Annotated in this window: 45 protein-coding genes and 2 tRNA genes (1 of these 47 running past the window's edge); 41 read left to right on the top strand and 6 right to left on the bottom strand. The window is 35.8% G+C overall.

Annotation, left to right across the window (positions count from 1 at the left end; genetic code table 11):
* On the top strand, positions 1-2,663 hold the final stretch of the coding sequence (locus EPJ89_RS01875; protein WP_244660785.1) for a DUF1542 domain-containing protein. 2,722 nt of this gene lie to the left of the window's left edge; only the last 2,663 of its 5,385 coding nucleotides appear in the window; the start codon falls outside the window, past its left edge; the stop codon is at positions 2,661-2,663.
* 246 nt (positions 2,664-2,909) lie between these two features.
* Here the strand turns inward: EPJ89_RS01875 and EPJ89_RS01870 are convergent, their stop codons facing one another.
* A complete protein-coding gene (locus EPJ89_RS01870; protein ID WP_200548868.1) occupies positions 2,910-3,731 on the bottom strand; it encodes a helix-turn-helix transcriptional regulator in 822 nt (273 codons plus the stop codon).
* Positions 3,732-3,861: 130 nt separating this feature from the next.
* Between EPJ89_RS01870 and EPJ89_RS01865 the strand changes: the two genes are divergently transcribed.
* The 11 genes from EPJ89_RS01865 to EPJ89_RS01815 all read left to right on the top strand — a co-directional run bounded on the left by EPJ89_RS01865 (position 3,862) and on the right by EPJ89_RS01815 (position 21,247).
* Complete coding sequence (locus EPJ89_RS01865; RefSeq protein WP_200548867.1) at positions 3,862-4,935, top strand: phosphotransferase enzyme family protein; 1,074 nt, start codon at positions 3,862-3,864, stop codon at positions 4,933-4,935.
* A gap of 127 nt (positions 4,936-5,062) precedes the next feature.
* The gene (locus EPJ89_RS01860) at positions 5,063-6,379 is read left to right on the top strand and encodes a carbohydrate ABC transporter substrate-binding protein (RefSeq protein ID WP_200548866.1); all 1,317 of its coding nucleotides are present in this window, start codon (positions 5,063-5,065) and stop codon (positions 6,377-6,379) included.
* Between the two features lie 86 nt (positions 6,380-6,465).
* Positions 6,466-7,362, top strand: coding sequence for a carbohydrate ABC transporter permease (locus EPJ89_RS01855; RefSeq protein ID WP_200548865.1), 897 nt, complete (start codon positions 6,466-6,468; stop codon positions 7,360-7,362).
* A gap of 8 nt (positions 7,363-7,370) precedes the next feature.
* Positions 7,371-8,252, top strand: a complete 882-nt coding sequence (locus EPJ89_RS01850; protein WP_003774757.1) for a carbohydrate ABC transporter permease — start codon at positions 7,371-7,373, stop codon at positions 8,250-8,252.
* A 9-nt stretch (positions 8,253-8,261) separates the two neighbouring features.
* A complete protein-coding gene (gene gnpA, locus EPJ89_RS01845) occupies positions 8,262-10,448 on the top strand; it encodes a 1,3-beta-galactosyl-N-acetylhexosamine phosphorylase (RefSeq protein ID WP_123171095.1) in 2,187 nt (728 codons plus the stop codon).
* Positions 10,420-10,587: a DUF6903 family protein gene (locus EPJ89_RS01840; RefSeq protein WP_164762396.1), complete on the top strand. Its 168-nt coding sequence runs from the start codon at positions 10,420-10,422 to the stop codon at positions 10,585-10,587. Before gnpA ends, EPJ89_RS01840 begins: the two co-directional genes overlap by 29 nt.
* A gap of 69 nt (positions 10,588-10,656) precedes the next feature.
* The gene (locus tag EPJ89_RS01835; RefSeq protein ID WP_123171096.1) at positions 10,657-11,745 is read left to right on the top strand and encodes a phosphotransferase enzyme family protein; all 1,089 of its coding nucleotides are present in this window, start codon (positions 10,657-10,659) and stop codon (positions 11,743-11,745) included.
* An 80-nt stretch (positions 11,746-11,825) separates the two neighbouring features.
* The gene (locus EPJ89_RS01830) at positions 11,826-12,305 is read left to right on the top strand and encodes a GNAT family N-acetyltransferase (RefSeq protein WP_123171097.1); all 480 of its coding nucleotides are present in this window, start codon (positions 11,826-11,828) and stop codon (positions 12,303-12,305) included.
* A 423-nt stretch (positions 12,306-12,728) separates the two neighbouring features.
* Positions 12,729-17,357, top strand: a complete 4,629-nt coding sequence (locus tag EPJ89_RS01825; protein ID WP_244660784.1) for a DUF1542 domain-containing protein — start codon at positions 12,729-12,731, stop codon at positions 17,355-17,357.
* 334 nt (positions 17,358-17,691) lie between these two features.
* Entirely contained in the window at positions 17,692-20,274 is a 2,583-nt protein-coding gene (locus EPJ89_RS01820) for a calcium-translocating P-type ATPase, PMCA-type (protein WP_200548864.1), read from the top strand.
* A 124-nt stretch (positions 20,275-20,398) separates the two neighbouring features.
* Positions 20,399-21,247 (top strand): PRD domain-containing protein, encoded by an 849-nt coding sequence (locus EPJ89_RS01815; protein WP_123171099.1) that lies wholly within the window; start codon positions 20,399-20,401, stop codon positions 21,245-21,247.
* A 41-nt stretch (positions 21,248-21,288) separates the two neighbouring features.
* Here the strand turns inward: EPJ89_RS01815 and nagE are convergent, their stop codons facing one another.
* Entirely contained in the window at positions 21,289-22,725 is a 1,437-nt protein-coding gene (gene nagE / locus EPJ89_RS01810) for an N-acetylglucosamine-specific PTS transporter subunit IIBC (protein ID WP_200548863.1), read from the bottom strand.
* A gap of 462 nt (positions 22,726-23,187) precedes the next feature.
* Here nagE and EPJ89_RS01805 point away from each other — a divergent pair, with 462 nt between their 5' ends.
* The 27 genes from EPJ89_RS01805 to EPJ89_RS01675 all read left to right on the top strand — a co-directional run bounded on the left by EPJ89_RS01805 (position 23,188) and on the right by EPJ89_RS01675 (position 50,640).
* Positions 23,188-25,890, top strand: coding sequence for a sigma 54-interacting transcriptional regulator (locus tag EPJ89_RS01805; RefSeq protein ID WP_200548862.1), 2,703 nt, complete (start codon positions 23,188-23,190; stop codon positions 25,888-25,890).
* The gene (locus EPJ89_RS01800) at positions 25,887-26,699 is read left to right on the top strand and encodes a sugar phosphate isomerase/epimerase family protein (RefSeq protein ID WP_200548861.1); all 813 of its coding nucleotides are present in this window, start codon (positions 25,887-25,889) and stop codon (positions 26,697-26,699) included. Before EPJ89_RS01805 ends, EPJ89_RS01800 begins: the two co-directional genes overlap by 4 nt.
* Positions 26,700-27,113 carry a PTS sugar transporter subunit IIA gene (locus EPJ89_RS01795; protein ID WP_161637443.1) on the top strand — a complete coding sequence of 138 codons (414 nt, stop codon included), beginning with the start codon at positions 26,700-26,702 and terminating at the stop codon, positions 27,111-27,113.
* Between the two features lie 9 nt (positions 27,114-27,122).
* A complete protein-coding gene (locus EPJ89_RS01790) occupies positions 27,123-27,587 on the top strand; it encodes a PTS sugar transporter subunit IIB (protein WP_003774783.1) in 465 nt (154 codons plus the stop codon).
* A gap of 15 nt (positions 27,588-27,602) precedes the next feature.
* Positions 27,603-28,373, top strand: coding sequence for a PTS mannose/fructose/sorbose/N-acetylgalactosamine transporter subunit IIC (locus EPJ89_RS01785; protein ID WP_123171105.1), 771 nt, complete (start codon positions 27,603-27,605; stop codon positions 28,371-28,373).
* A complete protein-coding gene (locus EPJ89_RS01780) occupies positions 28,360-29,184 on the top strand; it encodes a PTS system mannose/fructose/sorbose family transporter subunit IID (RefSeq protein WP_422653441.1) in 825 nt (274 codons plus the stop codon). Before EPJ89_RS01785 ends, EPJ89_RS01780 begins: the two co-directional genes overlap by 14 nt.
* A gap of 9 nt (positions 29,185-29,193) precedes the next feature.
* Positions 29,194-30,189, top strand: a complete 996-nt coding sequence (locus tag EPJ89_RS01775; protein WP_123171107.1) for an SIS domain-containing protein — start codon at positions 29,194-29,196, stop codon at positions 30,187-30,189.
* 96 nt (positions 30,190-30,285) lie between these two features.
* Positions 30,286-30,361: transfer RNA gene (locus EPJ89_RS01770), tRNA-Val, on the top strand.
* Between the two features lie 303 nt (positions 30,362-30,664).
* Entirely contained in the window at positions 30,665-31,573 is a 909-nt protein-coding gene (locus tag EPJ89_RS01765; RefSeq protein ID WP_244660783.1) for a hypothetical protein, read from the top strand.
* Entirely contained in the window at positions 31,560-32,162 is a 603-nt protein-coding gene (locus tag EPJ89_RS01760; protein ID WP_200548859.1) for a hypothetical protein, read from the top strand. Before EPJ89_RS01765 ends, EPJ89_RS01760 begins: the two co-directional genes overlap by 14 nt.
* A 98-nt stretch (positions 32,163-32,260) precedes the next feature.
* Positions 32,261-32,848, top strand: a complete 588-nt coding sequence (locus tag EPJ89_RS01755; protein WP_244660782.1) for a hypothetical protein — start codon at positions 32,261-32,263, stop codon at positions 32,846-32,848.
* The gene (locus tag EPJ89_RS01750; protein WP_200548857.1) at positions 32,835-33,482 is read left to right on the top strand and encodes an ATP-binding cassette domain-containing protein; all 648 of its coding nucleotides are present in this window, start codon (positions 32,835-32,837) and stop codon (positions 33,480-33,482) included. The genes EPJ89_RS01755 and EPJ89_RS01750 overlap by 14 nt, the downstream gene beginning before the upstream one ends.
* Positions 33,482-33,985 (top strand): hypothetical protein, encoded by a 504-nt coding sequence (locus EPJ89_RS01745; protein WP_244660781.1) that lies wholly within the window; start codon positions 33,482-33,484, stop codon positions 33,983-33,985. The genes EPJ89_RS01750 and EPJ89_RS01745 overlap by 1 nt, the downstream gene beginning before the upstream one ends.
* Before the next feature lie 137 nt (positions 33,986-34,122).
* Positions 34,123-35,055, top strand: coding sequence for an alpha/beta hydrolase (locus EPJ89_RS01740; RefSeq protein ID WP_200548856.1), 933 nt, complete (start codon positions 34,123-34,125; stop codon positions 35,053-35,055).
* Between the two features lie 67 nt (positions 35,056-35,122).
* Positions 35,123-35,198, top strand: a tRNA-Arg gene (locus EPJ89_RS01735).
* A gap of 1,310 nt (positions 35,199-36,508) precedes the next feature.
* The gene (locus tag EPJ89_RS08745; protein WP_244660780.1) at positions 36,509-37,513 is read left to right on the top strand and encodes a hypothetical protein; all 1,005 of its coding nucleotides are present in this window, start codon (positions 36,509-36,511) and stop codon (positions 37,511-37,513) included.
* Positions 37,514-38,206 (top strand): ATP-binding cassette domain-containing protein, encoded by a 693-nt coding sequence (locus tag EPJ89_RS01725; RefSeq protein WP_125164087.1) that lies wholly within the window; start codon positions 37,514-37,516, stop codon positions 38,204-38,206. It abuts the gene before it with no gap.
* Between the two features lie 229 nt (positions 38,207-38,435).
* Positions 38,436-39,473: a hypothetical protein gene (locus EPJ89_RS01720; RefSeq protein WP_200548855.1), complete on the top strand. Its 1,038-nt coding sequence runs from the start codon at positions 38,436-38,438 to the stop codon at positions 39,471-39,473.
* The gene (locus EPJ89_RS01715) at positions 39,454-40,308 is read left to right on the top strand and encodes an ATP-binding cassette domain-containing protein (protein WP_200542842.1); all 855 of its coding nucleotides are present in this window, start codon (positions 39,454-39,456) and stop codon (positions 40,306-40,308) included. The genes EPJ89_RS01720 and EPJ89_RS01715 overlap by 20 nt, the downstream gene beginning before the upstream one ends.
* Positions 40,305-42,053 carry a lantibiotic ABC transporter permease gene (locus EPJ89_RS01710; RefSeq protein ID WP_244660779.1) on the top strand — a complete coding sequence of 583 codons (1,749 nt, stop codon included), beginning with the start codon at positions 40,305-40,307 and terminating at the stop codon, positions 42,051-42,053. The genes EPJ89_RS01715 and EPJ89_RS01710 overlap by 4 nt, the downstream gene beginning before the upstream one ends.
* A gap of 193 nt (positions 42,054-42,246) precedes the next feature.
* Positions 42,247-42,936, top strand: coding sequence for a pseudouridine synthase (locus EPJ89_RS01705; RefSeq protein WP_200542839.1), 690 nt, complete (start codon positions 42,247-42,249; stop codon positions 42,934-42,936).
* Between the two features lie 101 nt (positions 42,937-43,037).
* Positions 43,038-43,841, top strand: coding sequence for a hypothetical protein (locus EPJ89_RS01700; RefSeq protein WP_200548854.1), 804 nt, complete (start codon positions 43,038-43,040; stop codon positions 43,839-43,841).
* 132 nt (positions 43,842-43,973) lie between these two features.
* Entirely contained in the window at positions 43,974-45,695 is a 1,722-nt protein-coding gene (locus EPJ89_RS01695) for an ABC transporter ATP-binding protein (protein WP_200548853.1), read from the top strand.
* Complete coding sequence (locus EPJ89_RS01690; protein WP_200548852.1) at positions 45,679-47,412, top strand: ABC transporter ATP-binding protein; 1,734 nt, start codon at positions 45,679-45,681, stop codon at positions 47,410-47,412. The genes EPJ89_RS01695 and EPJ89_RS01690 overlap by 17 nt, the downstream gene beginning before the upstream one ends.
* 11 nt (positions 47,413-47,423) lie before the next feature.
* Complete coding sequence (locus EPJ89_RS01685) at positions 47,424-48,404, top strand: ArsR/SmtB family transcription factor (RefSeq protein ID WP_200548851.1); 981 nt, start codon at positions 47,424-47,426, stop codon at positions 48,402-48,404.
* Between the two features lie 334 nt (positions 48,405-48,738).
* The gene (locus EPJ89_RS01680; RefSeq protein ID WP_200548850.1) at positions 48,739-49,524 is read left to right on the top strand and encodes a hypothetical protein; all 786 of its coding nucleotides are present in this window, start codon (positions 48,739-48,741) and stop codon (positions 49,522-49,524) included.
* 525 nt (positions 49,525-50,049) lie between these two features.
* A complete protein-coding gene (locus EPJ89_RS01675; RefSeq protein WP_200548849.1) occupies positions 50,050-50,640 on the top strand; it encodes an ATP-binding cassette domain-containing protein in 591 nt (196 codons plus the stop codon).
* Positions 50,641-51,213: 573 nt separating this feature from the next.
* Here the strand turns inward: EPJ89_RS01675 and EPJ89_RS01670 are convergent.
* The 4 genes from EPJ89_RS01670 to EPJ89_RS01655 are packed head-to-tail and all read right to left on the bottom strand — an operon-like array spanning position 51,214 to position 54,750.
* Positions 51,214-52,128 carry a siderophore ABC transporter substrate-binding protein gene (locus tag EPJ89_RS01670; protein ID WP_200548848.1) on the bottom strand — a complete coding sequence of 305 codons (915 nt, stop codon included), beginning with the start codon at positions 52,126-52,128 and terminating at the stop codon, positions 51,214-51,216.
* On the bottom strand, positions 52,118-52,891 hold the full coding sequence (locus tag EPJ89_RS01665) for an ATP-binding cassette domain-containing protein (RefSeq protein WP_200548847.1): 774 nt from the start codon (positions 52,889-52,891) through the stop codon (positions 52,118-52,120). Before EPJ89_RS01665 ends, EPJ89_RS01670 begins: the two co-directional genes overlap by 11 nt.
* Positions 52,884-53,798, bottom strand: a complete 915-nt coding sequence (locus tag EPJ89_RS01660; RefSeq protein ID WP_200548846.1) for an iron chelate uptake ABC transporter family permease subunit — start codon at positions 53,796-53,798, stop codon at positions 52,884-52,886. Before EPJ89_RS01660 ends, EPJ89_RS01665 begins: the two co-directional genes overlap by 8 nt.
* Entirely contained in the window at positions 53,788-54,750 is a 963-nt protein-coding gene (locus tag EPJ89_RS01655; protein ID WP_200548845.1) for an ABC transporter permease, read from the bottom strand. Before EPJ89_RS01655 ends, EPJ89_RS01660 begins: the two co-directional genes overlap by 11 nt.
* Positions 54,751-55,632: 882 nt before the next feature.
* Between EPJ89_RS01655 and EPJ89_RS01650 the strand changes: the two genes are divergently transcribed.
* Together EPJ89_RS01650 and galE are read left to right on the top strand one after the other, a co-directional pair.
* Positions 55,633-56,379 carry a hypothetical protein gene (locus EPJ89_RS01650; protein WP_200548844.1) on the top strand — a complete coding sequence of 249 codons (747 nt, stop codon included), beginning with the start codon at positions 55,633-55,635 and terminating at the stop codon, positions 56,377-56,379.
* Between the two features lie 130 nt (positions 56,380-56,509).
* Positions 56,510-57,523 (top strand): UDP-glucose 4-epimerase GalE, encoded by a 1,014-nt coding sequence (gene galE, locus EPJ89_RS01645; protein ID WP_003774843.1) that lies wholly within the window; start codon positions 56,510-56,512, stop codon positions 57,521-57,523.
* The last annotated feature ends 148 nt before the right edge of the window (positions 57,524-57,671 follow it).

Genomic DNA, 57,671 nt, shown 5'->3' with positions numbered 1-57,671 from the left:
ATGTTAATAATGCTGTTTCCGAAACAAAAACGGAGATGGATGCAATAAAAGATGCGATTACTAAGGAAAATAATGATAGTATCGATGCATCAATTAACGATAAAAAATCACATCTTGATGCTGAAGCGAAAAAAGCCAAAGAGGTAATCGATAAACTCGAAAACTTATCACAGACCGAAAAAGATGATGCCAAAAAATTGATTGATGAAACGGTCAGTGACACATCAAAAGAACTTGATAAAGCAACAACACCTTCAGATATCAATACAATTTACAATCAAGGTAAAACTGATATTGGAAATGTTGTTATAAAAGCAGAACTTGATGATGCGAAAACAAAAGCAATTAAAGATTTAAATGATAAAGCTGAAGAAGTTTGTAAACTCATTGCTGATAAACCGGCATTATCAGATCAACAACGTAGCGATGCAAATGATGAAATTAATAAGACACTTGCAGAAGCAATTAAACGTATTGAAGATACAACGGTTATTAACGAAGTTCCTGACAACTTAAAAACAGGAATTGATGAATTAGATGCAATTGAACAAAAATATGAAGCAAAAAATAATGAAAATTTAGATAAGAAAAAAGAAGATTCTAAATCTGATTTAGACAAGAAAGCTGAAGATGCTAAGAAAGAAATTGATAAGTTACCTAACTTAACAGATGATGAAAAGCAAAAAGCCAAAGATGATATTGATCAAAAAAATCAAGATGGAAAAGATGCGATTGATCAGTCAAACGATCCAAAAGAAATTGACAAAGTGATTGATACGACGGATAAAGGAATCAACGATATTGTTGAGGACAACAAACTTCTTGATACAAAAAACAAAGCAAAAAATGACCTCGATAAAAAAGATGAAGATGCTAAGAAAGAAATTGATAAGTTGCCAAACTTAACAGAAGATGAAAAGCAAAAAGCTAAAGATGATGTTGATCAAAAAACAAAAGAAGGTAAAGATGCAATTGATCAAGGTACAACACCAAAAGATGTTGAAGATGCAAAAAACACAACAGATACTGCGGTGAAAGACATTGTAGATCAAAGCACATTACAAGATGCAAAAAATAAAGCGAAAAAAGATTTAGAAGCGAAAGCTGATGAAACGAAAAACGCGATTGATGCACTTCCTGGTCTTTCTCAAGAAATTAAAGATAAAGCCAAAGGTGAGATCGATAACGCTCTAAATAATGGACTTGAAAATATTGAAACAGGTAAGTCTATCGAAGATGTTAATAAAGTTGTTTCCGAAACAAAAACAGAGATGGACGCAATTAAAGATGCACTCATTAAAGAAAATTTCGAGTCACTTGAAAAACTTAAAGATGATAAAAAAGCAAATTTAAATGCTGAAGCTGAGAAAGCTAAAGAAACAATCGATAAACTTGAAAACTTATCACAAGCTGACAAAGACAAAGCGAAGAAAGTTATTGACCAAACGGTCAATGATGCTTCAAAAGAACTTGATAAAGCAACAACACCTTCAGATATCAACACAATTTACAATCAAGGTAAAACAGATATAGGAAATGTTGTGGTAAAAGCAGAACTTGATGATGCCAAAATTAAAGCCGTTGCCGATTTAAAAGCTAAAGCGGATGAAGTTCGAAAACAAATTGCAGATAAACCGTCACTTTCAAATCAACAACGCAAAGAAGCAAATGATGAAATTAATAAAACACTTACGGATGCAATTAAGCGTATTGAAGACACAACTGTGATTACTGATGTTCCTGAAAATTTAAAAACAGGAATTGATGAATTAGATGCAATTGAACAAAAATATGAAGCAAAAAATAATGAAAATTTAGATAAGAAAAAAGAAGATTCTAAATCTGATTTAGACAAAAAAGCTGAAGATGCTAAGAAAGAAATTGATAAGTTACCTAACTTAACAGATGATGAAAAGCAAAAAGCCAAAGATGATATTGATCAAAAAAATCAAGATGGAAAAGATGCGATTGATCAGTCAAACGATCCAAAAGAAATTGACAAAGTGATTGATACGACGGATAAAGGAATCAACGACATTGTTGACGACAACAAACTTCTTGATACAAAAAATAAAGCGAAAGATGATCTCGATAAAAAAGCTGAGGATGCTAAAAAAGAAATCGATAAGTTACCAAACTTAACGGATGATGAAAAGCAAAAAGCTAAAGATGAGATTGATCAAAAAACAAAAGATGGTAAAGATGCAATTGATCAGGGTTCGACACCAAAAGATGTTGAAAATGCAAAAAATACAACGGATACTGCGGTGAAAGATATTGTAGATCAAAGCACATTACAAGATGCAAAGAATAAAGCGAAAAAAGATTTAGAAACAAAAGCTGATGAAACGAAAAAAGCGATTGATGCACTTCCGGGACTTTCCCAAGAAGCAAAAGATAAAGCTAAGGCAATGATTGACTCAATTCTCAAAAAAGGCTACCAAAGTATAGATTCCAGTGATTATCTTTATGAAATCGAACGATATGTTCAAAATTCAATAAAAGATATGCATAAAGTGCTTGAATCACTAAATAAAAAAGAGAGTGATCTCGGACCTTTAGGTGTAAATGATTCCCATACACCTGCTATAGGAGCTCTAATAGCTATATTTGGTTTGGCTTTCACTTTATTTGATCGAAAAAAGTATTTTTTTAAAAAATAACTATGTAAAAACTTATTACGTTTATTAATAATTATAGTTTTTCATTGAACATAAAAAAGAACCTCATAAACCCAAAGAACTAGGTTAGCGCGCCAGTTCCAGAATTTGGATTGAGGTTCTTTTTTATACATATTAATTTTAAGGAAGGTAGGCTAATATATATTTAACGATATATTAAATCCTTTATTAATTTGGTTGAGATGACATTCCTATTATTAGAAAACCACGAATTAGTATTGGTAAAAGTTATTTGTGTTTGTTACGGAATGAACTTGGAGACATACATTCCACATTTTTAAAAAATTGCGAGAAATAGGACGGAGATCGAAAACCAACAATATCTGATATTTGTGTAATGGATAAGTCGGTATTTACAAGCAGCTTTTTAGCCTCAATCATACGTTTTCGTAAGAGATAATCAATTGGAGAGAGTCCGGTTTGTTCTTTGAAGATATGTGATAGATAAAATTTGTTCAGAAACGTCAGTGATGCAAGATGATCAAGCGTAATGTTTTCACGATAATGAAGATTGAGGTAATGTTCTAAAAAGATACAATCTTTGTTTTCGCCTCCAGTTGATGTTTCAACATCCAAAAGTGATGTAGTTCGACGCATTGTATTTAAAACTAATACACGAAGAAGGTTTTCCACAATAAGTTCAGACATTTCATCGTGTGTTTTGCCAGCCTCCAAAATAGCCTTAATATAAAAAAGAATTTCGTGTTTGTAATCTTCGTAATTATGGATTGAAACGCCAGGGTGTGCATTTTGTTCAGTGTAGAATTCGACACCATCAATCCCTAAAACGATATATTCTAATCCACCTTCAGCGTCACTGCATTCCGTGTGCAAAACATTTGGATTAATGATGATTAGGTCATCAGCTTGTATGGGGAGTTTAAGGTTGTCTGCAAAGCGAAAGTATCCGCTTCCCCGTACAACATACATCAACTCTGCAAACGGATGAGAGTGAAGCGTTGAATGCCAATCTGAATCAAAGCGCGAACTATCGATATAGAGTAATTTTAGTCGGTTAAGACGTTTTGTGAGATCATGTTTCGTTTCCATAAGAACCCCCTACAGTAATTAAAGTATATTATTTATTTAGAAATTAAACAAGATATTATAAGATAGTAACAATATCACGATTGCTTTAATTCCTTATGTATTGTCATAATAATGACATAGGAGGTATGTTATGAAAATACTGAATCAATTTCAACTGGATGGGGACATTGTAAGTTGTGAGCTCTATGGAAATGGGCATATAAATGACACTTATCGGGTTGAGATACTAAACGATGTGTATATTTTGCAAAGAATTAATACACATGTATTCAAGAAACCAGAGTTGTTGATGGAGAATATAGGTCGGGTGACACGATTTATTCAAGATAAAATAAATAAACAAGGAGGGGATTCCTCAAGAGAATCGCTTACGTTAATACCTACATTAGACCAAAGTGATTATGCAGTGGATGAAGGTGGTAACTACTGGCGTGTGTATCGTTTTATACAAAATACTATTTCGTATGATCTTGTTTTAGAAGTGAAAGATTTTTATGAAAGTGGTCGTGCATTTGGAAATTTTCAATATATGTTATCAGACTTTCCTGTGTCATCATTGCACAGTACAATCGAAAATTTTCATCATACACCTAGACGATTCGAGCAGTTTAAAAAAGCAGTAAGTAACGATGTGATGAATCGTAGCCGTACGTGTGAAGCCGAGATTCAGTTTATCTTAGAACGAGAATCGTTTATGAATACACTATGGGATTTATATGATAAGGGTTCATTGAAACTAAAAGTTACCCATAATGACACAAAGCTGAATAATGTTTTATTAGATGCGGATAGTGGTGAGGGAGTTTGTGTCATTGATTTGGATACCGTTATGCCAGGATTTGCCTTAGATGACTTTGGGGATTCGATTCGATTTGGGGCCTCCACAGCACTTGAAGATGAACGTGATTTAAGCAAGGTTCACTTTGATCTCGATCTATACCGTGCTTATGTAGAGGGTTTTGTTGAAGGAGCTAACGGAAGTCTAACGAATTTAGAAATAGAACTGTTTCCGGTAGGAGCGAAAATGATGACCTTAGAATGTGGTATGCGTTTTTTAACAGATTATCTTGAAGGGGACGTTTACTTCAAAACGACGGATTCAATGCATAACTTAGCTCGAACACGAACACAGCTTAAATTGGTAAGTGATATGGAAGATTCATGGACGGATATGCAAGCCATCGCGAGTGCATATTGCTTATAATATAAATCAAACTATGAAAAATCATAAAAAATTTATAAACAGCAAGATATCATAAGTTAAGAACAATATCATGAAAGATTAAACGCTTACATTAATCTATAATAAGAGTATCAGGGAGGAACTTTAAATGAAAAAAATGTTAGTAATTTGCCTTACTGCATTGCTTATCCTAACCGGATGTGGAGAAAAAAAAGATGCTACATCCAATGAGGATAAAGTTTTAAAAGTAGCGGGATTAAACAGCGGATACGGTACTGAAGGCTTTAAGAAAGTTGTGGAAGCTTTTGAAGAAGCAAAAGGTGACGGTACTAAAGTAGAATTAGTACTTGAAAAAAACATCGCAGAAGTACTACGTCCACAAATTCAATCAGGGGATGTTCCCGATGTGATTTACCTTGCGATTGGTTCAGAAGGTAAACTTACAGATACAATGATTTCGGAAAAGAAAATTATGGATATTTCCGATATTATGGATATGAATGTGTTTGGAGAATCCGTAAAACTAAAGGACAAAATTAATGTCGGTGTTCAAAACACGATGCGTACAAGTCCATATGGAGATGGAAAGACCTATCTAGCACCTGTATTTTATGCTCCAACAGGACTCTTCTATAACCAAACGTTATTTACAGAAAAAGGATGGACCGTTCCAGAAACATGGGAAGAAATGTTTGCTTTAGGGGATCTTGCGAAAGCGGAAGACATCGCATTATTTACCTATCCAACAACAGGATATTTTGATGCATTTTTCTCATCAGTCTTAAATAATATGGTAGGTCCTGAAAAATTTGAAAAACTTATGAATTATGATCTTGAAACATGGAAAGATCCACAAGTTAAAGAGACCTTTGATTTAGTTGGAAAACTTCTAACATATACACATCCGGATACTGTTGCTCAAGCGAACGGCGAAGGATTTACGAAGAACCAACAACTAATCTTAGATAGTAAAGCACTCTTTATTCCAAACGGTACCTGGTTAGCAGGAGAAATGGAAAAAGCACCTCGTGCTGAAGGATTTAAGTGGGGCTTAACAACAGCGCCCGTTCGTACAAAGGGTGATGCTACTTATGCAACCACCTTTGCGGAAGAAATGTATATTCCAGAAGGTGCGAAGAATGTGGACTTAGCAAAAGAATTCTTAACCTTTGTTTATTCTGATAAAGCCGTTGAACTCTTTGCGAATAATGGAAATGCAATTCAACCGGTTAAAGGTTCATCGGACTTGATTACTGATCAACAAACAAAAGATTTCTATGCCATTTATGGTCGTGGTGTTATTGCTTCATCCGTTGGATTTGCAGCGAAAGATCCAGTAGAAGGTGTTGATTTAACATCTGGTGATGGAATCTTATACGGAACCGTTAATGACATTGTATCGGGCCAAAAAACAGCAGATCAATGGTATCAAGAAGTTCTTGATGCAGTTTCAAAATATCAATAATTAACAATAAAGTATTTGATGTTTAAGGAGCGATGACATACGTGTTATCGCTCTTCTATTAAGAAGCCTTGAAATGGAGTGGGAATATGAATAAGAAAAAGGCAAAAAGACGGTTTGTAATTGGATGCTTAACCCCAGCACTCGTACTAATTGGAATCTTTATGGTTTATCCGACGATAAATATCTTTATGATGTCGCTTTTTAAATGGGGTGGATTATCCAGTACTAAAACCTTTGTAGGATTAAATAACTTTAAGATATTATTCCAAGATCTAAAATTTATTCAAGCAGTTCAAAATTCCATCTTACTCATTGTCATTGTGACAATTGTGACGTTTGGATTTGCAGTTGTGTTTGCGAACATTCTTGTGCGTGAAAATGTAAAAGGAAAAGGATTCTTTAGAGTTATCTTCTATATTCCTAACATTCTATCCGTAGCAATTATTTCCGCAATCTTCGCACAAATCTATGCTGTCGATCAAGGTGGTTTGTTGAATAGTGTTATTCGAATATTTAAACCGGAAACATGGAAAAACATTCAATTTCTAGGTGATCCAAATATTGTCTTGTATGCGGTAGCAGGGGCAATGATATGGCAAGCGATTGGTTATTACATGGTAATGTATATGGCAAGTATTAGCAGTATTCCAGAGCATTTGTATGAGTCTACGAAAATTGAAGGGGCATCCCGAACCCGTCAATTCTTCCAAATCACACTACCATTAATATGGTCGAATCTACGGACTACACTAACGTTCTTTATTATTAGTACTATTAACATGAGTTTCTTATTTGTAAAGGTACTTACAAGTGGTGGACCTGGTGGATCCAGTGAAGTATTCTTGAGTTATTTATACAAACAAGCATACGATAATGCTTCGTATGGATATGGAATGGCGATTGGGGTCATGATTTTCTTATTTTCCTTTGCACTATCTGCAATTGTAAATAAGATTACAGAGCGTGATCCAATCCAAATGTAGGAGGATCTATGAAAAAACATAAGAGCATGAGTGCTGAAAAAGCATATAAGTTATTTATTTATGTTGTCCTAATCGCATTAACCATTTCCATAATCGTACCAATCGGTTGGGTATTTCTGGCATCACTTAAAGAACCATCAGAGTTTTTTATGAATCCATGGAAATTCCCGCAGAATCCGAACTTCAATAACTTTGTGGTTGCATTTAAAGAAGCTAAGATGGGTGACTACTTCCTTAATTCTGTTTATGTAACGGTTTTAGGAATCGTTCTTCTTTTGATTACGGCACTACCAGCGGCCTATGTCTTAGCGCGATTTGATTTTAAATTTAAGAAACAAATTAATGGTTTGTTTATGGCCGGCCTATTTATTAACGTAAACTATATTGTGATACCCATATTCTTAATGCTTTTAAAGTGGAATGAAAGCAGTAAATCACTTTTAAATATGAGTTTATTTATAAACAATCGATTCATGTTAGCAGTAGTTTATGCAGCCACTGCACTTCCATTTACGGTTTATCTGTTATCCGGATATTTTAAAACACTACCGAAGGCATTTGAAGAAGCAGCATCAATTGATGGATGTACGTACTTTCAAACGATGACAAAAATTATGATTCCAATGGCAAAACCAAGTATTGTAACGGTGATTCTCTTTAATTTTTTATCATTTTGGAATGAGTATATTATTGCATTAACCTTAATGCCAGGTGCTCAAAAAACATTACCTGTTGGATTAATAAACTTACAACAGGCAGCAAGAGGGGCTGCAAACCCTGGACCGCTTTATGCGGGGTTGGTAATTGTAATGTTACCAACACTTATCTTATATATATTTGTACAAAGCAAGCTCACTCAAGGGATGACCTTGGGTGGTGTTAAAGACTAGGAGATTAATATGAAAAAGAATAAAGGCCGTGTAACACTCCCAAGTGAAAACAACTTCCTTGAAGAAACCAAGGATTTAATGGAGCGTTGGGGTGCAGATGCCTTGCGTGATAGTGATGGAACCAAATTGGATAAAGATTTAAAAAATCTTGATGCGAAAATCTATACAACGTATTTTGTAGCCCGAGGTCAAAATGAATTTGCGCTACAACATATAACGGAGGCGCAACAGATTTTCTTGATGAGTGATTACCATCTTGCTATCAAAACAGAACTTGAAATTCCATTTATGACAGGATATCTGCGTGAACAACTTACTCCAGACTATGATCATGATCCTAAAGTTTGGTGGCAAGTTATTGATCGAACACGTAATGAAGTGGTTGATGTTTCGAAATGGGAGGTTGATTCAAAACGTGATGTTGTCGTGATAAAGGATACTGAGCCGTTCCATGAGTATACCGTTAATTTTCTTTCTTATATGATTTGGGATCCAACTCAAATGTACAACTACATCACAAACGACTGGAAAGATCGTGAGAAAGAGATTCCTTTCGATGTTCGACAACCACACTCTCAAAAATTTATGTTGGACACACTGAAAGACTTTCTAGAAACCAATCCCAAAACCGATGTGATTCGTTTTACGACGTTTTACTATCACTTTACTTTGTGCTTTAATGATCAACGAAAAGAAAAATTCGTGGACTGGTTTGGATATGGATCGAGTGTTTCTCCCCGTGCTTTAGAGGCGTTTGAAAAAGCGAAAGGCTATCGTCTCACCGCTGAAGACTTTATCCAAAATGGATATTATAATTCGACATTCTGCATGCCAACTCAAACATATAAAGATTATATTGATTTCCAACAACAATTTGTCGCTCAGCAAGCTAAAGCAATGGTTGATTTGGTGCATTCATACGGTAAAGAAGCCATGATGTTTTTAGGTGATAACTGGATTGGGGTTGAACCGTATGGAGCGTATTTCCATACAATAGGACTGGATGCAGTAGTGGGGAGTGTTGGCGGTGGGATGACGCTTCGACTTATTTCCGATATTCCTCATGTAAAATATACGGAAGGACGTTTTTTACCGTATTTCTTCCCTGATACATTCTTTGAGGGCAATGATGATGCAATTTTAAAAGAAGCAAATGACAATTGGATATCTGCACGTCGGGCATTAATGAGAAGTCCGCTTAATCGTATTGGTTACGGAGGATATCCAAGCCTTGCTTATAAATTTCCTAAGTTTGTCGATTATATTGCTAAAACTGCTGATGAATTTAGAGGAATCATTGATAAAATAGAAGATGTAAAACCGATGACTAAAGCAACAATTGGAATTATGAGTGCTTGGGGATCTCTTCGTAGTTGGCAAAACTTTATGGTTGCGCATGCATTACACTATAAACAAATTTACTCTTATATTGGAATTTTAGAGTCGCTCAGTGGTATGGATGTGGATGTTCGTTTTTTAAGTTTTGATGAGATTAAATCGGGTATACCAAGTGAAATTGATGTACTCATTAATGCAGGGGATGCGAAAACATCATTTTCAGGCGATGTTGTCTGGAGTAATCCAGCATTTGTAGCGATGATTCGAAAGTGGGTTTACGAAGGACATGGTTTTATCGGTGTTGGGGAACCGAGTGCTTTTGAAAAAGGAGGACATTTCTTCCAACTTCATGACGTTCTAGGTGTAGACAAGGAACTCGGGTTTACCTTGTCCACCGATAAGTATTTTAAAGAGGTGCTTTCAGATCATTTTATTACTCATGATCTTGAGAATGACTTTAATTATGGGGAAGCTATAAATAATGTGTATGCTCGAACTGCGGATACTGAAATAATTAAGATGGATAATGAGAATGTAACCATCGCAGCTAAATCATTTGGCAGAGGTCGTGGTGTGTATCTTTCAGGACTTCCATACAGTTTTGAAAACACACGTATTCTATATCGATCAATTTTTTATGCGATGAATAAAGAAAATCAAATGAAACGTTACTTCGCTTCCAATATACACTGTGAAGTGAATGTTTATCCACGATCAGTAGCATTATTGAATAATACGCATGAAACGCAAAAAACGATATTCTATGATGGTTTAGGTAAAGGGCAAGAGATAACCCTTGAGCCATCGGAAATTAAGTGGGGTGAACGCAATGAAGAAACTGTTGAATGGTCTTATTAATGTAGGTGTGTTTATCTTGGGGATTTGGATGGTAATTCATTTCCAAAAAACCATTTCAATGCAATCATTATTCATGATGATTATTGGTTTGGGAATGTTACTGTATTTGCTCTATCGATATAATAAACGTTTTCTTTAGAGTATTAAAATAACACCTGATGAGACAGGTGTTATTTTGGTCTAGAATAGGACTTTAGAAGGATAAAATATGGAATCTATAAATGAAATAGTTAAAGCATTTTGTTTGAGTGGACATGTAAAAGAAATTGTTCCATTTGGAAATGGACATATTAATGATACTTATCGCGTAGTTTGCACCCAGGGAAGCTATGTTTTACAGAGAATTAATCATGAAATATTTTTAGACCCGAATGGACTTATCGACAATATTGAAAAAGTAACAAAACACATTCGTCAAAAAGTAATAAAACGTGGTGGTGATCCAAGTCGTGAGGTTTTAAATCTCATACCAACAATTCATGATAATTATGTTTTTAAGAGTGAAATGGGTGATTTTTGGCGTGCTTATAATTTGATAGAAAATTCGAAATCATTAGAACGTGTTGAAAATAGTGAGGATTTTTATCGAAGTGGTGTTGCCTTTGGATCGTTCCAGAAAGATTTAGAAGATTTTCCGGTTGAATCGTTAAATCTGACGATTCAAGATTTCCACAATACACCCAAACGATACGAGGATTTCATTAAATCGATTGAAATAAACAAATCAGGTCGAAAACATTTAGTATCTGAAGAAATTAAATTCGTGCTTAAATATCGAGACTTTGCAGAAACTTTATGGAATTACTATAATCAAGGACTTTTACCACTGAAGGTAACACATAATGATACGAAACTTAATAATGTTCTTCTGGATAGAGATTCAAATGAGGTGTTGTGTGTTGTGGACTTAGATACGGTTATGCCAGGGTTTTCTTTGGATGATTTTGGGGATTCGATTCGATTTGGTGCAAGCACTGCATTGGAGGATGAGAAAGACCTGTCGAAAGTGCACTTAAGCATCCCTTATTATGAGGCATATGTGGACGGTTTCATTACTGGTGCTGATGGAAGTTTGTCTGATTTAGAAATACAACTCTTTCCAGAAGGTGCCAAAATGATGACACTTGAATGTGGCTTGCGTTTTCTTAAAGATTATATTGATGGAGATACTTACTTCAAAACAAATTATCCAGATCACAATCTAGTAAGGGCACGTACACAGTTTAAATTAGTGCGAGAGATGGAAAATTCATGGGACACGCTCAAAAAAATTAGTGAGGACCGTCTAAAAGTGTAATTATGAAACTTCTAACTGAAAACTATGAATTTTAGGTGATATCGGTTACAATGTTTACTATATAAAAAGAAGGTGACATAATGATACGATTGGCTACGCCCGATGATTTAGAGGCAATTCGTTTGATTGCTTCGATTACATGGAAAGAAGCGTATAAGGATTTAATCCCACTGGATATTATTAATCGTTTTATTGAAGATGCTTATTCGCCCACAGTCCTTGAGCGCCGAATTGAAACGACAAAGCTTGTGGTAGCAGTTCAAGATGATTATATTGTTGGATTTGGAAACTATGAGATTCGTGACAATGATTTATATATTGTTGCATTGTACGTACTCCCCACACATCAACGTGCAGGTGTAGGATCGGAATTACTTTCATATATTGAGAAGAATGTTCCAGATTCTATTAATCAAGCATATGTTGATGTAGAAAATGGTAATGTTAGCGCAGAGTCATTTTATAAGAAATATGGATTTGTCCAAAAAATATGTATTCCAGATACACTGTACGGTTACCCACTCAAAACTTTACGTATGGTTTATGAAGTAAAACGTTGATGATTCAACGTTTTTTTTATGAACTTTTGAATACAACCATGCTATGCCAATAACCAATGAAATAATCATCTTTGAAGCAAGGTGGTAGAAAAGGATATTTGTGTGTATCTTGATTAATGGCAAAAAAATGAATTGTGAAAAAAGTGAGGATGTTAATGACAAATACTGTAATTATAGAGTGAAAACACCACGAACAAATAAAACACCTTGTTATGACAAAGAAAGCGAAGTTTGAGCAAAAGGGTCTAATAACACGATAAAAACTAAGATTTTATCGATATAAAATAAACATATTATGAAAATCAAAGCAAATACTTAGAATTGATTCTACTTCTATGTTATCTTGTTAGAGCGTGCTTACGGAATGGGGAGGGGAGTTAAATAAACGCAACACTTTAGTATGGATAAGAAAAGGAGTATTTTATGATGAAAAAAAATAAACTATTAAACAAGATCATGACAGTTGCATTAACATTTGTCTTGCTCGTTACAAGTATTTCAATGAATCCAAATTATACAATATCTGCACAAGAGACAGAGGAATTGTTTCCATTCCGAGGCAATAAATTACAAAACCCCTATCTACGATACGGTATTACTGATAAGACTATACCCAATTGGAAAATTACGTCCACAAATAATGTATATGGTGGAGAACAACAAGGTGTAATAAACACGAAAGTGGTTGATGGTTTCAGAGATGTCGGGAAACCTAATTATTTAATCGGTGAAAAAAACAATACTGACCAAACTGTATTTAAATCAAAATCAACAAAAGAAGCAAGTGCAACAACTGCGGAAAATGTTGCATTTATGTTGTTTGGACAAACCGTCCAACTTCAAGCCGGATATGAGTATTACTTCCGAGCAGAACTTAAAAGTTCAAAAAGTACTAATAAAGGGGTATTAAACATTTATCCAAATTCTGCTACTTCAGGAGGGAATGTACTACGTTCTCAAGCTTTTGAAGTTTCAAATAAAATGCAGATTGTAAGTGTACCATTTACGGCTGAAGGTAATGGGGAAGTAACGGTCTCTTTACGTCATTTTGCGAATAAAGACAAAAATACAAACCTAGAAATTCATCGTATGGGATTCTTTTTGAAAGATGACTATTTAATTCAAGAAGATACACATGCATTGTTTAATGATAGTGAGTTTACTGAGTTGGTTGGGAAAGATACCAAAGAAATTCAAAAAAATATTGATGCAATCCGAGCTAAAATTACTGCATCAGGAAACCCTTATGCAAGTGATGTTAAAGCATATGTAAACGACTTACTTGATAAGGCTCAAGCATTATTAGATCATGCAAAAGGAATTGAAAAAGCGATTAAGGATACTTTTGAAAACTTTGATGAAAAAGTATTAAAAGGCGATGTAACTCAAAACACAATCGATGAACTGAAAAACAACATTGGTGAAGTATCAAGTCCTGGACTTAAAGAAAAACTAACTAATGATTTAAAAGAAGTTGAACGTGTTTATGAATTGCAAGAGTTAAAACCAGTTCTAAAAGAAGAACTTGAAAAGAAAGCAAATGACGCAATCAAAAAAATTGAAGACTTAAAAAATGTACCAGAGTCTGAAAAGAAAGAAAAAATTGAAGCTATTCAAAAAGAATTAGAAACTGGGAAGAAGGCTATCGATGACGCGAAGACGCGTGAAGATGCTACGGATGCAAAGGATACATCTGTTGGAAACATTGATAAAATTGTAAGCGATGTAACTCTTGTCGATCGTAAAAACGACTCAAAATCTGATCTTGATAAAAAAGCTAAAGATGCTAAGAATGAAATCGATAAGTTACCAAATTTAACGGATGATGAAAAGCAAAAAGCTAAAGATGACATTGATCAAAAAACTCAAGATGGAAAAGACGCAATTGATCAAGGAACGACACCAAAAGATGTTGAAGATGCAAAAAACACAACGGATACAGCGGTGAAAGAAATTGTTGATCAAAGTAAATTACAGGATGCAAAAAATAAAGCGAAAAAAGATTTAGAAGCAAAAGCCGATGAAACGAAAAAAGCGATTGATGCGCTTCCTGGAATTTCCCAAGAGTCGAAAGATAAAGCTAAAAACGAGATCGATAATGCACTAAATAAAGGTCTTGAAAATATTGAAAAAGGTAAATCTATTGAAGATGTTACTAAAGTAGTAACAGAAACTTCAAAAGAAATGGATGCTATTAAAGATGCACTCATTAAAGAAAACAATGATACAATCGATGCTTTAATTAATGATAAAAAGTCAAGTCTTGATGCAGAAGCAAAAAAAGCAAAAGAAACAATCGATAAACTCGAAAACTTATCGCAAGACGAAAAAGATGAAGCAAAGAAAGTAATTGATAAAACTGTTAATGATGCTTCAAAAGAACTTGATAAAGCAACAACACCATCAGATATCGACTCAATTTATAATCAAGGTAAAGATGATATTAGTAATGTTGTTGTAAAAGCAGAGCTTGATGATGCAAAGACGAAAGCTATAGCTGATTTAAATGGTAAAGCTGAAGAAGTCCGAAAACAAATTGCTGATAAACCGTCACTTTCAAATCAACAACGTAAAGAAGCAAATGACGAGATTAACAAAACTCTCGCAGATGCAATTAAGCGTATTGAAGATACTGCGGTTATAACGGAGATTCCTGAGAACTTAAAAACAGGTATCGATGAATTAGATGCAATTGAAAAAAAATACGAAACGAAAAGCACAGGCAATTTAGACAAGAAAAAAGAAGATTCTAAATCAGAGCTTGATAAAAAGGCTGAAGATGCTAAAAAAGAAATCGATAAGTTACCAAACTTAACAGATGATGAAAAGCAAAAAGCCAAAGATGATATCGATCAAAAAAATCAAGACGGAAAAGATGCAATTGATAACTCAAACGATCCTAAAGACATTGAAAAAGTTGTCGATACAACTGATAAAGGGATTAAGGACATCGTTGAAGACAATGTGCTTCTAGATACTAAAAATAAAGCTAAAGACGATCTTGATAAAAAAGCTGAAGATGCTAAGAAAAAAATCGATAAGTTACCAAACTTAACGGATGATGAAAAGCAAAAAGCTAAAGATGACATTGATCAAAAAACACAAGATGGAAAAGATGCAATTGATCAAGGAACGACACCAAAAGATGTTGAAGATGCAAAAAATACAACGGATACAGCGGTGAAAGAAATTGTTGATCAAAGTACATTACAGGATGCAAAAAATAAAGCGAAAAAAGATTTAGAAGCAAAAGCCGATGAAACGAAAAAAGCGATTGATGCACTTCCTGGTCTTTCCCAAGAAGTAAAAGACAAAGCTAAGGCTGAAATCGATAATGCATTAAATAAAGGTCTTGAAAACGTAGAACTGGGTACGTCAACTGAAGCAATTAATAAAGTTGTAACAGACACAAAAACCGAAATGGACGCTATTAAAGATGCGCTCGTTAAAGAAAATTTCGAAACGCTTGAAAAACTTAAAGATGACAAGAAAGCAAGTTTAAACGCAGAAGCTGAAAAGGCAAAAGAAAAAATCGATAAACTTGAAAACTTATCACAAAACGAAAAAGATAAAGCGAAAAAAGAAATTGATAAAACCGTTAATGACGCTTCTAAAGCTCTAGATAAAGCAACAACGCCATCAGACATCGACTCAATTTATAATCAAGGTAAAGATGATATTAGTAAAGTTGTTGTTAAAGCAGAGCTTGATGATGCAAAAATCAAGGCTATTGCAGATTTAAAAGCAAAAGCAGAAGAAGTTCGTAAACAAATTGCTGATAAACCGTCACTTTCAAATCAACAACGTAAAGAAGCAAATGACGAGATTAACAAAACTCTTGCAGATGCAATTAAGCGTATTGAAGATACTGCGGTTATAACGGAGATTCCTGAGAACTTAAAAACAGGTATTGATGAGTTAGATGCAATTGAAAAAAAATACGAAGCGAAAAACACAGGCAATTTAGATAAGAAAAAAGAAGATTCTAAATCAGAGCTTGATAAAAAAGCTGAAGATGCTAAAAAAGAAATCGATAAGTTACCAAACCTAACGGATGAAGAAAAAACCAAAGCTAAAGATGATATTGATCAAAAAAATCAAGACAGCAAAGATGCAATTGATAACTCAAACGATCCTAAAGAAATTGAGGACGTGATCGATACAACCGATAAAGGGATTAATGAGATTGTTGATGACAACAAGCTTCTCGATTCCAAGAATGAAGCTAAAGATGATCTCGATAAGAAGGCTGAAGAAGCTAAAAAAGAAATTGATTCGTTACCAAACTTAACGGATGAAGAGAAAACCAAAGCTAAAGATGATATCGATCAAAAAAATCAAGAAGGAAAAGATGCAATTGATCAATCAAAAGATTCTAAGGAAATTGAAAAAGTGATTGATACAACGGATAAAGGAATCAATGATATTGTTGATGATAATAAACTTCTCGATTCCAAGAATAAAGCTAAAGACGATCTTGATAAAAAAGCTGAAGATGCAAAGAAAGAAATCGATAAGTTACCAAACTTAACAGATGATGAAAAGCAGAAAGCAAAAGATGATATTGATCAAAAAACTCAAGATGGTAAAGACGCAATTGATCAAGGTACGACACCAAAAGATGTTGAAGATGCGAAAAATACAACAGACAAAGCAGTGAAAGACATTGTTGATCAAAGCACGTTACAAGATGCAAAAAACAAAGCTAAAAAAGATTTAGAAGCGAAAGCAGATGAAACTAAAAAAGCGATTGATGCATTACCGGGACTAACTCAAGACGAAAAAACTAAAGCTAAAGCCGAAGTAGATAAAGTCTTAAAAGAAGGTCTTGATTCAATTGACTCTAGTTCGAAAATTGATAAGATAAATAAATCTTTAAATTATTCAATTAATGAGATGGACAAAATTGTTAAGAATTTAATGAAACCACAACCGGTTCTTCCTGCAGCTGGAATTACTGCAAGCAGTATACGTTTATACGGACTACTATTGAGCCTTGTTGGTATGTTAATCTTTGTGATTCAAACAAAGAAAAATCGTTATAATAACTAAATAATTTAATATAAAATGTATTAATAGCCGAAACTCATTACTTTAACTGAGTTTCGGTTTTTTTTATGAATTTCAAACTCTTTATTAGCAACTTTCAACATTTTAAGTGTGTAAAATATCGTACAATATCACCCAAAACACTTTGACACCCATAGGTGCATTTGTTATTATTAATACATAAAGGGAGTAGAAGCCTATTCTTTAGGTCCACAGTTTCGTCAACACGACTTTAGAGTCCGGAACGTGTATAAATTCGAGACTTTATCCAAGTTTTTTTAGGCACGGATAGGGTCTTTTTATTTTACTTACTATCCAATGTATAAGGAGGAAGCCTGTGAAAGATACAAAATGGTATGCAAAGTCACTTGAAGAAGTGGCAGCAAAGACGGATATCGTCAACGGATTAACGGATGCGCAAATTGAGGCATCACGTGAGAAATATGGGATGAATAAATTGGCTGAAGCAAAGGGACGTAGTTTTATGATGCGTCTATTGGATCAGTTTAAAGACGTAACAATCATTATTTTACTTGTTGCTGCTTTAATTAGTGGTATTGTGGGGGAACATGCAGATGCGATTTTAATTTTCGCAATCGTAGCATTGAACGCACTTATTGGAATGATTCAAGAAGACAAAGCTGAGAAGTCCCTTAAAGCACTTCAAGATATGTCTACCCCAACCGCAAAAGTTATTCGCGGCGGTGAAGAACAAACAATTAATTCGAATGATGTTGTTGTTGGAGATTTGATTGTAATGGATGCAGGGGATTTAGTACCTGCCGATTTACGAATTGTCCAATCAAATTCATTAACAGTACAAGAAGCGTCATTAACGGGAGAATCTGTACCTGTTGAAAAACATGCAGATGTTGTCTGTGCTGAAGATGCGGTCTTAGGAGATCGTAAAAATATGGCATATTCATCCGGAATGGTGAGTTATGGTCGTGGGCAAGGCGTTGTCGTTGCTGTCGGTATGGACACTGAAGTAGGTAAGATTGCTACGATGCTAACCGAAACAAAATCAGATCCGACACCACTGCAACAACAATTAAATCAACTGGGTAAAATCCTAGGCGTTGGAGCGATTATTGCTTGTGGAATTATTCTCCTTGTTGGTGTATTGAATAATCATGATTTCTTACAAATGTTCTTAACAGCGGTTTCTCTAGCGGTCGCAGTTGTTCCTGAAAGTTTACCGGCTGTTGCTACAATTGTTTTAGCACTTGGTGTTCAACGTTTAGTTGAACGTCATGCAATCGTTCGTAATTTACCATCTGTTGAAACGCTTGGTTCCGCAACGGTTATCTGTTCAGATAAAACGGGTACTTTAACACAAAATGTTATGACGGTAAAAGAATATTGGACTGAAAGTGAAGTGAATGAATTATCACGTGGTTTATTACTCTGTAATGATGCACGTAAGGTCGATGGAAATTGGCTTGGAGACCCAACTGAGACAGCACTATCTGCATGGGCAGAAGCGCTTGACCTTGATGCTGTTGGCTTGATTCAAAAGCATACACGATTAAATGAGGTTCCTTTTGATTCAGGACGTAAACGTATGAGTACCATTAATGATATTGATGGGGATGCTACAGTATTTGTAAAAGGTGGCGTTGATGAAGTTCTTGCCGTTGTAACACAATACCAAGATGAAAATGGTGTTCGTGCAATTACTCAAGAAGATATTGAACGCATTCAAAAAAATAATCAAGAAATGGGTGTCAAGGCACTACGCGTTCTTGCACTTGCTAAAAAATCTGTTTCAAATACAGACTTAGAAGCAACCGAAATTGAAAGTGAACTAACATTTGTTGGATTGGTAGGGATGATCGACCCTCCACGTCCCGAAGTTACAGAAGCAATTAAAACAAGTAAAAAAGCGGGTATTCGCGTCGTAATGATCACGGGTGACCATGCTGTTACCGCATCTGCAATTGGTCGTGAAATTGGACTCCTTGAGGATGGACAACGTGTTATTTCTGGAAAAGAATTAGATGCAATGACGGATGATGAATTGTTCGAACAAGTTCAACATATTGGCGTGTATGCACGTGTTTCTCCAGAACATAAAATGCGCATTATTTCCGCTTGGAAACGTCATGGTGATATCGTGGCGATGACAGGTGATGGTGTTAACGATGCGCCTGCCCTAAAACGTGCTGACATCGGTGCAGCAATGGGTATTGTTGGAACGGAAGTTGCTAAAGGTGCAGCGGACATGGTTCTTACAGATGATAACTTTGCTACAGTAGTAACTGCAATTGGTGAAGGTCGTCGTATTAAAGATAATATTATGAAAGCAATCTCTTACTTACTATCATGTAATGTTGGAGAATTGTTACTGTTATTAATTGCGGTACTCCTTGACTGGGATGCACCCCTTCTACCAATTCACTTATTATGGATTAACCTTGTAACGGATAGTCTTCCAGCATTAGCACTTGGTGTTGATGGTGCAGAAGATGGTATTATGGAACGTCAACCAGATCGCACAGGTTCACTTATCAGTAAATCAATGCTTTGGCGTATTGGGTACCAAGGTGCTGTTGTAGGGGGCGTTGCACTCTTTGCTTACATGTACGGTGCAGGGCGTCTATGGGCTGTTGGTGATACTGAAACAGGTACGACAATGGCATTTATCGTATTAGCATTCTCACAATTAATCCATTCCTACAGTATTCATTCAAGTGAAAAATCAGTATTCACATCATTCTGGAAAAATAAATACCTCATCATGGCAACGCTCATTAATGGGCTCATGATTCTTGCGGTATTATTCATTCCAGTTCTAAACGATTTATTTAAACTTGGAACACTTGATGGACATCACTGGATGATTGTGATTGTGTTGATGTTTGTACCAATGGTTATCGTTGAAATTATGAAACTACTTAAACTTAACGGTAAACATTAATTATATTGAATAACCAAAGAGAGGAATATCCTCTCTTTTTTTTATGGAGATAAGACGAGTTTCACCTTTAAATAGAAGGGTCTATGTTATAATAGGCCTATAAAAAAGGGGATGGGTTTTTGATATGCACATAACGAAAATCTTTAATAATAACTGTGTCGCTACATTTATCGATGGAGAAGACATGGTTGTTACGGGTTCAGGAATCGGTTTCCAACACAAAATAGGAGACGAAATTGATGCTTCGCGCATCGAAAAAATGTTTAAAGTGGTAAGTGATAGCCAAGACGACTTTGAACAACTTCTTAATAAAATACCAGTGGATTATTTTGAAGCCACGCGAGCGATTGTGGAATATGCTCATTCTGTTTTGGATATATCACTGAGTGATACGATAAACGTGGCACTTACAGATCATATCTACTATGCAGTACTCAGATCAAAAGAGGATGTTGAATTGCCGGGACTTTTTACGGAAGAAATTAAAATGTATTATCCTGATGAATTTAAAGTTGGCACATGGGCTTTGAATTATATTAATAAACGCTTCGAGGTAACACTTCCTGAAGATGAAATCGGCTATCTCGTAATTCACATCGTTAATGCAAGTAATGGGAATATATCGCATCAAGCTCAAAATACCATGATGTTTCTAAAGGATGTTATGGCGATTGTTCAGAGTGAATTGGGTATCGAGATGAATAGCAGTCAACCTGCATATACACGTCTTGCAACGCACTTAAAATATCTCGCCCAACGAATTATTGGGAATCAAAGTTCCAACCATCCATTTGATGAAAGCATTGGTGAACTTAATTTATTTATTGCAGCGAAGTTAAAAAAGTATAACGACTGTGTCGCAAAGATTAACCAATACGTTCACACACGATTTGATTATGAACTCTCAATGGATGAACGCATGTATCTTGCAATACATCTTTACCAAATTATGAAGAATGAAAAAAACCGGTAGCGATGCCGGTTTTTTTATAGAGTAGGATAATACGTGTACGATTATTTGATCAAGTTTTTGAATTCATCGGCTACAAATTGTACGTTTGTACCTACGATAACTTGAAGACTGCTTCCACCAGGTCTTACGATACCTGCTGCACCAGTTCCTTTAATTGCTTTTTCGTCAATATTTTCAGTTTCAAATAATTCAAGACGAAGGCGTGTTGTACAGTAGTCAACACTCTTAACATTTTCTTTACCACCAAGGGCATTTAAAATAATTTCAGCTTGGTGTGCAAATTTGCTGTCTGATGAAGTGAGTACTGAATCATCAATTAATACTTCTTCACGTCCAGGAGTTTTAATATTAAACTTAACGATCAAGAAACGGAAGAGTACGTAGTAGATTACAAAGTATACAACACCGAATACAACAATCATATAAGGTTTGTTTGCAAGTGGTAGACGTGAGCTTAAGAATAAGTCAACAAATCCAGCACTAAATCCAAATCCTGCTGTCCATCCAAAGGATGAAACAATAAATAATGAAAGTCCTGTTAGGATTGCGTGTACTAAGTATAATGCTGGAGCTACGAACATAAATGAGAATTCAATCGGTTCTGTTACCCCAGTAAAGAATGCTGAGAATCCAGCTGCAAGCATGAGTGATCCCACAACTTTTTTATTTTCAGGTTTTGCCGATTGATACATTGCAAGACCAGCACCACAGAGTCCAAACATCATAACTGGGAAGAATCCAGCTTGATACATTCCGGTAATTCCTTTAACACCGGTACCACCCCAGAAATTTCCAATGTCATTAATACCAATCGTATCAAACCAAAATACGGAGTTTAAAGCGTGGTGTAATCCTGTAGGGATTAAGAGACGGTTGAAGAACCCAAATAAACCTGCTCCCAGAGGACCCATGGATGAGATTGCGGTACCAAAGGATACAAGTCCACCATAGACGATTGGCCAGATATAAAGTAATGCAATGGAGATTGGCATCATCACAACTGCAGTCATAATTGGTGCCAAGCGTTTACCACTAAAGAATGCGAGTGCGGTTGGGAGTTCTGTTTTGGAAAATTTGTTGTACATTAATGCACCAACTACCCCAGAAATAATACCAATAAAGGCATTATCAATTTTCCCAAATGCTGCATTCACAGCTTCAGGTGCAATTCCTTTTAAGTTTGCTACAGATCCCACAGAGAGTAATGTGGTAATCATTAAGAAACCAACGAGTCCACTTAAGGAAGCAGCCCCATCTTTATCATTTGATAATCCATAAGCAATCCCGACCGCAAAGATAATCGGAAGTTTTTCAATGATTGCTTTACCCGATCCAATTAAGAAAGCAGCAAGAACACTGTTAGCTCCCCATCCAACAGGGTCAATCCAATAACCAATACCCATTAATAAACTTGCAGCTGGTAATACCGCTACTGGAAGCATTAAGGCACGGCCTAATTTCTGTAAATGTTTCATCATATAAGTCACTTCTCCTTTTCTATATGATTTAGAAATTGTTACGTGAAGATATAAAAAGACCTACAAAAATAGCGTATCGCCATATTTGTAGGTCTTGCCTTCTTCAGTAACAATCCTATCTTACAAGCACATATTAGCACGTGGTGTAACCGCTGTCAATAAAAAGTGAAAGAAATGTGTGTCTTTATGTGATGAGCGGTAAATGAGCATATGATGAGACATTTATGGAATCGTTCGATTTGAATTGGCTGTGTGGTAATCTTAGGGTATCAACGCGTCTTTCGACAGTATCCCCACAATATCGCTTATAACTGATAATTAAGTGTCGAAAGTATCGTTCAGTGTTAGAAATTGGTGGATTTTAAGTGTTTTTGTCGAAGAATGATGAAACTAAAGACGAAATCTCATCCCCTTCGTACAATAGAGACAGTTAAAGTCACCATTGAAAAAGAAGGAGTATCTATGAATACAAAAGAACAAATTTATCAGTATCTTGTTTTCGAAACACAAATTCTACTCGATCATGACTTTTCCTTACTCACAACCACAGTGATTTCAGAATCGTTACACTTAAGCCGTTCCTTAGTATCGCAATACTTAAATGAATTGTTTCAGGAAGGGCTTTTGATTAAGGTATCGTCACGACCGGTGTATTACTTTGATAAACATGAATTTGAGAAGCGCTATCGTGTTCAAAATGTATCGCGTGAGTATTTAAGTGTTAAAGCACTCATGGATGAAATACAAAGTTCGGAAGGGTATGATTCCTTCCAAGATTTAATTGGTTTTGATGGATCGTTAAGTCACATCGTTCAACAAATTAAGTCAGCCCTGCTTTATCCAGGCCGTGGATTACCGATTGTATTGTTTGGAAAGCGCGGAAGTGGTAAGACGTATTTATCGCGTATGATTCATAAATTTTGTGTGGAACATGACTTAATTCAAACAGGACAAAGCGTCTATCATTTAAAATTTATTGATCCACAATGTGATTATGAACGCCTGCTTTTTGGGGATGAAACACAAAGTGGTTTGTTGGAACAAAAAGAAATTGGTGTGCTCTATCTTGAACATGCAGATCGAATGCGTCCAGACATCCAATACCAAGTATCCAATGTCATTAAAGATGGCTATTACACCAAAAACCACAAGGTTGTGAAGGTTCATTGTCGCTTGGTTTTTGGAACCTCTTATAATCCGGAAGATGCCTTTGATTATTCGTTACTTCAAAGTCTTCCAATTATATGTAAGATTCCGCACTTTGATCAACGTGGAACTCAGGAAAAGGAACACTTCATCCTGAAATTCTTTAAGCAAGAACAACAAAAACTCGGCTTAAAAATATTTATTTCATACAAGCTGTTAGAAGCATTGCTTCAACTCAAATTTGATGAAGACATTCATGAGTTAAAAAAATGCATCACGCGCATCTGCGCAACAGCCCTGGAATCAGCGCAACAGGGTGTCATGCATTGTCACTTATATCATTTACCAGAAGATAAATTGAACTACAGCATCTCAAATGAACAAGATATGAAGCAGCTTATTGAAATTGATACGTATGTCATTCATGAATCAACCGATAAGATCGTACATTTATTTAAAAATATCTTAAAAGCGTTTAACGGTTTCCAAAGCAATCAACTATCGTATCGTGAGATGTTAGCACAAGATTTTGAGTCGATGCGTAATTATTATGATTTGATGATTTTTGATCAATCGTATAGCCTTCAAAAAGTATATGGACTTGAGAAAATTATTGATGATGTGCTTGAAGATGTGAAACAAAAAAACAAAATCAACATTCCCAGCAATTGCAGTTTTGTCTTATCACGGGTTTTGTTGTCAACATCACATGAAAAAATAAAACTTGATCGGTGGACGTATAAACATCGTAACGATATCAATGCTTTATTAGAGTTTTTAAAAGAAGAAATGTATGACATTTTCATGATTTCAAATGAGATTTCAAAGATGATCTACCAAGCTTTAGAGTTAAAGCTTAATGATTTTAATCTAATCTTTCTCATTTTAAATATTTATTTCTATAACGACAACATTAAACACAAAGATACGGCGGCCGTAATTGTATCGCATGGATACTCGACGGCAAGCAGTATTGCGGATGCTGCCAATCAATTGTTAGAGGAACATATCTTTGATGCCTTTGATATGCCACTGGATAGTAGCAGTGAAGAAATCATTATGAAGGTGAATGACTATATCGCCTTAAATCCGTATTATAAGAATTTGATTTTACTGGTCGATATGGGATCGTTGGAATTAATTGGGGATCGCATTTTGAAAGATTTAAATGTTGGTGTCATTAATAACAGTTCAACGGCAATTGCCTTGCATATTGGTTCAATGGTTCGTCAAGAATATCCAATGGAAGAAATCTTAGCGAAAGCTTCGAAGCAAGCCGTTACCAAGTATAAAATCTTGAATCGTGCAGAGAAAACAAAAGCCATGGTCTTTGTAAGTGATGCAGGGGTATCCGTTGCAGATCGGATGGTCAACCTCTTTAAACAGTCCTTGCCTAAATCCATTGATCTTCGTTTTATTCGGTATGACTTTAAAGAATTATTAACAAATGGTTTAAAGGATCCTTTATTTGATAAGTTTGAAGTGATGTTGATGGTGAAACCACACTCATTACCGCTGGATTCGATTCGCAGTGTAAGTTTGGAGGATATTGTCAGTTTTAAAGATATTTCCATTGTGGATAAGGCCTTGGAAGATTATCTGGATGCAGATGAGATTGAAGTGTTTAACCGGAATCTGCTTAAAAACTTTTCACTTCAAAATGTAATGCAGAATCTAACGATTCTAAATGCAAACAAACTTTTGAACTTTGTCAGTGATTCCACATCTCATTTAGAACGCAAGATGCAAAAGACATTCCAGAGTAAGACGATTGTTGGTATTTATATTCATGTCTGCTTCTTAATTGAACGACTGGTAACCAAAACAGCGATTGACGACTATAAGGACGTGAAGCGCTTTGAGAAAGATCATCAAGCCTTTATTCGTGATGTGAATGATAGTTTTGGCCCTATGCTCGAACATTATAATGTCATGTTGCCGGTATCGGAGATTGCACTCCTTTATGACTATATTGAAAATGATAAAAATCGAGAGCATGGAGAGGATGATTCATTTTGAAACTATCAGCAATGAACAGTCACTATCGATATTATAGTTTAAATACATTTTTTAAAACCATTTCAAGTTTAGGTTTTGATGCATGTGAGATATGGACCAGTCCACATCATTTCTTTGTGGATTACCAACAGTATGATGATCCTTTTGCACTTAAAACCCATGCAGAACATTTTGGGTTACAGATTATCGCAATCTGTCCAGAACAGACAAATCCTAAGCCCCATAACATGGCGACAGGATCACTTGAACAACAAAATCGTGTGTATGCTTACTTCCGTAATATGATTGATATTGCACATACAGTCGCTGCGAATCTGGTGGTGGTAACAAGTGGTTGGGCATTTTATGACGAACCCCTAGAAGCAGCCTATCAACGCAGTGTCGCAATGATGCGAAGATTGTGTATTTATGCGCAAGCGAAAGGAATTCTTCTTGCCATTGAGGCATTACAGCCTTATGAATCACGCTTGGTGAATACCGTTCAAGATTTGAAAGCATATCAAGATGCCGTGGCGTGTGAAAACTTAAAAATTTGTCTGGACCTTGGGGCAATGACCCAGGCTGAAGAAACCATTGATGATTACTTTAATGTTTTTAAAGAAGATATTGTTCATGTGCATTTTGTGGATTCAGGACATTGTGCATGGGGGGATGGACATCGAAACATGCAGGAAGATCTTACAAAATTTAATCAATATAAGTATCAAGGTTATTACTCGCTGGAAACAGCCAAACAATGTTATGAAGCAAAACCAGGTGATGCGGATTTACAAAGTTTAACGAAATATAAAGAACAGGGAGGGATCTAAATGAAACACTATATTATCGCAAGTCATAAACACCTGGCCGAAGGATTCTACAGTGCCGTCAAAGCCATTGTCGGAGATGTGGATTCCGTTCATATTATTTCCGCCTACGTTGATCATCATGATCTCACACAAGAAATTATGATGTGCTTCGAGGGAATCCCTCTTGAAGATGATTTGGTGGTCATGACGGATATTTATGGCGGAAGTGTCAATACAGAGTTTATGAAGTTATTGGGGAGCCGTGATTTCCATCTCATTGCCGGCGTTAATCTAGCGCTTATTATTTCAATCATGGTTGAAATTCAAGGCCCCATAACGCGTGAAGAACTTATAGAAAAGATCGAAGAGTGTCGTATGTCATTACGATATTGTAATGACGATCTTGTTGGAATGGACGTCGAAGAAGAATTTTAGGAGGAACTTATGATTGTATTATGTCGTGTTGACCATCGTCTCTTACATGGACAAGTTGCATTCTCTTGGACCAATGCCCTTGGTGCAGACTGTATCTTGATTGCAGATGATGATGTCGTTTCCGATGATATTTGGAAGACCACATTGAAACTGGCAAAACCAGCCAATGTTAAGTTAGTCATAAAGAATGTTGAAGATGCAATAAACGCATTAAACAGTGGCGTTACAGATAAGTATCAGCTGTTAATTGTCGTACGGACCATTGACGTTGCGTATAAGCTTGCGCAAGCATGTCCACAGATTCAATCCATTAACCTTGGTGGAACGAAAAAAGAAGGTGATGATGAACAAATCAGTAAAGCCATCTTTGTCAGTGAAACCGATAAGAAATTGTTGAAGGAATTAATGGATGCTGGAAAAGAAGTAGAAATACGGATGTTATCCAGCGACTCAAAGCAGGTAGTAAAACTATAAAAGGAGGAAGAATTCATGTTACAAGCAATATTGATTGGTTTAGTAGCGGCATTGGGTGTCTTCGGGGATCAACTGGGATCACTGTATATTAATCGCCCAATTATTCTTGGACCCATTGTTGGACTTATCTTAGGAGATGTTCAACAAGGTGTTATTATTGGTGCTACTTTAGAATTATTCTTTATGGGGGCCGTGTCAATTGGTGCCTATATTCCACCGGATGTAATTGTTGGTGGGACATTGGCTACAGCGTTTGCAATCTCGATGGGATCTGGAACCGAAGCAGCGATTGCGCTTGCTATGCCACTTGCATTAATCTCACTTGCAATTGGAAATATCTTTAACGTTGTCAATTCCTTTATCCTACGCATTGCTGATAAATCGGCAGAGGCAGGTAGTGTTGGTGGTATTAAAACAGCACACTGGAGTATTGGGATGATTACAGTGGTCCGTCGTTTCTTGTTAGTTTGCCTAGGATTTTACTTCGGTGCTGAAGCAATGTCTAATGTTATTGCAGCAATACCAGAACAAATTATTGCCGGTATGGATGCAGCTGCGGGACTTCTTCCTGCGCTTGGATTTGCGATGTTAATGCGTATGATTTTAAACAAGAAACTTGTACCATTTTATTTCTTAGGATTTGTTTTATCTGCTTATCTCAATGTACCGGTATTAGGGATTGCGATTATCGGTGTCATTATTGTAATTGAAAAATTTGACTTCTTAGGGGGCTTTAGACAAGCACCGGCAGGATTAAATGTGGAGGACGATGATGATGACTTCTAACAACAGTGTAATTACCAAACAAGACATTACCAAGATGGCCTTCAATGCTGGAAGTTTAGGCATGGAGTTTTCTTGGAACTATGAACGTCAGATGCATCTTGCATTTGGCATGATGATGGATCCAACCCTTAAAAAAATTTATAAGGATGATCAAGAAGGGTATGCGGAAGCGTTACAACGTCATATTGAATTCTTTAATATTACACCCCAATTAGCACCATTTGTTGGTGGTATTGTGTGTTCGATGGAAGAAAAACATAAAGATGGAGAGGTCGATGCAACGGCGATTAGTGCGATTAAAACGGCGTTAATGGGACCCTTATCTGGAATTGGAGACTCGATCTTTGTAGGGTGTATTCGAGTTATTGCATTAGGTGTTGGTTTATCACTTGCGATGAGTGGGAATATCCTAGGACCCATCGCTTACTTTTTAATCTATAACATCCCTGCTTTCTTAGCACGTTATTTTGGGGCACATCTCGGTTACAATATTGGTTTTAATTATCTTGAGAAAATGCAACAAAGTGGTGTGATGGATAAAGTTCTTGCGGCAGCAGGTATCTTAGGGATCATGGTTATTGGTGGTATGTCGAAAGAAATGGTTTATACAGGATTGGCCTTACAAATTGGTACTGGAGAAACGGCACAACCCTTCCAAGAAATATTGGATGGTATTATGCCAGGACTTGTCGGTTTAGGAACAACATGGCTTTATTATTGGTTACTTAAGAAAAAAGTAAATCCCCTTATTCTTATTATTGGGACGATGGTAGTAGGTATTGCTGGTGTTTATTTAGGAATCTTTGGATAGGAGAAACGTATGTTAAAATTTGATAAAGAAAAGCAATTAGCGAGTTTTAAAGGGGGATTAGCCCTTCGACCTGAAATTGAAAAGGTTGCCGATGCAATTCATGATAAAGGTTATAACGGTATTTATTTTGTAGGGATTGGAGGAACTTATGCTTCTGCACTCCAAGTTGCTCATCACGTAAAAGAGATGAGTACACTGCCAATTTATGTGGAACATGCAGCGGAATACTTAGTAACCGGGAATAAGAACATTACAAAAGATTCAATTATCGTTTATTCTTCTGTAACTGGGACAACACAAGAGGTTGTGGCCGCGGTTAAGGTTTTAAAAGAAGTTGGGTGTACGATTGTCGCATTCGTCGATGAACCCAATTCAATCCTTGCGGAATTGGGTGATTACACCATCTCTTACGGTCTGAATGAACAACTTAAGTTCTTTATGTTTATGGATCGTTTAATGCAACGTAAGGGTGATTTTGATGATTATGAAGCAATGTATCAAGAATTTGATCAATACTTACCTGAAGCACTTGTTGATGTGGAAATCAAAGCCGATGCATTTGGGGAAGCTTATGCGAAACGTCATCACGATGATGCCATGCATTACTTTGTGGGTGCAGGGAATCAATGGGGTGCAACGTACTCCTATGCAATGTGTTATTGGGAAGAACAACATTGGCTTCCTACAAAATCAATTACAGCACCTGAATTCTTCCATGGTATGTTTGAGATTGTAGAACGTGACACCCCTGTAACGATCTTCGTAGGAGAAGATACATCTCGTCCATTATCAACACGTGTTGTCGATTTTATTCCGCGTATATGCGCAAACTATGAAGTCATTGATAGTAAAGATTATGAACTGAAAGGGATTAGTGAAAAATATCGTGGTCACATTTGTCATCTTGTAATGATGGCCGTTAACCGTCGTATTGATGCTCATATTGAGAAAATAAACTGTCATCCTACAGAAATTCGTCGTTATTACCGACAATTGGATTATTAAGCGAAAACCCACTTTAAACAAGTGGGTTTTCTTTCTTAAATTTTCAGTTCAAACGCATTGTTATTCGCTTATACATATGTTAGACTTATCTTCCATGGAGGTTTAGCTCAGTTGGGAGAGCATCTGCCTTACAAGCAGAGGGTCAGCGGTTCGAGCCCGTTAACCTCCACCATTTTTATTCTGGATCACCCACGACGAGGGTGGTTTTTTTATGCTTTCTCATCTGTGGATTTAGTGTGGGGAATGCGTTTAATTTCAAGGCGAATAGAAAATGAAAACAAGGAAACCATGAACAGTTTAACTAAAAATACAATGCACCTTTGTGGGCGCATTTTTGACTTACGACTCCTTTTATGGTTATAATGAAACCGCTAAGCGATTGTTTTTTAGAAAAACATGAGTAAACTCGGTAATAAATAGGGCATTATTTTTTGGGGAAATGGATGCAAATAGAATTTGGATAAGTGGGTGGGGAATGTTTATTAAGAGAAGAAATGAATTTCGGTATTATGTTTTGCTTTTTTGTGTATCACTATTTTTATTTGGCTTTATGTTCTTAAATGAATTGGATATCTATCAAATCATCGTTTCGTATTTCCAAAATAGTAACGAAAGTTTATTTAATTCTGATGTCGGGATTTTCTTCTCAGACAGCAGTGAGATCACATTTATCAAATATACTTCAATTGAACTCCATAATGCATTGAAGTATTCAAGTTTTGAAGCGAACTTAACAAGGGCTCTGTCACTTTTCCAAATCGTGGTTCCTTTACTTGCTTCATTTGCGGGATTAATAATGTATCAAAACCAAACCAGTTGTAATGTTTTAAAATCATACCGTGTAAAAAAATATCGTAACTTTATTCGCAATGAACAGTTAAGAATCGCGATAAGCGTGGCGGGTTCAATTTTTAGCGCATACGTTTTATATTACCTACTTATTCTATTTATAAGCGGAGGACGATTTGACGCATACACAATTCACACGGATTTATTTTTAGATGTACTGGGAAATAAGTTTTACTATCAACACCTCAAGTTTTATTATTTTTTACTGGGGATTGTAAAGTATTTACTCATTCCATTTGTTTTAGCCTATTTATCAACATCGGTTGCGCTCTTCTCAACTAAAAAGAGTATGGTGGTGTTTGGGCTCTTAATTTATTATTTTGGTCTCTCGGTTCTTATGTTTCCTCTGGTTTCTGTGGGAACAATTGATAAGTTTCCAATTGCCATGTTGTTTGCGCCATCCACTATTTTTTCTATTAGTGATTACAATACAGCGCCCACAATACTGCTTTTTATCACAAACTCAATGCCCCTTATTTTAGGTTATGTATTATTTAACCATAAGACGCGAGGTAAGCATCTTGAGATTAGTTAAAAAAGCAGCATTTGCAGGCTATATCATGTATATTAGCTTTATATTTTTGATCGGTAATGCAGCTTCATTCCAAAATCTTTTCAATGATATATATTTTGTTATTGGTACGATTGTCTTGTACTTTTCGATCTATATAAAAGAAGATTGTGAGATGATGACGGTACATCGATATGGCTCAAAAATAAATTTTGCTTTAAAAACAATTGGGAACGCTGTGTATCATGCTTCAGTGCTTTATTTTAGTTTAGTTCTATTTTATCTGATCCTATCAATCTATTTTTATTCGGGTTTCGATTTTTATTATTTTCTGAAAATAATGGTGCTGGTGGTAGTGTTAGGGATATCGGAAGTGCTCGTAAAACTTTTACGTCTTGGCTCAAAGTTACCCATAACAAGTTTTATGGAATTTCTGTTAATTCTTTCCTCTACAAGTTACTATATGCCAATATTGGATAATCCCATGAATCCGTTCTACATTTTTTATCTTTTAGAAGGCTTAAATTGTGGGGTGATTATTTTAAACTATCTACCCTATGTATTCTTGTTGATGTTAGTCTTCTACTTAAAAATGGAGGATTTAGAATTATGACCGTATTGATTTATTTTATCACCTTGATACTTGGAATTATAATCTCTTTACTCCAAATATTCCCAGGCCCGCATGGAGTCATAACATTGAGTGATCTTATGAATGTATTATATTTAAACTTTAATAGTTTTCCTTTGTACGGAATTGATCAAGCAAGCATTCAAAATGTCATTGTGTTTACGTTAATTACAATTACATTAATGAATACCGTTTTAAGGGAATTTAAAGACTTACAATCATTTTATGGTCTCTTACTTTATCGGAAGAATATAATCACTTCTTATACAGTTCTAGCGAAGTATCATGTTTTGAATGCAATTAAGATGATGGTCATGACCTTTTTATTTTTTGTTTTCATGACTTTAGTCTATAAAAGTACATTAACTACAATGCTTGTGACCATATTATATCTCACCCGATTAACAAGTCTAATGCTAGCGATTGGACTGTTATTTGAAGCAATCAGTATCCGGTTCAGTGAGAATTTGGTTACATCAATTTTTCCATATTTTATGATTATGATTATGATATCAATTGATTATTACAGTTCAATAAGTATTGTTTCTTTTGTTGGTGTATTAGAACTTGAATTGATGCGAATGATTTTAGCTTTCGTATTTGTTTTAATTGCCTTCGGAGGTTCCATACTTATTTTAAAAAGGAGTATTTATTATGATTCAATTTAATGGCGTTTCTAAAAAGTTTAAAGACCTACTTCTTTTTGAAGATGTCAATATTATTATAAGAGAAGGAAAAAAGACCGCAATCGTAGGTCCAAACGGTAGTGGTAAGAGTGTGTTATTGAAACTCATCGTCGGCTACTCTGCCCCAACATTAGGGAGTATTGTGATTGATGGGAAGAAATTGCAGCAGGATATCGATTTTGTACCCAATGGCGGTGTAAGTATTAATGCGCCAGAGTTTATTGGTTCATTAACAGGACTTGAAAACCTTCGTGAAATTGCACGCATTCGAAGATGTGTGAAAGAGGCGGATATTATCCTTCTCGCTAAAAAGGTTAATTTTGAAGCGGAGTTATCTAAGAAATATAAAACGTATTCCTTAGGAATGAAACAAAAAATGAGATTGATTCAAGCTTTAATGGAACGTCCTGATTACTTAATCCTTGATGAACCCTTTGATGGACTGGATCGATTAAGTAAAAAAATTGTGATAGAAATGTTGGATGAATATGTTGAAGAGACAGGATGTACCCTTGTTTTTACCAATCATGGGGAAGAAGTTTTTGAAATTGCCGATGTTGTATATGAAATTGATGATAAAAAACTAAGACTCATCAAAGGTAAATCGGAATGTTAATGAAAAGACGGGTTCTCATTTTTTCGTTACTTATAACACTCATTCTTGTTGGATGTACACATCAAGAAGAACCGACATTGTCATTAAATGAAGAAGTGTTAAAGGAAATTAGAAATTCCGCATTTATTTTTAATGATAACTATAAGGATCCGGTAATTAAATCCTATTCCGATCGTTATACTCAATATTATTTATCGCTTGGCGATCACAATAACGCCACAATTTATCAAGTAGTAATGGATAGCGAGGAAGATGAAATTCTTGAAATTGTAAAATCTGAAGAAGTGCCATTGATTGAGAAGCCAGGTTTTGGATACTATTTTGAGGCTGAATACAATGATACAAGTTATGAATCAGATTTTATCTACCTCGATTTTGATCGTCATTTTTTAAGAGTGTGTATTTTAGAGTCAAATCCGAGTGATTATCCAGCCACCGACATCCACGCTTACGGTCAAAATTTTTATCTAGAACCAACCGCTTTAGATTTTTTAGATCAATAATGCATTGTTTTAATTGATTTGAATCCTGCAATTTTTTACAGAACCTGTTGTTAAGGTTCTGTTTTTTATAGATTTACAAACTTAATAATCTATGTTATTCTTTTATTACTTTGAACATCAAAGTATATGAGGTGACAATGAAACATTTAAAAAAATTAATAATCGTTGCGGGTATATTGGTGGTACTACTTGGTTTTGCGGGTGGGTACTTCTTTAAACTTGCATTGATTCCGGGGGATAAAGATTTTATAGACTCGGATGTGAAAGCTGTATGGAAGCCCGATCAAGAATGGTTAAAATCGGTGAATAAAACGTCTCAAGAACTTGTCAGTGATTCCGGATTGAAACTTAAAGCGTGGTATGTTCCTGCGAAAACAGAAACGAAAGATACAATATTAGTTGTACACGGTTATGGCAATAACAAAGACCGTGTGGGTCATTATATCCGACTGTTCCATGAGATGGGATTTAATGTGCTCGCACCGGATGCACGATCACATGGTGAAAGTGAGGGAAACCTTATTGGATTTGGTTGGCCAGAGCGATTTGATATTGAAGCTTGGGTCCAAAAAATCATAAATCAAAATGGTGAAGATTCTCGAATCGCATTATTTGGTCTTAGTATGGGAGCATCAACGGTAATGATGGCAAGTGGTCTTGATCTGCCAGACAATGTCATGGCTGTTATTGAAGATTGCGGTTATACCAGTGTTGCAGATCAACTGTCTTATAAACTCAAAGATATGTATAATCTACCCGCCTTTCCAATGATTCCAATTACAAGTATGATTACGCAAGTCAAAGCAGGCTTTAATTTCTATGAAGCATCTGCAGTTGAGTCTTTAAAACGAAGCACGTTGCCTACGTTATTCATTCATGGGGATGCAGATGACTTTGTACCTTATGAGATGTTGGATACCTTATACCAAGCACATCCTGGTCCCAAAGAAAAGATCGTAATAAAAGGGGCAAATCATGCAGAGAGTTATGAAAAAGATCCTGTATATTACAAAAAATCCATTGAGTCATTTCTAACTCGTTATTTAAGTCAAACACCAAATAATTCTTAACCTTAAAGAATGAAATACGCTCTTTTTAAAATATCAATTCTATGGTATTATATCCATGCATTGATATGCGTCCGTGGCGCAAGGGATAGCGCGTTTGATTCCGGTTCAAAAGGTTGCAGGTTCGATTCCTGTCGGGCGTGCCAATTTATAATTAATTAAGAGTCTCAAGATATTATCTTGAGACTTTTTTCTTTCGTTAAAATCATTAGGTTCTTCAGCTTTAGAGGGATTAATCTACACATAACTATAATATGAATAGGTGTGCGTTTATGGTACATTTAAGGAAAGGGGGGCCTTCTTATCAAAAAAATAAATATGGTTTTTACGATATTGTTAGCAATCTTAATTACTACAAGCAGCTTTCAAGTATTCAATTATGAGTACCAGGTAGGACTCAGGATTTTAGGTACGGACCAAAGTCTAAGAGAAAATTTAAAACCTTACTATATTAATATTACTCCGAGTGAAGCGAATCGTTCGATTAATGATTTGATAGAAGACGTTAGAACTTTTAGTGAAAGATACAAATATGATGTTGCGATTACAACTTCTGAGGGGGATTATACTAACCAAGAAAATGGAGACTTTTATTTTATAAGTGGTAATGAATCGAAACTCTTAAGCCACATTACTGTGAAAGAGGGGAGATTATAGGAAAGTTTTTTTATTAATGATGATTGGGTTATATCTAATAATCAACTCAAAAAGCCGAGTTATTTAATTGATTATCTTGATCATCGTTTCTATGATTTTGATTCAACTTATAAAGATTCCATTTCAATCTATCCCTTGTCCAAAATAGAAGAATACTATCCATCAAGTGGTATTCAAACTTTAGTTACAATTTTTGTTGACGAATATTCAACACAGATACAAGAGATAATTTTTGATTATTTTCAAGTTTATAATTATATGAATGGACCTTCCGGATTTTTTGTATCTGAGTTAGGACAAATGAATAATATAAGTGTGGATAGAGAATTACAGCCGGCAACGGTTGTTGCTGTTATCGGTGTTCTTATGTTAATGGTACTTACAGTACTTAAAAATGGTAAGGAAATCGGGATACGTTATTTGCAAGGACAGTCAACAATACAAATTATAAAAAAATTATTTTTAAAAGACATTATAGTTCTATCAATTCTATTCGCTCTTACGATTTTTTGTACAGCTTTTGTCATCTCGGATTCTTATGGAACGTTACTATTTAAGTTTTTAGTAAAACTGATTCCATTTGTTCTTATTTATGTTTTTAGTATCTTAGGATGTTTGTTCATTACATATTTTTGGGTTGTTAAACGAACGTCTAATGAAATTTTAAAATCGAGTATGTCAATTGTACCGATCTATGTACTAACACTTATTTTTGAAAGGTCTCTCCATAGTTATTCTTCTTATTCCTATTTTTACTCGAATTCAAAGCATTGAATACAAACAGGGGCATATAAATTCATTGACAGAAAATCCAATGGTTTTAAATTCTAAACGAATTGCTTATGCATCAAAATCTCCTGTGGATAAAGATTATAAGGACTATGAGAAAGCTTTGTTTGAGCTTGTAAGTCAAAATGATATTGCATACGCAAACCATGATGCATATGATTTCTACCTCACCGTGCTAAAACATGATCAGTACAAGAATATTGAATTATCAATGGATGAATATGTACCACCATCTGTTCACATTAATAATGCTTATTTAGATTATGTCAGTATCACTGACGAAACAAATCGAATGTTAAATCCTAAAATGTTATCAAAAGATAAAAATTATATCTTGGTTTCTAAGGAACGAGCTAATACGTATTATACTTACTTAGAGCCATATATGAGTAACTATGAAATTCTTTATATTCAACCAAATTCAACTTATGTATCCGCCAATAGAACGATAGCCATTCCAGCAGGGACCATAGATGATCCTATTTACTTTGTAGACAATGTTTACTCAAGAGGGATTGATAACTTTACTGTGAGCTTGTTATACAACGGAGAAACCAATAGCCTTACAAATATCTTGGAACGTATGGATCAAGATTATGATGCGAGCTATAAAGTTGTGAAATCGCGAGATGTCTATGAATTAAGTATTTTTGAAATAAAAAATGATTATTTAGTTTGTTTACAATTGATTGGATTATATTTTTTAATACATCTAATAATAAACTATACTTCAATTAAAATCTATGTTGATGGCTATAGCAAAAAAATTGCCATTAGATATCTCAATGGGACGAATTATTACAATCGCTATGCAATGCTCATTAACGGTTCAGTCTTTTCAACAATTGCTGCCTTTACATATCTTCTCTACCAGGCTTCAGGAGACAAAGCAATTGCTGCGGTATTATTAGGAATCTTAATCGCGACCTTAATGTTGGAATGGATCACCATTAAGGTGAGCATAAGAAAATATGAATCGACGGAAGTGTCTACAATTTTAAAAGGAGATGACTAAATGGAATCAATTATAAAGTTAGAAGGGATTTCTAAACAGTTTAACGATATACCAATCTTAACTGAAATTAATCTAGAAATGCCATCTCATGAAGTTATTGTAATCTCAGGCCCATCAGGAAGTGGTAAAAGTACATTATTAAATATTATTGGACTCCTGGATACGCCAGACGAAGGCACAGTGACCTTGTTTGGAAAAGCAAATCCTAAACCGTTTTCTAAAGAAGCAACGGCATTATTACGCACAAAAATCGGTTATCTTTTTCAAAATTTTGCGCTCGTCGAGAACAAATCCGTCGAGTATAATTTAATGTTAGCTTTAGAGAACGTTAAGCTAAAGAACAAAAAAGAAAAGGTGAGTGAGGTCCTAAAAAAAGTAGGTCTCGATGGATTTAAAGATAAAATTGTTTATCAATGTTCCGGGGGAGAACAACAGCGTATCGCACTTGCACGAATCCTTTTAAAACCTTGTGAACTTGTCTTGTGTGACGAGCCGACAGGGAGTTTAGATGAGCGAAACAGAGATAAAATCATAGAATTATTGATGATGTTGAAGGATGAAGGGAAGACAGTGGTGATTGTTACTCATGATTCCTATCTTATGACACTGGCAGATACACACTTAGTCTTAGAAAGTAATGATGGTGAACCAGGTTTTTCAATCAATAAAAAATCCGGGACGATATCATTTTGAAGTGGCATGGAATCTAATAAGACCTTCAATTTAAAGTGATTAATAATAGTGTTCGTGAAAAAATCTCGAGATTTGAACTTGAGATTTTTTTTTGTGGATATAAATCAAGAGTGAATCGGGTGGATGAATACGCTGTTTTTGACTTCGTGTTAAAAATGTTTAGATAGCGTTTACATTTTATGTGTGAATGCTATTATAGAGTTAGAAAGAACGTACTAAGGGGGGAACTATGTTCAAAATAAAAAAGCTTTTATGCGTGGGATTATTGTTTCCGTTATCGGGTTGTGGGACAACATTAGGTTCAGATTCAATTCAAATTCAGCCGTTTGATTTATCAACGCCTTTAATCGAATCATCCATTGCTAAAACGGATCACGATGTGTATTTTGTCGAGAATGCATCGCTTTATTACTATAATATCAACCGACAAAAAGTAGCACGATTAACCGGGATGTCGTTTGCGGATGACCAAGAAGTTGAAAATGATCGGATATCCTATACACGCTACTTTGAGAGTTTTGTGCAAGATAGCGACTTAATTTATTATGGGGATTATCTTTATGGACTTTTCGCGCGCATGAGTGCCGATGGTGGAAGTGCTTATTCGCTTGGACGCTTGAATCGCAAAGGGGAAGCGTATGAAGAAGTTCTCCGCTTTGAAACCTTACCGCTTCGTTTTCGAATTGATTCAGGCTTCATCTATGTTCTTTTTGAAGATGAAGTAACCGGGGAATCCATTATTGAAGTTTATGACCATCATTTTAAACTAATTGAACGTAATCTGTATCCTGAATCCATACAGACATATCAATTCTTCATTGATAAAGGGCAATTGAGAATTCCAGAAGAACCGTTGACCGTTTATGAAGATGAGACCATGCGACTTTACTATGAGATCCATCGGACAACGGATGATTCAAACACTTCTTTAGAAAATGCTCGCGTGACGGCAGTTTTTTCAAAGGGTGATTACGAAATTAGACTTGATAATAAAATTATTATGTATGCAAATAAAGATTATTTCTATACTTCAAGTCTTGATGGCATACAAGCATATGAACAGTATGATCATAATGGAACGTTGATCAGTAGCGTAGTACCCGCTGAGACAATCACATCTCGCGGACCGGAGAGTGCGATGTTTACGCGTAGTGATTTTTCACTGATGTTACGCGTCGTGGATGATCGTTATGTTTTCGGGAAATCACAGGAAGCTCACTTTATATGCGATTTGGCGATGAAGGAGTGTGATTATCTTGTTAAATAGGTTGGAAGTAAGGAATTTAAATAAGGCTTATGGCGCTACGAAAGCTGTGAATAATCTTAGCTTTGATATGGAGAACGGGATTTATGGGCTTGTTGGGCATAATGGTGCAGGGAAGAGTACTTTAATTAAAATACTTGCAACCTTGATGAAAGCAGATTCGGGAACAGTATCTTTTAATGGAGAATTGATAAAAGATTACACCGTATTTCGAAGTCTTTTGGGTTATATGCCTCAAAATCAACCGTTACCTGCACAGATGACTGTCGAGCATTTTCTCTTCTATATCGCATCCCTAAAGGCGATTCCAAATGATTTAGCGAGATTGCGGATTGAAGATCTTTTGACGCGTTTTAATTTGGAAACAAAGAAACATCATAAATTAAGTTCTCTTTCCGGTGGGATGAAACAACGGGTCTTGCTTGCGCAAGCGATGTTGAATGATCCCGCAGTTTTAATCTTGGATGAACCAACCGCAGGTCTTGATCCTGTTGAACGGAGCAATCTAAGAAATGTAATCATGGAACTTTCTGGTGATAAAATTGTTTTGATTGCAACGCATATTATATCCGATATCGAATATATAGCCGATAAAATAATGCTTCTTCAAAAAGGAAATATCATTGAATTTGATACACCGGATAAACTTATTTTAAAGATGCGTGTCTTTGAATCCACGCTATCTTTTGAGGCGTATAAACGTTTCGCTCAAGAACATAAAATTATCAATAGCATTCGCATTGGGGATCAGGTAAGAATTCGCCACTTTAGTGATGACATTGAAGGGGTAAAGGTTAATCCAACAATCGAGGATCTTTACCTGTACGCACTATCATGATCCATCTTGAACTCAAAAATCTAAAAATGCGCATGAATTTTCGAATGCTCGTGGTGATTGTTTTAGCCTTTGTCTCTTTAAATATGGTTTATTTGAAATCTACAAGTGCGTATGATGCACTTTATAAGGAATATTCTAAGCATACCGACTTGTTCACAAATGATTCAGTAGATGATGCCACAATGTATTTTGAAGAACAGATTAAATACATATCAGGTTATCATGAAAACATTGATCAAGAGCTTCAAGAAATCAATGACAAACGTGAGACGGGCCTTTTTGAAGATCCCAAAGATGTTCATAAATTGAATAAGGAACATGATTTTTATGAGAAGCTCAAACTTGAACCCGTTGAATTTATAAACATCCAACGCCATGAACTAATTTTACGCAGTCCAACGCCTAAGATTGTGATGCTGCTCTTTGGTTTTTATTTACTCTCCTTACTTTTTGGAGAAGATCTTTTAGAAGGGACACTTGAGATTTATCAGCCAACACAAAGAGGTCTTTCAAAATTATTTCGTTCAAAAATGGTGGTGCTAACGGGGTTACTCTTCATTGTGACGGGCCTTCTAATATTATTTGATGGGTTTAGATTGGGGTTTTCAAAGGCATCCATTCACAGCATTCCCTATTTCAAACATGTTTGGCTTATGGGAAGTGTGTTTCACTATTCAATGTTTAGGTATATCTCAATTTTTGTAGTGACCCTAATGCTTTTACTGTTAACTTTATTTTTTATGACCCTTACGCGAAATACACTTCTTACAGTAATCGCAGGATTAAGTGTTTTCTTTGCGCAAGGCATGCAATATGCAATGATTCCGATTCATTCAAAATATGGCTTCCTTAAGTTTTATAATATTTACTATATGGTTGTCCAAGATAAAGGCGATTACCCTTATAATTTACTTCTTTTTAGTGTAGTTCTGACTGGAATTTTGGGCATTGTTTCATATGACTGCTACGTAAAGCGTGGACCAATCCGTAAGCATAAGGGGGCGGGAATTCCAATTCGAAGTACACATCGAATTGTTCATAGCATGTATCAACTTTGGATAAGTTCTTATGGGTTAATAATTCTTGTTTTTGTACTAATGTTTGGTATCTATAATATTAAAACCTTTTCGATCAGTACGACCTCAAATGAACAGTCTTATCAACTTTATAAACAAAATTATCTTGGCCCCATTGATGATTCAAGTATCATAAGACATAACCAAGCACTTGAGATAATTCAAGAAGCTGTAAGAGAAAAAGAAAAGATTCAAATAATGATCGAACGGGAACCTGAGCGTGCTCATGATCTCTACGTGGAGCATGACGCGGTATTTAAACGTGCCCATGAAATTTCAAATGCACTACGATTTGATGAAGAACTGAAACAGGCACAGATATTGGGTGTTGATACCATGATTGATAATCGTGGTGCCTCACTCATCGTTATGAAGAACCAAGTCTTCTATCGTCTTATCTTTATGGGTGTTTTACTGGTCCCAATGTTTTTCTTAGGCTATCAACAATACCACCTTATTTATGACCGCCGTAATGAAGGGTTTATTCATGTAAGTAAAACGGGAATGAAAAACTATCGAAAGACCCATAGATATTCACTCTTGATTTATTCAATGATGATGAGTTTCACAATGATTGCGATGCATATTCTAAAAATTACCAAGGTCTTAAATGTAGATTTTTCAAATACAATGAAAGACCTCCTCATTACATCGATTCCGTCACGTTAAAAACAGGCATTGTTTTAGTGTGGGTTATGTTGACGCTCATGAGTTACGGTATCGGACGCATTGGAAATCTGATGTATTTAATCCAAAGGAATGTATTTAATGATAGCCTTTAAGTGATTTATAATCTTTTTAAAATTCATCCGTAATTCTAGAGAATACGATATAATAGAAGATATTGAAATGAGGATGAGATATGCGATTGGATAAATTTTTAGCTCATAATGGATTTGGAACACGAAAAGATGTAAAGATTCTTGTGAAAAAGGGTATGGTTACGGTAAACCACGATGTGGTACGGGATGCAGGTATGGTTTTAAACCTTGAAAAGGATGAAGTCTTTGTTCAAGGGGAAAGCGTATCGTACCAGAAGGATATTTACTTTATGATGAACAAGCCGGCTGGATATATTTGTGAACATAATCCTGAAATGTATCCCTCTGTTTTAGAACTCATCGAATCGTATCATCGTGATTTGGTTTTTGTCGGTCGCTTGGATGCGGATACGGAAGGGTTACTCTTAATTACAAACGATGGCCAGTTTTCACATCGTGTTGCGCACAGTAAAAGTAATGTTCATAAACAATATTATGTTGAGTTGAATAAACCGTTTGACCTGCGCTTTTGTGAGGAATTAGAAAAAGGGATGATGTTAGGGGATGAACTCTTGAAACCTGCTCAAGTTGAGGTTGTGGGGGAACGCGCCATCCACTTAACAATCGGTGAAGGAAAATACCATCAAGTGAAACGCATGATGCATGCCTGCGATAATGAAGTTACGTATTTAAAACGCATTAAGATTGGTGCGTTGGAACTGGATTCATCCTTACAACCCGGTGAATATCGCGATTTATCAGAGGAAGAAATAAACTTATTTATCAAATAAGTGGTAATATGATGAGTCTTATGTGATTTGGGTATCTTTTTGAATTAAAAGGTACTACGATTAATGTAATATGAGTTTATAAACTTGAAAGGAGCATTGATATGGAACCATTAAAACGTTCAGACAAAGTGAAAAAGTTCAGATATGTTGGTTCAGTTGCGGTTGTTTTGATTCTGGTAATTATTGTCTTTGTATATCAACTAACAAAACCAGCCAAACCAACAATTGTATTTAAAGATAATGCGCAATTAGAACAATACACTTACTTAAGTAATGCCGCACTACAAGATGCGATTGATTTGGAGAAGAGTAATTTTGGAACGTATCACGTTGAGTTTTTGAAAGATGGTAAGATTGTGGATCCTGAGACCATCCGACAAGAACAAATTCAGTTGTATACAACGATGCATAACATTCCCTATCCATTTCCAGAAGGCTTTGATGATAAGGGAATTATGGACTTGCTAGATAACGGGGATGAAATTCCTGTTGTCGGTGATTTAGAAATGCGTTTTATCGCATCGTTTTCAAATGGTGAAGAAGCAACCTTCGAGAAAGTCTTTAAAGCCGTTGATACAATTCCACCCAAAATAACGTATCTTTTGGATGATAAAGACGTTGAAAGTGGTGCGCGTATTGCGGTCCAAACAGGGGGTGATGAAGGGGAATTGCGTGTTACGGATACGCGATTTGATCACGATGTGGATATTCAATTCAATACTTCAAAAACACCTGTGAAAGAGGCGACACTGCTTAAAATTGAAACTTCTGATGGTGTCAACGAAACGCAGTATCAAGTCTATCTCTATTATGTGGATCTGGAAAATGTTTCCAAAGAGATGTATCAAATCTTAAAAAATGCCGGAGTTATTAATTTAGATCGTATCCAAGTCAAAGAGTCGTAAGACTCTTTTTTTATGGTTCTCATTAATATCTAACACGATGTTAGATATTTGTTGACTGAAAAGACCGCTTGTGTTAATGTTTATCTAACATAACATTAGATGAAGATATAACTAAGTGTAGGAGGATGGTTTATGATCCAGAAATTAAAACGCGCATGGCGCGAAAGCAATCGTTTCAATCGATATGTGGTACTCCTTTGTAGTTTCGTATTAATTGGAGCCATGGAATTAATGGCATCGCAATATTTTGGAGCACTAACCCAATCGATATTACTGCGTGATTTTACCCAAACTCAAACCAGTTTAATAGGGTTTGCTTGTCTTACCCTCCTTGCGGTATTGATGACCTATCAGGCCCAAAAATATCAAACTCAAGTGATTGAAACAATGCGCAGTCAATTTAAAACAAAAACAGTTGATTGCATTTTGGAAAGCGATTATCGTGTCAGTTCACAACTGGAACAAGGTGATCTCATTGGACGGCTTGAAAATGATGTTTCCAGCATTGTTTCCGCAACAAATTTAAGTGTCACCTTATCCAAAGCGATCGTACTTTTAATAATCTTATCCTTTGGGATTCTTCGTATTGATGTGCGTTTATTAATCTTGTATTTTATTCCCCTTCCACTAGCTTTTATCATTCAACGTTATGCTTCTCAAAAATCCAGTGATTTCATCCTTCCATGGAAAACGGCTATGGGTAAAACCAACGCCCTCACACAGGATGTCATGAATAACCGAACGACCATAAGAACCTTTGGTTTGTATGATACGGTTGCTTCATGGGTCGAAAAAGCACTGGTGGATTCACGGGATAAGGGAATCTACGGAATCCGTTCCCTCTACTTACTGCAATTTCCATTTTCAGTCTTTGCCATGCTTCCCAATTTCCTCATTGGTATTGGTGGAACCTATCTTATCGCACATGGTGAGCTCGAATTGGGTCAACTTGTCAGTGCTTTTCTTCTAGTTCAACTGATTTCAAATGAATTTAATGTTATTGCGAATATGGTTCAAAATATTCCGCAATTATTGGTTTCAACGGAACGAATTTATCCAATTTGGGATGCTGCGAAAGAATCGTTCGGAAATGCGGTGGGAGCAGAGGATAGCGATCCTGTTATTGCTTTTAAAGATGTATCTTTTGGATATCCAAATACGGATACTCTCGTATTAAAGGGCTTCAATCTTGAGATTTATGATCAGGAACACGTCGGTGTTGTGGGAACCAGTGGTTCAGGGAAATCAACGCTGATGAAGCTCCTGTTAGGACTGTATACGCCTCAATCCGGAGCGGTTTATTATAAAGGGATTTCGATTCAAGATTGGGATAAACAAGCCTTACGTAATGACTTGGCGGTTGTGTTTCAAAATAGTGAATTGATGAATCAAAGCATTCGTCAAAATCTTCAGTATGGCAATCAGATGGTATCGGATAAGCAACTTCATGAGGTGCTGGATCACGTTCATCTCTCAGACTTTGTGGATCAAAACGGCTTGGACTTTATTGTTGGCGAGAAGGGAAACCGCTTGTCCGGGGGACAACGTCAACGCTTGTCGATTGCACGAGCACTGCTTAAAGAGAGTGATGTCATGTTGTTTGATGAAGCAACTTCAGCTTTAGATGTGGAAACAGAACAGCTCATCCAGCATGTTATGGATACGATAGAACGTACACAACTGATTATTGCGCATCGTCTTGCAACCTTACGCAATTGTGATCGCATTATTGTGATGGATCAAGGGGCGGTTGTTGCGAGTGGAACGCATCATGAACTGATAGCTCAAGACGGAATCTATGCAAGCTTAATCGCAATACAAAATGGAGGTGATCATCATGACAAACGTATTTAAAACCATGCGACGAATATCCAAAATTGGTTCGTGGGCGTTTGTTGGCGCAATTCTAGGCGGTTGTGTTGCCAGTCTCGCAAATTTTGGTCTTAACTTTACGTTTGGAAAGATGACACAGATTTCCATCGAACAAGCTACAGCAGGAACTTTTGATTTACAAATCCTCCTCACAATAACCGGTCTATTCCTCCTTATGTTTCCACTTCTTGTAATGGGACAAACGGGAAATCTTATGGGGGGATTAAACGCAGAGAAACGTCTGAAAGAACACATGATTCATCATATCTTACGTCAAAAAGAAGCAACAATTCGTGCTTCACATACCGGAGATATGATGACCTTATTAACCAGTGATGCGGATGTCATTAATAATTATTATTTCCAAGGATTCAATTACATGTTTATTCATCCTACTGTGGGTGGTCTTGCAGCTTTAATCACAACATTTTTTGTGGATGTACGATTTGGGGTGATTGCGGTTGTGTTGGGAATTGTAAGTGTATGGGTGGCAACACGGTATGCAGACGCAATTCAAAACGATTTCGTATCAGCACGAAATTTTCAAAACAAAGCAACCAATCAAGTCTCTGATATTATTGCGAATGAAACAATGGTGCGTTTGTATAATGCACAGAATACGGTGGTGGATGATTATCGTGAGTTAAACCAAGCGCATGCAAAGGCCCTCATAAATGCGGAAGTTAAAAAGCATCGAGTAACTATGTGGAATGATGGATTTGGGGCTTTGGGTAAAATATTGTTTGTGGGAATTGGCTTTTACTTAGCACGGACCACTGATTTTGAATTTGCGAAGGTAATGTTGTTGTTACCATTACAGGCATCTATTGGATATATGTTTGGAAATTTTGGTGTTGCTTGGAACTATATTTTGGAAGTTCAAACATCTGCGGATCGCATCTTAACGATGTTGGACATGGAATGTGAAGAGGGTCGTATTGATAGACCAGACCTAAGTCTTGGGAAGGGTCATGATTTAATTACCTTTGATCAGGTTCAATTTGGATATCAACCAGATCATACCATTTTAAAGTCTGTTGATTTTACGATCAGTCCACAATCTAAGGTGGCGTTTGTGGGAGAATCGGGAAGTGGGAAGTCAACCATTTTTCAATTACTTCTTGGCTTTTATAAACCCGATCAGGGGCGGATTTTGTTGGATGGAAAGGATGTGCAAGATTATTCACTGCAAAGTGTTCGAAATCAAATTTGTTATGTCCAACAAGAATCCCCCTTGTTCAACACCACCATCCGAGAAAACATTCGTCTAGGCAGTAAAGGCATTGTCAGTGATGCGATGATTGAGGCAGCTGCACGCAAAGCCGCAATCCATGATTTTATTGTATCGCTTCCCCAAGGGTATGATACACATGTGGGCGAACAAGGTGGAATGCTTTCAGGGGGACAACGTCAACGCATCGCAATTGCACGTGCATTGATGAGTGAAGCACCCATTCTCATTATGGATGAACCAACATCCGCATTGGACAGTGAGTCAGAACAACTGATTCAAAAAGCCATCGCAAACATCCAAAACGAAAAAACAATTCTTATTGCGGCACATCGATTGAGCACCATTCGAGATGCTGATAAAATTATTGTATTAAATCAGGGTGTGATTGTGGAAATGGGAACCCATGATTCACTGTTAACAGAGCACGGTGTCTACGAACGCTTTGTGCAGTCCCAACATATTTAAAGGAGTTTACGATGAAATTTGAGAAAAAACTAAATTATGAATTTGAAGCTTATGTAATGTTTCGACGTTTTTTGACCCAAGAGGCCCCTTATGCAGAGGATGCTCATGCGATTCATGATCGCATTGATTCAATTTATAAAGGGTGTGAAGCATCGATGCTTCAAGTTCAAAAAGATTACCCCCATGCAACTGAAATTCTTGAATTACTTGGCAATGAAAAAGCACAACTGTACTATATTCCCTTTAAATGTTTTCTTGAAATCCAAACACGTAATCAAAACGAGATTGAGGCTTTATTGGTCGAAACCATTGAAGATATTTTAAAAGCATTTTTTAGTGAAGGATCCACGCGTCATGAAGGGATTTTCCAGGTAATCAATCATGCATCGTTAAGTTATTCTGAAAAGTGGGCATTAGTAAGTATGGTCGAGTCCGCTGATGTGCTGTCTCACGAGTTTAGAGGTATTGTGACAGACCTTTCAAAACCGCTGAAACAAATGTTATCGGTGTTTGAGCCAGAAATTGAGGTCTTAAACCAAGAGTGGACCGCGCGTCTTGAGTCAAATACTTATATTGAATATCTTCGTGATACGTTTGGAATTGTTTGGGATGATCATGAGGGGATTATTTATCCAAGTGTGATGGCTAATAATTCATTTGTGGATGTAACGTATTTGGGAATTACGATGACAGAAGCATTTTTAAATCGAAATCAACTCAGCGATAAAAATGCATGCAAGATGATGAAAAGTATGGGTGATCCAAGTAAATTTGCGATTTTAAAAGCCTTGAATCATGGACAAAAATACGGAAAGGAACTCGCAACCCTGCTTGATTTAACACCCGCAACCATTTCTTATCACATCCAAGAATTATTAAATGATGGGTTGATTCAATGTGAACCCAGCATCAATAAACGGGTTTATTATAATATTGCGAAAGACAGGGTTCGAGAATTGTTAGTGTTTGTGGAACACGAACTGGAACTCTAAACCAAAACACACTTTAAGAGTGTGTTTTTTTACGGAAATAGAGGAATTAATAATTCAACCATGGATATAGTCCGGGTTAACGTTTTGGATTTTTCAAATGAAAGGGGAAGTCTCTGTGTGGAAACCTCTAAGTCTTTCACAACCGGCGTTAATCCACAATTACGATAGACATCGTATAGATACAAAATGATTTGAGTTGATAATTCGATGAGAATACTCCAGTAGTGTATCAAAAACACAATAAATACATACAAAAATATCAAGATAATAGACAAATAATGCGTTGTACAGCATTGTCTCGAATGATAAAGTTATTTTTAATACGGGGGAAAAAATGTACAAATCAAGTAAAAAAAATTTACTATCAATTATGTTACCAATAATTGTAGTCCAAGTTATTTTTGTTTTAAAGCAAGAAATATTAAATTTCGATGCTTCTTTCTATTATTATACAATAACAAATCCAGGATTCTTTTTTGTTTATTATTTAATAATAATTAGTTTAGAGAGCATATATGCTCTAAATTTCGAATATCTCATCACACAAAATAAATTTGATGATTTAGTAATATTAAGAACTGGATATTTTAAGTATTATTCGAGCAAGATCAAAAACGTAATAAAGCGAACTCTTTTTATTTCGTTGTTACAACAAATTTCGTTACTATTAATCATTATATTTATCAAATCTCCACTGACCTTTGAAGTCAATGATCCGACATTAACGCAAATGTTACCGTTTAGCACACATAATACGATTAATTTCTTTGTTTATTTTTTACTTTCAATTATCGGAACCACAGTTTATTGTGTCTTTTTAAGCAGTTTAATTTATTATATAAAAAATAAATACTTATATACTGCACTAAGTCCATTAATTTCTATCACAACTATTTTTATAGTTGGAGTTTTTATCATTCCATTTACGAATAAATTAAGTGCATTGAAGAACTTATCAATGTATTTCTATGGCTTGGTTATAGGAAATCTTCCAACAGTTGGCAACTTCTCATCGGGAGCAAACAGACTTAACATATTTCTTGCTTCTGTTGTTCTTTACCTTTTAATAGCGATTCTTTTTTATGTTATAACTGTTAAAAAGAGAGAAACAGAAGGATGAACCCAAATAGAAAAATACTTTCGTGTGTTTCAAAGAAACAGTATATCTTGTTGTTTATATTTACAATTCTAAATATAATTGAATACGCTCTTATTTATAATTCAGGAGCGCGTGCTATCGCTGTTTTGTTGAATCATAATTTTTATTGGATGAGTTTAAATGTTGTATGTCTAATAATTGGTTTTACTATAGTTTATAAAATCTCAAAAACAAAAATTTTTCTGTTGGCTCGTGTAAATGATCGCGAATTATCGATAAGGTTACAGAGGACTATTTTTTTAATTTTTTGCTATGGTACGCTAGCACATATAATACCCGTAATATTTTTTGTTAAATTTGAATTTCTCACAATTTTATTTATCTATATCTTGTCACTACTTTTACTGTACTACAGTATATCTTTACTCTTATCCTTCGTAATTTATTTTAATAACCGATATTTTTTATTTGTTTCGCTCTTAAGTTTTTTGTTAACTTTTGGATTTCACGTTGTGTTTATGTCAGTTTTATAAAAAGGAGTAACCTATGTTAATATTAGAAAATATAAAAAAAAGCTATAAGGATTTAACTGTTTTAGAAAATCTAAATTTAGAACTAAACGATCATTCAATCATTTATATAAAAGGTAAAAACGGATGCGGTAAATCAACTTTATTAAAAATTATATCTGGAATACTAAAAGCGGATGATGGCAGCATAAAAACCAATTATAAAAATATAGGGGCTCTTATTGAAAATCCCTCTTTTATAGAAGACCAAACATTAATAAAAAACCTCAAATTTTTATTTAATATAAAATCAAATTTTAATTATGAATATGTAAAAGAATTAGCAGACGCTTTTGATTTAGAGATCGATAGTAAAATCAAAATGAAAAATTATAGTGTTGGGATGAGACAGAAAGCGGGTCTAATTCAGGCAATCATGGAAGATCAAGATCTTATTCTGCTTGACGAGCCAACACGCGGTCTCGATGATGAATCTATCTTAAGTTTCACAAATATAATCAGTAATATGAAGGCGAAAACTATAATAATTTGTTCACATGATGAAATAGAAGACATAAATTTTGATAAGAAATTAGAGCTCGTAAATGGTAAATTGGAAAAAATATAGATTTTTCTTACTTAACCTATTATTAATATTGTCTTGTATAACAAAAAATATCGTAGAGAGTAGTCAGATTGAACACCTTATTTTTAAAATCCCTTCGAGTAATTTCACATTAATGAAACTTTGTGCTTCTCTATTAGTTTCTATTTTTAATATTCTATATGTATTTGATTTCTTGACTCCGTATTTGGATGTTGAGACAAATATTAAAATCAGAAAAAAAGAGAAGTATTATTATTTTATATTTGAAAAATTAATATTCTCAATCATAACAATTTTTACGACAAATTCGCTTTTTATTTATTTTGTTCAAGCAGATTCTTTAGGTGTTTTCAGACATTTAGAATACTACTTATTACTTTGTCTTTTTGGAATCATGTTTCTTTATAACAAGAAAAATTCACACATTACTTTTTTTGTGTCTTTAGTAGCGATGATTGCTTATAGACTTATTTAAAGGGAATCAATTCATTTGTAATTACAAAATTAACCAAGGATTTCGTTCAGTGTTCACACATTGTTGTTTGTGAAACATGAATTCTAAGCAAAAAAACACACTTCTAGAGTGTGTTTTTTTTACGGTAATAGAGGTTTTAATGATTCAATCATGGATAAAACTGCGGTTGTTCCCCCTTCGGTTAGGTACCAAACTTCAGGATCCACATAGATGATATGGCCATTTTGGTAAGCTCGCGTTGCTTTCACAAAGGCATTGTCCATCAAGACTTCCGCATTTCCTTCACCACCGGTTACCCGGGAGCGATCCATTACAAGGATAAAGTCAGGGTTAAGGTCTTGGATTTGCTCAAAGGAGAGGGTAGAACCATGGGTTGAGACATCAAATTGTTTGGATACGGGCGTAAATCCGAAATCACGGTACACATGATCATAGCGGCTTTCAGGTCCGAAGGCTTTAATCTCATTACCATTGGCCATTAAGAAAAGCAAGGTGCCCGTTTGTTTTTGTGCTTCATTTTTGAATGCATCTACCTGACTTTCTAAATCAGTCATCAAGCCTTCAAGATCACGTCCTGGGTATAGTTGATGAAGTACCTCAGTATTTGCCTTCATGGATGCGATTAAGCCATCGGGATGACTGTCTCTTCCCATATAGATGGTAGGGGCAATTTTTGAGAGGGCTTCGTAATGTTTGGCACTGCGACCTGAGATAACGATAAGATCCGGTTGTGCTTCGCTTATGCGTTCATAATTGGGCTCAAAAAGCGTACCAATATCGGTAAGGTTTGGATCCAACTTTGACTTAAGCGTTGTCGTTAAGGAGGCAGTAGGGACCCCGGAAATTGGTAAATCATAGGATTCCATCATATCAATGATTCCCATATCAAAGACAAATACGTTCTGTGGGTTTTCGTTAACCTCGGTTGTTCCTAATTTATGTGTAATGGGAAGAGTGGTATCTTTTGTTTTTTGAGGTGTACATCCCGTCACGAAGATGAGGGCAAAGCACACGATTAATGTTTTAAAGTTCATAGTTCCTCGTTTCTACACAACATTGTTTGATTGTGTTATGGGTGAAAATTGTAAAGTCTAAATCATAAAGCTGTTTTAGGATGGGTTGTGTTAGCGTTGAATCAACGGCGCCATGCGCAATGCATTCCCCATCTTTTAAGCAAACAACCGCATCACAATACCGATATACCATATTTACATCGTGCATAATCATGACGATGGTTTTATTGCGATGGGTTACGAAATGGTTCAGGCATTGCATGAATTCATGAGCATGTTTTAAGTCCAGATTATTTAACGGTTCATCCAAAAGAATTATTTCGGTATCTTGAGCTAAGACCATCGCGATATAGACACGCTGAAGCTGACCTCCGGAAAGGGTTTGGATGGATTGGTCTTTAAAATCCCAACATTCCATGTCTTGAAGGCATGTCCTCACAATTTGATGATCTTCTTCCGTTAGTTGACGTGGATTATGGGGGTAACGACCGTAGGATACAAGATCGTAGACACTTAAATTCAAGTTATGGTGATTGCGTTGTTTTAAAATCGAAACGTGTTTCGCAAAATCAATGGCTTTGAAGGTTTGGATATCGTTGTCGTTAAGATATGTTTTCCCTGATGAGGGATGGGATAATCGTCCAATTAGATTGAGTAAGGTTGATTTACCCGATCCATTTTCGCCAAGAATGGCGGTCATAGCACCTTTTTGAATTGTGATTGCACAGTTCTCTAAGGCATTAAGGGTCCCATAGGTTTTAGTAAGGCTTTCTGTTTTAATCATGTTTACGCTCCTTAATCATAAAAATAATTAGTGTCAATGAGCCAATCAAATTAATCAAAACGGTGATGGTTCCGGTGAAATTAAAAAGACGTTCAAAGATAAGTTGGGATCCGAGAAGCAGTATAAAGGCTAGAAGCGTTCCGGTGATGATAATCGGTTTTGTTCTAGCATTTGGACACAGTTCTTGGGCTAAATTGCTGGTCAGTAGACCAAGAAACGTTAGTGGTCCGACAAGACTTGTGACAAGGGAACTTGCGAGAATGACAAGAAATAAGACTTCCTTGTGGACCAAAGGGACATCCACACCTAAACTTTGTGCAGTATCATCCCCAAGGACTAAAACATCAAACTGGTGGCGTTTGTGGTTGTAGATGCCGATGATGAGAAGCGTAAGCAACACGGAAATTCTTAAAAATTGTGGTTGGATGGCATTAAAGGATACAAAGTTTTGACTTTGAAGGATACTGAATTCCAGCGGATCCATCATCATTTGTAGGGTTGTGGAGAGTGCACCCATTAAGGTTGAAAAGACTGTCCCAATTAGAAGCATCAAATAGATGTCATTTCCACATCGATTTAAGATTTTTGGGTAGATCATGAGGCCGATGATCGACATGGTGAATAAGGCGATTAGTGGATTAAGCATCGGATTGTTTAGAATCATAAGACACCCGATTTGAATCAAAAGGTACAGGCGTTCAAAGCCCAATAAAGCCGGAGAGACAATGCGGTTATGGGTTAGCCTTTGAAATAACGTTGTGCTCAGATTAACTAGATACGAAGTGATGCATAGGGTGAGGATTTGAACGCATCGTCGCTGAAAGATATACGCGCTGTTTAAGGCACTCCCCAAATAATAAACAGCACAGATAAAGGCAATCCATCCTAAGATTTTTTTATAATTCATGGCGAATCATTCCTAGAAATCCCAAAGACCCAACAATTCCCAAAATAAATCCTACGGGAAGCTCGTAGGGGAAGATTACGATGCGTGCAATAAGATCACATCCTAAGACCAGGCATGACCCATAAAGCCCACACAGTAAAAATGAGTTGGATGATCCATAACGCATGGCAATCATATTGGGGACAATCAAGCCTATAAAAGGCAGTGTTCCCACCGTCACCACGACCGAAGCGGTAAGCAGTGATACGAGCACCAAAGCAAGGTTCATTACGGACTTAGGTTTTAAGCCAAGATTCCGCGCAAAATCATCGCCAAGGGATAGAATATCGAATGTACGGGCGGCAAATAATGCACACAATAACAGCGGAACGGCCGTAAAAAGCAACTCATAACGCCCTGCAATCATTTGAGTAAACGATCCCGTCATCATCCCTCCTAAAGCTTGCATTAAATCAAACTTAAGGGCTAAAAAGGTGGTGATCGATTCAATCATGGTTCCGACCATAATCCCGAGAAGTGGAATAAAGACTACATTTTTTAAGGGAATTAGACGTAAGAGCCTCAAAAAAAGGGCGGAACCTAAAATCGCAAAGCCATAGGCAAGCAAAGTCTTATGGAGTAATGATGCCCCTGGAAAGACAATCAACGCGATGAGAATTCCCATCCGGGCTGCATCCATCGTAACAGCGGTTGAGGGAGACACAAACCGGTTACGCGTCACCTTTTGCATCATCATTCCCGAAATGGCTAATGAACTACCGGTAAGAATAATCGCGCAAAGACGGGGAAGACGGCTTGTAAGCAGAATCGACCACGCATCGCTACTCCCTGTAATCAAGGCGTTAAAAGACAAGGGCAAGACACCTACAAATAATGATCCAAAACTAAGAATCAATAAGAACATTCCTGCCCATGTGGTGTGTCGATCTTTAAGCGTAAAACGAATAAACATATTCTCGATTCCTTTCTGTTACTGCCCTTTTAGTGTATGGAAGTGCTTTAGAACACACAAGCAAAACATTAATTAAGTTTGGCTCTTTTTTCACAAACTCTTAATAATCAGGCCTGATTCCGATTGGAAATGACATTTTAGAGGTCTAAATGATACTGGTTTTCGTTATCTTGTGAAAAATTACGCTTCATCTACAAAAACCACCCTGATTGCGCTTCTAAAATAAACGTTTTGTGAAAAGCGTTCATTTTATGACAGAAATTGAATTTTTCAGGACAAGAAAGTGGTCTTTATGTGTGGAAATGATACGATGTCGTTGTAGAAAAGTGTCCGTATATGTGTTTAATGGATTGAAGGTAGTCAAAAAGGAGTTTTTGTCTTTTAATTATTAAACGAAATTAAGATATTTTTGTGTATAATTGAAATTTTCAAACAGATGGATTTAGCATAATTATCCCATATAGGCTAATTAAAGCGATGAAATTGTATATGTCGATGAAAAAGAAGTAATGATTGTGATTCTTTGAAAAGAACGGGTCATTGAATATCATGGTGATGTAAAACTATTTCTTATTTAGAAACTGCTACGAATAAGTGAGGAACGCCATATAGAACACTTCAAAAACCATGGTGTGGATACACAATTAAACAAGCAAATGACTATGATGTAGAAGGCTTGAATTATAGATTGATACGCTCTTTTAGCAATACAAAAATTTGCGGAAATAACACTAGCATCTATACCAACAATACCAACCTATATTATCTTAAACTGGAGTAAACAGTCACGTGCTACTTATAGCGGTATGCGTGTTTGTGTTGAATTTCTAATCGTTTTCAAAATAGAAAAGATCAGTCTTTGACCCAGAAAGGAAAAAAATAATGACTACGATCTTAATCGTTCTTGTCTTGCTATTAGGATGTTCAAAATCAAACAAACCAAATGATGAACAAAAAGCAAAAATAAACGAAGCTACTGATCGTTTAATGAACGCAAATGCGGTCAACATTGACTTAGTGCTTGAGATGAAACCAGAAAAACGCGAACAGCTTAACGATGCCGTGTCCGCAAATATGGGAATTAAATATGCGAAAGCAAGATTACCGCTTGATTTTGATTTAATTTTTAAAATTAACGTACCCGATGAAGACGATGCATCGATGAACATCTATAAAAAAGGTTCTGATGTTTATATGGACTTTATGGAACAAAAAATGAAGATTGATATTAAACAAATTCCACAAGTTGGTACAATCTTAGAATTTCCATTTAGTGATATACAATCCAAAACTACGGATATTAATTTTGACAAAGCAACCGTCGTATTGGAAAACAATCAACTTGTTTATACCTTCGACTTAAATGATCTTTTACAATCCGATACATTTAAAAAAGCATTGGCAGAACAAGGTCATGATGTAGACTTAGATTTTAAGCAAGGTCAAGCGATTGTGAAGGTAGGGGAAGAGATTGAAAACATGGACCTCAGCTTTATGGTAACTGAAAAGAATTCGATGGAATTGATGGAATTAATGATTACAACTGAAGTTGTTGGGTTAAATGATTCAGTAGAAATGTCATTCCCAAACTTTGATGCATTCATCGACATGACTCAACTATACCAGTAAATATTAGTAAAATTTACGCAATAAAAAAAGCAAGAAAATAACATTTCTTGTTTTTTTATTACATTGCATTAATCTTGTAAACTGATAAAATAAACTTAGAAGAAGCCAAGAATTGGCCTTGGGAGGTAGTATGAAAGTTTTAGTTACAGGTGGTGCTGGTTATATTGGGAGTCATACATGTGTTGAATTATTAAACCAAGGATTTGAAGTTGTTGTGGTTGATAATTTAAGTAACTCAAGTGTCGAAGCACTCAAACGTGTTGAAGCAATTACTGGAAAAACCGTTACGTTTTATGAAACCAATGTTCTTGATAAACCAAGTCTAAATGCAATTTTTGAAAAGGAATCCGTGGATGCTGTCATTCATTTCGCAGCCTTAAAAGCTGTGGGTGAAAGTGTATCCAAACCTTTAGAGTATTATCAAAATAATATTACAGGAACACTTACTCTTTGTGAGGTGATGCGTGATAATGATGTAAAGAATATTATCTTTAGTTCATCCGCAACGGTTTATGGAGCACCTAAAACCGTTCCAATTAATGAATCATTCCCACTTTCCACAACAAGTCCATATGGAAGTACAAAACTCATGGCAGAAGATATGTTGCGTGATTTAAATATTGCAGATCCTTCATGGAACGTTGTGATTTTACGTTACTTTAATCCAATTGGTGCCCATGAGTCAGGAACGATCGGCGAAGATCCAAAAGGTATTCCAAATAATCTTGTTCCTTACATCACTCAAGTGGCAGTTGGAAAATTAGATCATCTATCTGTATTTGGAGATGACTATGACACGGTTGATGGTAGTGGTGTTCGCGATTACATTCACGTGGTTGATATTGCTTTAGGCCATGTGGCTGCACTTAAGAAAATGACAGAAACACCAGAATACCGTGTTTATAATCTTGGTACAGGTCAAGGATATTCTGTTCTAGAGATGGTTAAAGCATTTAGTGATGTAGTCGGTCATGAAATTCCTTATCAAATTAAAGAACGTCGCCCCGGTGACATTGCGGAATGTTATGCTGATCCACAAAAAGCTCGTGAAGAGTTAGGATGGGAAGCAAAACGTGATCTTCATAAAATGTGTGAAGATTCATGGAACTGGCAAAAATCAAATCCTAACGGATACGAACAATAATCAGGAAAAGGAGTTCCAAATGGTGGAGTAGTAAACTAAAAGTAGACAAGTAAAAAAGACTTGTCTACTTTTTTTGTGTAATAATAAAATCAGAGATAAAACGGAGGTATTAATGATGGGAAGACCCAAAGGCGGATTAAATAATAAA

Source organism: Erysipelothrix sp. strain 2 (EsS2-6-Brazil) (assembly GCF_016617625.1).
GTDB classification, from domain to species: Bacteria; Bacillota_I; Bacilli_A; order Erysipelotrichales; family Erysipelotrichaceae; genus Erysipelothrix; species Erysipelothrix piscisicarius.
The sequence above is the reverse complement of the archived record's forward strand: the minus strand, read 5'-3'. Positions and strand labels throughout refer to the sequence as shown.

What these genes read in the sequence shown, in the direction of transcription:
- EPJ89_RS01870 (WP_200548868.1), bottom strand. Translation starts at nt 3,731, where the DNA reads ATGGAAACGAAACATGATCTCACAAAACGTCTTAACCGACTAAAATTA.
- EPJ89_RS01865 (WP_200548867.1), top strand. Translation starts at nt 3,862, where the DNA reads ATGAAAATACTGAATCAATTTCAACTGGATGGGGACATTGTAAGTTGT.
- EPJ89_RS01860 (WP_200548866.1), top strand. Translation starts at nt 5,063, where the DNA reads ATGAAAAAAATGTTAGTAATTTGCCTTACTGCATTGCTTATCCTAACC.
- EPJ89_RS01855 (WP_200548865.1), top strand. Translation starts at nt 6,466, where the DNA reads ATGAATAAGAAAAAGGCAAAAAGACGGTTTGTAATTGGATGCTTAACC.
- EPJ89_RS01850 (WP_003774757.1), top strand. Translation starts at nt 7,371, where the DNA reads ATGAAAAAACATAAGAGCATGAGTGCTGAAAAAGCATATAAGTTATTT.
- gnpA (WP_123171095.1), top strand. Translation starts at nt 8,262, where the DNA reads ATGAAAAAGAATAAAGGCCGTGTAACACTCCCAAGTGAAAACAACTTC.
- EPJ89_RS01840 (WP_164762396.1), top strand. Translation starts at nt 10,420, where the DNA reads ATGAAGAAACTGTTGAATGGTCTTATTAATGTAGGTGTGTTTATCTTG.
- EPJ89_RS01835 (WP_123171096.1), top strand. Translation starts at nt 10,657, where the DNA reads ATGGAATCTATAAATGAAATAGTTAAAGCATTTTGTTTGAGTGGACAT.
- EPJ89_RS01830 (WP_123171097.1), top strand. Translation starts at nt 11,826, where the DNA reads ATGATACGATTGGCTACGCCCGATGATTTAGAGGCAATTCGTTTGATT.
- EPJ89_RS01825 (WP_244660784.1), top strand. Translation starts at nt 12,729, where the DNA reads ATGATGAAAAAAAATAAACTATTAAACAAGATCATGACAGTTGCATTA.
- EPJ89_RS01815 (WP_123171099.1), top strand. Translation starts at nt 20,399, where the DNA reads ATGCACATAACGAAAATCTTTAATAATAACTGTGTCGCTACATTTATC.
- nagE (WP_200548863.1), bottom strand. Translation starts at nt 22,725, where the DNA reads ATGATGAAACATTTACAGAAATTAGGCCGTGCCTTAATGCTTCCAGTA.
- EPJ89_RS01805 (WP_200548862.1), top strand. Translation starts at nt 23,188, where the DNA reads ATGAATACAAAAGAACAAATTTATCAGTATCTTGTTTTCGAAACACAA.
- EPJ89_RS01795 (WP_161637443.1), top strand. Translation starts at nt 26,700, where the DNA reads ATGAAACACTATATTATCGCAAGTCATAAACACCTGGCCGAAGGATTC.
- EPJ89_RS01790 (WP_003774783.1), top strand. Translation starts at nt 27,123, where the DNA reads ATGATTGTATTATGTCGTGTTGACCATCGTCTCTTACATGGACAAGTT.
- EPJ89_RS01785 (WP_123171105.1), top strand. Translation starts at nt 27,603, where the DNA reads ATGTTACAAGCAATATTGATTGGTTTAGTAGCGGCATTGGGTGTCTTC.
- EPJ89_RS01780 (WP_422653441.1), top strand. Translation starts at nt 28,360, where the DNA reads ATGATGACTTCTAACAACAGTGTAATTACCAAACAAGACATTACCAAG.
- EPJ89_RS01775 (WP_123171107.1), top strand. Translation starts at nt 29,194, where the DNA reads ATGTTAAAATTTGATAAAGAAAAGCAATTAGCGAGTTTTAAAGGGGGA.
- EPJ89_RS01765 (WP_244660783.1), top strand. Translation starts at nt 30,665, where the DNA reads ATGTTTATTAAGAGAAGAAATGAATTTCGGTATTATGTTTTGCTTTTT.
- EPJ89_RS01755 (WP_244660782.1), top strand. Translation starts at nt 32,261, where the DNA reads ATGAATGTATTATATTTAAACTTTAATAGTTTTCCTTTGTACGGAATT.
- EPJ89_RS01750 (WP_200548857.1), top strand. Translation starts at nt 32,835, where the DNA reads ATGATTCAATTTAATGGCGTTTCTAAAAAGTTTAAAGACCTACTTCTT.
- EPJ89_RS01745 (WP_244660781.1), top strand. Translation starts at nt 33,482, where the DNA reads ATGAAAAGACGGGTTCTCATTTTTTCGTTACTTATAACACTCATTCTT.
- EPJ89_RS01740 (WP_200548856.1), top strand. Translation starts at nt 34,123, where the DNA reads ATGAAACATTTAAAAAAATTAATAATCGTTGCGGGTATATTGGTGGTA.
- EPJ89_RS01725 (WP_125164087.1), top strand. Translation starts at nt 37,514, where the DNA reads ATGGAATCAATTATAAAGTTAGAAGGGATTTCTAAACAGTTTAACGAT.
- EPJ89_RS01720 (WP_200548855.1), top strand. Translation starts at nt 38,436, where the DNA reads ATGTTCAAAATAAAAAAGCTTTTATGCGTGGGATTATTGTTTCCGTTA.
- EPJ89_RS01710 (WP_244660779.1), top strand. Translation starts at nt 40,305, where the DNA reads ATGATCCATCTTGAACTCAAAAATCTAAAAATGCGCATGAATTTTCGA.
- EPJ89_RS01705 (WP_200542839.1), top strand. Translation starts at nt 42,247, where the DNA reads ATGCGATTGGATAAATTTTTAGCTCATAATGGATTTGGAACACGAAAA.
- EPJ89_RS01700 (WP_200548854.1), top strand. Translation starts at nt 43,038, where the DNA reads ATGGAACCATTAAAACGTTCAGACAAAGTGAAAAAGTTCAGATATGTT.
- EPJ89_RS01695 (WP_200548853.1), top strand. Translation starts at nt 43,974, where the DNA reads ATGATCCAGAAATTAAAACGCGCATGGCGCGAAAGCAATCGTTTCAAT.
- EPJ89_RS01690 (WP_200548852.1), top strand. Translation starts at nt 45,679, where the DNA reads ATGACAAACGTATTTAAAACCATGCGACGAATATCCAAAATTGGTTCG.
- EPJ89_RS01685 (WP_200548851.1), top strand. Translation starts at nt 47,424, where the DNA reads ATGAAATTTGAGAAAAAACTAAATTATGAATTTGAAGCTTATGTAATG.
- EPJ89_RS01680 (WP_200548850.1), top strand. Translation starts at nt 48,739, where the DNA reads ATGTACAAATCAAGTAAAAAAAATTTACTATCAATTATGTTACCAATA.
- EPJ89_RS01675 (WP_200548849.1), top strand. Translation starts at nt 50,050, where the DNA reads ATGTTAATATTAGAAAATATAAAAAAAAGCTATAAGGATTTAACTGTT.
- EPJ89_RS01670 (WP_200548848.1), bottom strand. Translation starts at nt 52,128, where the DNA reads ATGAACTTTAAAACATTAATCGTGTGCTTTGCCCTCATCTTCGTGACG.
- EPJ89_RS01665 (WP_200548847.1), bottom strand. Translation starts at nt 52,891, where the DNA reads ATGATTAAAACAGAAAGCCTTACTAAAACCTATGGGACCCTTAATGCC.
- EPJ89_RS01660 (WP_200548846.1), bottom strand. Translation starts at nt 53,798, where the DNA reads ATGAATTATAAAAAAATCTTAGGATGGATTGCCTTTATCTGTGCTGTT.
- EPJ89_RS01655 (WP_200548845.1), bottom strand. Translation starts at nt 54,750, where the DNA reads ATGTTTATTCGTTTTACGCTTAAAGATCGACACACCACATGGGCAGGA.
- EPJ89_RS01650 (WP_200548844.1), top strand. Translation starts at nt 55,633, where the DNA reads ATGACTACGATCTTAATCGTTCTTGTCTTGCTATTAGGATGTTCAAAA.
- galE (WP_003774843.1), top strand. Translation starts at nt 56,510, where the DNA reads ATGAAAGTTTTAGTTACAGGTGGTGCTGGTTATATTGGGAGTCATACA.